A 50,159-nucleotide genomic window follows, 5' to 3' on the forward strand; every position below is an offset into this window, starting at 1 on the left:
GTTTCGGCGGTCATAGCGAGAGGGAAACGCCCGGTCACATTCCGAACCCGGAAGCTAAGCCTCTCAGCGCCGATGGTACTGCAAGGGGGACCTTGTGGGAGAGTAGGACACCGCCGGACTTCACGTAGACGAAAGGGTCATCCGACGACGGATGACCCTTTCGTGCGTTCGCAGGGCATCATCGAGGAGTGGACATGCCGATTAACGGAGACAACGACCGCCGCGATGGCGGATCTCGACCGAACGGCGATCGTCAGCAGCGCGATGGTGGCACCAGCCGACCGCGTTACAGCGAGAGCAACGGCCGGCCGAGTCAGCGCGATGATCGGAACTCGGGGGCGCGTCGCTCCTACTCAAGCGACGGCCAGTCGGGTGAGCGTCGTCCGTATCAGCGTGATGACCGCAATTCCGGTGAGCGTCGTCCGTATCAGCGGGATGACCGCAATTCGGGTGAGCGTCGTCCGTATCAGCGGGATGACCGCAATTCGGGTGAGCGTCGTCCCTACCAGCGTGACGACCGCGACGCAGGTCAGTCCGGTGGGCGTCCGTATCAGCGGGATGACCGCAATTCGGGTGAGCGTCGTCCGTATCAGCGTGACGACCGCAACGCAGGTCAGTCCGGTGGGCGTCCGTATCAGCGTGATGACCGGAACTCGGGTGAGCGGCGTCCGTATCAGCGTGATGACCGCAATTCGGGTGAGCGTCGTCCGTATCAGCGGGATGACCGCAATTCGGGTGAGCGTCGTCCGTATCAGCGGGATGACCGCAATTCGGGTGAGCGGCGTCCGTATCAGCGTGATGACCGGAACTCGGGTGAGCGTCGCCCGTATCAGCGGGATGACCGGAACTCGGGTGAGCGTCGCCCGTATCAGCGCGACGACCGCAACGCAGGTCAGTCCGGTGGGCGTCCATACCAGCGGGATGACCGGAACTCGGGTGAGCGGCGTCCGTATCAGCGTGATGACCGGAACTCGGGTGAGCGGCGTCCGTACCAGCGGGATGACCGGAACTCGGGTGAGCGGCGTCCGTACCAGCGGGATGACCGGAACTCGGGTGAGCGTCGCCCGTACCAGCGGGATGACCGGAACTCGGGTGAGCGTCGCCCGTACCAGCGGGATGACCGGAACTCGGGTGAGCGTCGCCCGTACCAGCGGGATGACCGCAATTCCGGTGAGCGTCGTCCGTATCAGCGGGATGACCGCAATTCGGGTGAGCGTCGTCCGTATCAGCGGGATGACCGCAATTCGGGTGAGCGTCGTCCCTACCAGCGGGATGACCGCAATTCGGGTGAGCGCCGTCCCTACCAGCGGGATGACCGGAACTCCGGCGACCATCGTCCCTACGATCGCGACGGTGGCTCGCGCCCGCCGGAGCACGCGCGCATCCCGGACCCGTTCCTTCCCGACGAGGTCACCGCGCGCGATCTCGCGCCGGCAGCGCGCAATGAGCTGAAGACCCTCAGCAAGGAGAACGCCGACCGCGTCGCGCGTCACCTCGCGATGGCCTCGAACCTCATCGACGAAGATCCCGAGCTCGCACACGAGCATGCTCTCGCTGCCGTGCGTCACGCCGGCCGCATCGGCGTGGCTCGCGAGACCCTCGCGATCACGGCGTACGCGAACGGCGACTTCTCGCTCGCGCTGCGCGAGCTGCGTACGCAGCGCCGCATCACCGGCCGCAACGACAACGTGGCGCTCATCGTCGACAGCGAGCGCGGTGTCGGCCGTCCTGAGAAGGCTCTCGAGGAGGGCCGCGCCGCAGATCGCGACGCCCTCGATGTCGCCGCGCGAGTGGAGCTCGCCATCGCGATGTCCGGCGCGCGTCTGGACCTCGGGCAGACCGAACTCGCGCTGCACGAGCTGGACATCCCCGAACTCGACCCCGATCGGGCGTTCGAGTGGAGCCCCGGCCTCTTCGCCGCACGCGCGAACGTGCTGGAGGACCTCGGGCGCACGGAGGAGGCTGCGTCGTGGCGTCGCCGCGCGGAGGTCGCGGAGCGCGCGCTGAGCGAGCATCGCGGCGCCGACGAGGACGACTTCATGTTCGTGGACGACACCGACACAGAAGAGCTGCCGTTCGACGAGGCCGAGCAGGACGCTCAGAACGAGTCGGACGCCGAGCCGCAGCCGGACGACGAGGCCGCGGACGCCGACTCCGAGTCGCGTGACGAGGCAGAGCAGGACGTCGCGGACATCGAGCCTGAGTCGGACGACGACTCCGCCGACCACGAGACCCCGGACGACCCCGCCGCGGAGACCCCCGCTGAGCCCGAGGTGCAGCCCGCTTCCGAGCCGCAGCGCTCCTCCAAGGCCGAGTCCGCGCCATCCGATGAGGAGATGTCGATCGAGGACGAGGTCTCCGAGCTCCTCATCGCCGCCGGTATCGACAGCGCCGACGAGGACGAAGACGAGGACGACGCCTCGAGCGAGAAGGCAGACGGATCGAAGAGGGAGGGCGACCGCCCCGATGGCGCTCTTTTCTAAGAAGACGGATGGCCCGGCTCCCCTTGAGGGGGTGGACGTCGTCCTCGCGGACCTCGACGGCGTCGTCTACGCGGGGCCCGGCCCGATCCCGCACGCGGTCGAGAGCCTGAACCGCGCCGCGAGCGAGGGTCGGCGCCTCGGGTTCATCACGAACAACGCCGCCCGCACCGACGCGTCGGTCGCCGCGCACCTGAGCGAGCTCGGCATCCCGACAGCCGCCGAGGACGTCGTCACGAGCCCGCAGGCCGCCATGCGCCTGCTGGCCGAGCGCGTTCCTGCCGGATCGACCATCCTCATCGTGGGCGGGGAGGGGCTCGTGGTCGAGGCCGAGAAAGCCGGCTACGTCGTGACCCGCAGCGCGGAGGACGCCCCGGCGGCCGTCGTGCAGGGCTTCGCGCCCGAGGTCGGATGGTCGCAGCTCGCGGAGGCTGCGTTCGCGCTGGCCGTTCCGGAGGAGGAGGGCGGCATCCCCTGGATCGCCACCAACACCGACTGGACGATCCCGCAGGCCCGCGGCATCGCGCCGGGAAACGGCACGCTGGTCTCGGCCGTGCACACCGCCGTCGGGCGTCTGGCGACGGTGGCAGGAAAGCCCGAGGCGCCGATCTTCCACGCCGCCGTGGCGCGATTCGAGGCGCAGCGTCCGCTCTTCATCGGCGACCGCCTCGACACCGACATCATGGGGGCGCAGGCGGCCGGCATGGACTCCGCGCTCGTGCTCACCGGCATCGACCGTCCCAAGCATGTGCTCGCAGCGCCGTCCCATTCTCGGCCGACGTACATCGTCAGCGACCTGCGCGAGCTCTTCGAGCCGTACCCGGTCGCTCGCGTGAAGGGCGACACGGTGTGGGTGCGCGACGCCGCGGTGCGGATCGACGGACCCGACGTGCACATCGTCAGCGAGGGAACGCGCGACATCGACCTCGTCCGTGCGGCGGCGAAGGCGATCTGGGACACCGGACGCCAGATCTTTGGCTTCCGCGTTCCCGAGCGTCTCTACGAGGACCGGTTCCACCGCCGTTAGTCTGAACGGGTGACGGATGGCCACACCGAGCTCGCCGATCGGCTGACGGAGATCGAGGGGAAGCCGCTCGCCGACCGGGCGACGGCGTACGCCGCGCTGCACGACGAGCTGGCGGCGCGTCTGGAATCCGCCCCCGTCGACGGACGGCGATGACCCGGCGCCTCGACGCCGCGCTCGCGGCCCGTGGCCTCGCGCGCTCGCGCACGCACGCCGCGACCCTCATCGCGGATGGCGCGGTGCAGGTGGATGGCCGCACCGTCACGAAGGCGTCCAGTCCGGTATCGGACGAGACGCCGCTGACGGTCGCGGCCTCCGACGCGTACGTCAGCCGTGGCGCGCACAAGCTCGTGCACGCGCTCGACGCGTTCGACGTCGACGTCGCCGGTCGTGTCGCTCTCGACATGGGGGCATCGACGGGCGGCTTCACGCAGGTGCTGCGCGAGCGCGGCGCGAAGCCCGTCATGGCCGTCGACGTCGGTCACGGCCAGCTCGCGCCCGCCGTGGCGGCCGACGCGCACGTCCACCCAGTCGAGGGTTTCAACGTGCGCTTCATGACCCGGGAGAACCTCGCAGCGGCGAGCGGCGTCGATGCGCCGCCGTCGGTGATCACGGGCGACCTGTCGTTCATCTCGCTCGCCCACGTGCTCCCGGCGGTGGCCGCGGTCGCTGCGGCGGATGCCGACATCGTCCTCCTCGTCAAGCCGCAGTTCGAGGTCGGCCGCGCGGCCATCCGCAACGGGGTCGTCCTCGATCCCGCACTGCGCGCCGCGGCCGTGCGCGACGTTCTCCGATCGGCATGGGAGCTCGGGCTCGGCACGCGGGGCGTGCGCCGCTCGCCGATCGAGGGCGGTCATGGCAATGTCGAGTTGCTTGTGCACATCGGGCCGGAGGGCGGAGGGGATCCGACACAATGGGAGGACACGATCGTGAACGAGGCGGGGAGACGATGAGCGAGCGCAGGATCCTGATCGTCGCTCACGCCTTCCGCGAGGAGACCGTCGCCGCGGCCGTCCGCGTGGTCAACGCCGTGCGCACCGAGGGCGCGGTCGCGGTGCTCGCGCCCGCCGACCGCGCGGAGCTCTCCGCGCTCGCGCCCGTCCTCGGCGATGTGCCGGCCCTGGGCGAGGACGTTCCCCTGGCCGACATCGACATCGCGATCGTGCTCGGTGGCGACGGCACGATCCTCCGCGCCGCGGAGCTCGTCCGCGGCGGCAGCGCGCCGGTCCTCGGCGTCAACATGGGCCACGTCGGCTTCCTCGCGGAGATCGAGCGCGACGACATGGACGAGGCCGTGCACCGCGCGATCATCGGCGACTACGCCGTCGAGGAGCGCCTCGCACTGTCGGTGATCGTGAAGGACGACGACGACCGCGTCGTCTACGAGACGTGGGCCCTCAATGAGGCGGCGATCGAGAAGGACCAGCGCGAGCGGATGATCGAGGTCATCATCGAGGTGGACCGGCGGCCGCTCACGGCGTATGGCGCGGACGGTGTCGTCGTCGCGACCCCCACCGGGTCGACCGCCTACAACTTCTCCGCGGGCGGCCCGGTCATCTGGCCGACCGTGCAGGCCATCGCGGTCGTGCCGCTGTCCGCGCACACCCTGTTCTCCAAGCCGCTCGTGGTCGGGCCCGACCACGCCGTGGCGGTCGAGCTGAAGGCCGACTCGGCCGGCAACGGCGTGCTCTGGTGCGACGGGCGGCGCTCCCACCCGCTGCCGCCCGGCGCGCGCGTGGTCGTGCGCCGCTCGCCGAAGCCCGTCCGCCTCGCCCGGCTGCACCCGGCCGCGTTCACCGACCGCCTCGTGCGCAAGTTCAAGCTGCCCACCGAGGGATGGCGCGGGCCGAGCGAGCACACCCCGACCGAGTCGATCACCCTGCCGATGCTGGGGGAGCGCGAGTGATCGAGGAGATGCGGCTGCGCGATCTCGGCGTCATCGCGGAGGCCACGCTGCCCATGGGGGCGGGGTTCACCGCGATCACGGGCGAGACGGGCGCCGGCAAGACGATGGTCGTCACCGGTCTCGGCCTGCTGCTCGGCCAGCGCGCCGACTCCGGCGCGGTGCGTGCGGGTGCGTCGCAGGCGATCGTGGAGGGCGTCTGGGTGGTGCCGGAGGAGGGCCCCGTCGCCGAGCGCGTGCGCGAAGCCGGCGGCGACCTCGAGCCGATCGGCGAGGGCAGGGCCGAGCTCTACCTCTCCCGCACGCTCGCGGCGGAGGGGCGCAGCCGCGCGAGCGTCGGCGGTCGCGCGGCGCCCGCGGGCGTGCTGGCGGACCTCGCTGACGCGCTCGTCGTCGTGCACGGGCAGACCGACCAGCTGCGGCTGCGATCGGCAGCCGCGCAGCGCGACGCCCTCGACCGCTTCGCGGGCGGGCCCGTGCGCGAGGCCCTCGAGCGCTATCGCGCTGCCTGGCACGCGCATCGTGAGCTGGAGCAGGAGCTGCACACGCTCACGGTCGAGCGCACCGCGCGCCAGACCGAGGCGGAGACGCTGCGCGCGACCCTCGCCGAGATCGAGGAGGCCGCTCCAGAGCCCGGCGAGGACGTGCAGCTCTCCGAGCGCGCGGAGCGCCTCGCGAACGCCGAGGAGCTGCGCACGGCGGCCGCCCTCGCCCGGGAGTCGCTGTCGAGCGAGGAGGGCGCGGCCGACGTGTCGGGCCTCCTCGGCGAGGCGCGCCGTGCTCTCGAGCGGGCGGGCGATCCCGCGCTCGAGGGCATCGCCGAGCAGCTCGCCGATCTCGGCTACCGGGCAGCGGACCTCGCCGTCGAGCTGTCGGGCTTCCTCGCCGACCTCGACGAGACGGGCCCGCAGGAGCTCGCGGCCGTGGAGGAGCGCCGCGCGGTGCTCGGCGGCCTCGTCCGCGCGCACGGCACGCTGGATGCCGCGATCGCCCTCCTCGAGACGGGCTCGGCGCGCCTCGCGGAGCTCGATGACGACGGCGACCGCATCGAGCGGCTCTCGGCGCAGCGCGAGGAGTCGCGGGCGGAGCTCGATGCCGCCGCTGACGAGCTCACAGCGGCGCGCGCGGAGGCGGCGACCCGCCTGGGTGCCGCGGTCACGGCCGAGCTGCACGCCCTGGCGATGCCCGATGCGCGCCTGGTCGTCGAGGCGAGCGCAGGCCAGGAGAGCGCAGCGGGGCGCGATGACGTGGCCTTCCTGCTCGCCCCGCACCCGGGAGCCGAGCCGCGGTCGGTCGCGCGCGGGGCGTCCGGCGGCGAGCTCAGTCGCGTGATGCTGGCGATCGAGGTCGTCATCGCGGAGACCGACCCCGTGCCCACCTTCGTGTTCGACGAGGTCGACGCGGGCATCGGCGGCGCGGCGGCGATCGAGGTCGGCAAGCGCCTCGCGCGCCTTGCGCAGTCGTCGCAGGTGATCGCGGTCACGCACCTCGCGCAGGTCGCGGCCTTCGCGGGCAACCACCTCAGCGTGGTCAAGGCGAACGACGGCTCGGTGACGCGCTCGAGCGTGCAGCGGCTGGATGGCGCCGCCCGCGAGGCTGAGATGGCGCGGCTGCTCTCGGGGCTGGCCGACTCCGACGCTGCGCTCACGCACGCCAGGGAGCTGCTGGACCTCGCGCACGCGGCTGCATGAGCGACCAAGGGGCGGTTCCCGACGACGCCGTGCGTCTGGACCCGCGTCGGCAGACGCCGCTCTACCGCTGGCTGTCCGCGCGGATGCTGCGCTTCGAAGCGCGCTCGCGCGCACGGGGCAGTCGCGGCGCCCGCTGGGGCATGCGCGCGATCTGGACGACGGTGGCTCTGGTCGGGCTGCTGCTGCTCATCGGTCCTGTGGTCAACGCGCCGCTCGAGCTCGACGACTACTACTCGAGCGCCGAGGACGCGGACGAGTCGTGGATCGCGCGCTCTTTCGAAGCCGACTACGAGGTGCAGCGGACGGGCGACGGACGCCTGGAGCTCGAGGTCGAGGAGCGCGTGCAGGCGTTCTTCCCCGATGACGTCGACCTCCACGGCATCGAGCGCACGCTCGTCACCGAGCTGCACGGCCATGACCTGCGGCCCGAACTGATCGAGGCGACCCTCGACGGCTCGCCCGCGGAGGCCACGGTGGCGGACGCCGCCACCCGCACGACCTTCGCCATCGCCGCGGACGAGCGCCTCCGCGGCGACCACGAGGTCCTCCTCCGCTACACCCTGCACGACGTGGCGGCCGACGTCTACGACGAGTCGACCGGACGCTGGCAGCAGACGCTCGAGTGGGACGCACTGGGGGTCGACTGGGCGCAGGGCACCCTCGACAAGCGGATCAGCGTCACGCTGCCCCGCGATCTGGACGAGGCGCAGCAGCGTCAGCCGCGCGCATCGCTCGCCTGGCTGCTGCTGAGTGCCGACATCGCACTCGAGCCCGACGCGGAGACCGCCGACACCGTCACCTACGTCGCCACGAACGATCAGACGACACCGCCCTACGCGGAGTTCCGTCTCACCCTGAACTTCGTGCCCGGCACCTTCGCGATGCCCCCGCACACGCCGCTGTACTGGGTGATGGTGGTGGGGCCCTTCCTGCCCCTGCTGGTGTCGGCGGCGGTCCTCCTCCTCGCCCTCGCCGCGCGCGCGGTCGCCTGGGCGGATGCGCGCGGCCGCCTCTGGTACGTGGCGCAGTACGAGCCGCAGGCCGGCGTGTCGCCCGCACTGGCGAGCCACATCTGGGGCGGGTGGCGCGGCGCGGCTCTCGTGCGAGCGGTCGCGGCGTACCAGCGCGACCGGAGCGCCCGGCCCAAGCTCCTCCGCGAACTGCACCGCGCGGGCCGAGTGGGAGACGTCGTCGGCGCGCGGCTGCGCTTCCGTGCAGCTCCCGAGCGGCGCGAGCAACGGCAGCGCGGCCTCCGCAGGTCGACCGGCGGCGTCGTCCGCGACGGCTTCCTCGGCGCGGCCGTCGCCCTGCCGCTCGTGCAGGTCGGCCTCGCGCGGCAGCTCTCGCACCAGATGCCGCTGTCGGTCTACTGGTGGCCGCTCGCGATCGTCGCGGCCACCGCCATCCTCTCGGTCGTCGTCATCGTCATCGCGACGTCGGCCTTCCCGCTCACCCGCCGCGGCGCCTTCGCCCGCGAGCACCTGCTGGGGTTGCGGCAGTACATCGAGCAGACGCGCACGGCAGAGCAGACGACGCTGCGCGATCCGCTGCTGCCCTACGTCGTCCTGTTCGCCGGGGCGCGGGATGGCCGCCGCATCGTCGAGCGCGCTCTCGACGACGCCGGCGTCCCGCGCACCGCGGCGAGCGACCCGACGCTGCTCACGGGCGGTCGGCTCGCGATCCGCGCCGCCGCGATCCTCGCGCCGCTGGCGGCCATCCTGCTCGCCAACACCGTGCCGTCGCCCACGGTCGAGACCGCCGACGACTCGATCTTCGACGCCGACCTCGCCGGCGACTACGGCGCGTTCGTGCGCGCCTTCGACGCGACCGGCGAGCTGATTCCGACGGCGGACGGCGGGCTCTCGATGGAGGTCGAGGAGCGGTTGGAGATGGTGGTCGAGGATCGCCACGAGGTGCCGCAGCTGCTGCGCGAATGGCGTGATCGCCCCGACGGGTCCCGCCAGGAGCTCGAGGTCGCATCCGTCGAGGTCGACGGAGCGGAGGTGCCCTTCGACACCGGCCGCCGGCACGGCAAGGCGTACCTGCGGACGGAGATCGCAGACGACTGGCCGGGGGAGCACGACGTCGTGGTGCGATACCGCCTCGCCGACGCAGCTGCGGCCATCCGCACCGCCGACGGATGGCGCGACGCGGTCACCTGGACCGCCCTCACGCCCGACTGGGACTGGGACTGGTCCGGCGTCGATGTGGACGTCGAGCGCGTGTCGTTCGAGCTGCGGGTGCCGCAGGGCATCGCCGCCGACGCCGAGGCAGTCGAGCCCCTCGACACGCCGTCGTGGACGTCAGAGGATGATCCGCCGCTGCTCGAGGCGACCGAGGACGGCGACGCTGTCGTCTACCGCACGGCGCTCGCCGCCGACGACGACCAGTGGTTCTGGCTCTCGCAGGGGATGGCCGGGGTGCAGCTGCGGTTCGCCGAGGGCGCCTTCTCATCGGATGGGCGCGGACCGTGGATCCGCCACGCCGCGTGGCAGGCGACCCCGCCGATCCTGACGGTGGGGACGGGCCTCGTCGCACTCGCCGCTGCGCTTTTCGGCGTCCTGGGCGGCCGCCGTCTGCGCCCGGGTCTCGCTCGGGACGCCGCGCGCTGGCTCGCGCCGGGACTGGCGGTCACGCAGCTGGTGCTGTTCGTCTGGATGACGGCCGACGCCTCGGGGGAGGAGTGGTTCTTCATCTGGCCCGGCCTGCTGCTGCTCGCGAACCTCGCGGCCGCGGTCTGGTCGCTCATCGCCTCCCGGAAGCGGTGACGTCAGCCCCGTCGCTGCGCGAGCGCGTCCGCGAGGGCGGCGGCGGAGGCGGCGGTGCTGTCGATGCGCCAGTCGACCTCCTTGTCCTGGTGGAACCAGACGAAGCCGACGACGTCGGTCTGGGCGCCGAGGTAGGAGACGAGGGCCCTGTTCCAGTCGGCCTTCGAGCCGCCGGCTTCGGCGGAGCCGGTCTCGGCGATCAGGACGGGCTTGCCGGGAGCGAGGGCGCGCACCTGGGCGAGACCGTCGCCGAACAGGGCGGCGGGCGCGGTCCAGGTGCTCCACGCCACGGCGGTTCCCCAGTTGTAGGCGTCGAGCGCGACGACGTCCACGTATGGCGCTCCCGGGTACAGGCTCGGGAGCGCGGTGGAACCGGCATAGGGGATGTTCGGGCTCCACACCCACTGCACGTTCGACGCTCCCTGGCTCTCGAGGACGTCGTGCACGTGCTGCCAGGCGGCGACGTACGAGCCGGCAGCGTTGCCGTTCGCCCCGTCGGACCAGGGGTACCAGTCGCCGTTCATCTCGTGCGCGTAGCGCAGGTAGACGGGCTTGCGCCAGCCAGCGAGGGCAGCACCCCACTGGCGCAGGTACGCGTCATACTCGCCTGCCGCGATCCGCGCGTTGGAGTAGGCGGGCTGGGAGACGCCGTCGCCCCATCGCCACGGCTCCCACGTGATCAGGCTGGTCGCTCCTCGGGCCGCGACGCTGTCGAGGTCGGCGAGCGGTGCGGGCTGCCCGAAGTCGTAGTACGACAGAACGATCGAGGGGCTCTCGCCCACCAGCGACGCGACGGTGTCGAGCTCGGCGTTCGCCTGGGCGCCGCCCGGAGTCGCGACGCCGAGCCGAAGCCGTGCGGAGCTGACCGCCGGAGTCGTCGGCGTCGGGCTCGAGGCCGATGTGTCGGGCGTCGATATCGAGGCGGGGCTGTACGTCACCGTGAAAGCGGCCGCGGCCCGGCTGGCTCCCGCCGTCGCGACGATGTCGACGGTGGCGCCGCTGGTCGAGGGGATCACGATGCTCGACGTGAAGTAGCCGGAGGCACTGGTGACGAATGCGACGCGCTCGCTCCCGGCGGTGAGGGTTCCCGCGGTCTTCTTGGCCATCCCCGTGCCGGTCACGGTCACGGCCGAACCGACCGGGCCGGAAGCGGGTGAGAGGGTCAGAGATGCTCCGCCCGGGCCCGCCATCGCGGGCGAGCCGCCGACGAGCGTCCCGGTCAAGAGCGCGAGACCGGTGACGAGCATCATCAGGGTCCGCAGGGCACGCTGCATGGAGCGCATGTTCGTCCTTCTTCCGGACTCGGAAGGAGCATGTCCTCGCGAGATCCTCGCCGCATCGCCCACCCCCCGTGAGCAGGACCGAGGAAAGAATGCCATACGCGCGCGACCGCGGGGCGGTGAGCAGGTCACGACCTGCTGAGAAGTCGCCCCAGACACGCTGCGACGTGACACGATGGCCCCGGAGCCGCGCAGGCATCCGCCGCTGTGAGCAGTCTGCGAGCAGCACAGCCCCTCCCGACCTCGCACTGTTAGGATCGAAGCCCGTGATGCAGACTTCTGAGGCACGGCGCGACGACACCACCAAGCAGATCTTCGTGACGGGCGGTGTCGTCTCCTCGCTCGGCAAGGGGCTCACCGCCGCGAGTCTCGGAAACCTCCTGACGGCGCGGGGCCTGCACGTCGTGATGCAGAAGCTCGACCCCTACCTCAACGTGGACCCGGGGACGATGAACCCCTTCCAGCACGGCGAGGTCTTCGTCACCGACGACGGCGCGGAGACCGACCTCGACATCGGGCACTACGAGCGCTTCCTCGACATCAACCTGTCCGAGGCGGCGAACGTCACCACCGGCCAGATCTACTCGCAGGTCATCGCGCGTGAGCGTCGCGGCGAGTACCTCGGCGACACCGTGCAGGTCATCCCGCACATCACCGATGAGATCAAGCGCCGCATGCGCCTGCAGGCCGAGGACGAGCCCCGCCCCGACGTCATCATCACCGAGGTCGGCGGCACGGTCGGCGACATCGAGTCGCAGCCGTTCCTCGAGGCCGCCCGCCAGCTGCGCCACGAGCTCGGCCGCGACAACGTCTTCTTCGTGCACGTGTCGCTCGTGCCGTTCATGGGCGCCTCCGGCGAGCAGAAGACGAAGCCGACGCAGCACTCCGTCGCTGCGCTCCGTCAGGTCGGCATCCAGCCTGACGCGCTCGTCCTCCGCAGCGACCGCCCCGTGAGCGAGGGCAACCGCAACAAGATCGCCCTCATGTGCGACGTGGACATCGAGGGGGTCGTCAACACCGTAGACCTGCCGAGCATCTACGACATCCCCTCCACGCTCAACGAGCAGGGGCTCGACGCGTACATTGCGCGCCGCCTGGGCCTCGCGGAGAAGGCCGGCGACGTCGACTGGACTCGCTGGGGCAAGGTGCTCCACGCGGTCCACAACCCCAAGCACGAGGTGACCATCGGCCTCGTCGGCAAGTACATCGACCTCCCCGACGCGTATCTCTCCGTCACCGAGGCGATCAAGGCCGGTGGCTTCGCGCAGGAGACCAAGGTCAACATCCGCTGGATCCCCTCCGACACCTGCCAGACGCCCGAGGGCGCGCGAGAGCAGCTCTCCTCGCTGGACGGCATCTGCGTGCCCGGCGGCTTCGGCATCCGCGGCATCGAGGGCAAGCTCGGCGCGCTGAAGTTCGCCCGCGAGCAGGGCATCCCGACCCTGGGTCTCTGCCTCGGTCTGCAGTGCATGGTCATCGAGTACGCCCGCGACATGGCCGGCATCGCCGAGGCCTCGTCGACGGAGTTCGACCCCGAGTCCACCGCCCCCGTCATCGCGACGATGGCGGAGCAGGTCGACATCATCGACCGCGGCGACCTCGGCGGCACCATGCGCCTGGGGCTGTACCCCGCCCGCCTCGCGGAGGGGTCGCTCGCCGCGGACCTCTACGGCGCGGCGGAGGTGCAGGAGCGCCACCGTCACCGCTACGAGGTGAACAACGCCTACCGCGCTCAGATCGCCGAGGCGGGTCTGGTCTTCTCGGGCGTGAACCCCGATCTCGACCTCGTCGAGTTCGTCGAGCTGCCGCGCGACGTGCACCCGTACTACATCGCGACGCAGGCTCACCCCGAGCTGCGCTCGCGCCCGACCGACCCGCACCCGCTCTTCCGGGGGCTCATCGCCGCGGCCGTCGAGCGCAGCCACGCGAGCGAGCTGTTCGAGGTCGAGAACGCCTGATGGCGGAGGAGCTCCGCGACGAGCCGCATGAGGTCGACATCCTCTCGAGCGAGGTGGCGTTCCACGGCATCGTCTGGAACATCGTCGCGGACCGCTTCGCCTACGGCGACGGCGAGCTGACTCGGCAGTACCTCGACCACCCCGGGGCGGCGGCGATCGTCGCCCTCGACGCCGACGAGCGCGTCCTGCTCATCCAGCAGTACCGCCATCCGATCGGCGAGCGCGACTGGGAGCTGCCCGCCGGGCTGCTCGACGTCGAGGGGGAGAGCCCGCTGGCGGCCGCGCAGCGAGAGCTGGCGGAGGAAGCCGACCTCGAGGCGGGGGACTGGCAGGAGCTGACCGCCGTGCACCTGTCGCCCGGCGGCACGTCGGAGCTCATCCACCTCTTCCTCGCCCGCGACCTCCGCGCCACCGGCGCCGCCTTCGATCGCGAGGGCGAGGAGGCCGACATGCGCGTGGAGTGGGTGCCGCTGGACGAGGCCATCCGCGCCGTCGTGGAGGGCCGGTTCCGCAACGCGACGACGGCCATCGGCGTTCTCCTCACGGCCGCTCGACTCCGCGGCGCGTAGGGCGCACGTGCGTCTCGACCGCGCGATCGACGCGTACCTGCGCCATCTCACCATCGAACGCGGGCTGTCCGATCACACGATCGACGCGTACCGGCGCGATCTCGCCGGCTATGCGGGATGGCTCCAGGACGCCGGCGTGGCTGACCTCGACGCCGTCACCCCGGCGGTGGTGACCGAGTTCGCCGCCGCGCGCGCGTCGGAGGAGCCGCCGCCGGCGGCGTCGTCGCTGGCGCGGCTGCAGTCGTCGATCCGCGGTCTCCACCGCTTCCTCGTGCGCGAGGGGCTGGCACAGGACGACCCCGCGCAGCGGCTGCGCCCCCCTCGTCAGCCGCAGCGGCTGCCGAAGGCCCTCTCGATCGACGAGGTCGAGCGTCTGCTCGCCGCTCCGTCGCCAGATGAGCCGCTGGGTCTCCGCGACCGCGCGCTCCTGGAGCTGCTGTACGCGACAGGCGCCCGCGTGTCGGAGGCGATATCCCTCGACCTCGACGACCTCGCAACGGGCGACGTGCTGCGCCTGCGCGGCAAGGGCGACAAAGAGCGCATCGTGCCGGTCGGATCGTTCGCGCAGGAGGCAGTGGCGGCGTATGTCACGCGCGTGCGCCCCGAGCTCGCCGCGAAGGGCCGGGCGACCGCGAAGCTGTTCCTCGGAGCGCGTGGCGCCCCGCTCTCGCGTCAGAGCGCGTGGCTCGTCATCCAGGCGGCGGCGGAGCGCGCGCAGCTGTCGGCTCATGTCTCGCCGCACACACTGCGGCACTCGTTCGCGACGCATCTGCTTCAGGGCGGCGCCGACGTGCGCGTGGTGCAGGAGCTGCTGGGCCACTCCTCGGTCGCCACGACGCAGATCTACACCCACGTCACCGTGGACACCCTGCGCGACGTCTACGCGACGAGCCATCCCCGCGCTCGCTGACCGGACGGCCGCGGCGGTTCCCGGCACGCGGCGGGTGCTCACCGGCAGCGCAGGGAGGGCGTTTAGACTCGACGTGGTTGCAACAGGACCAACCATGACGGCGGAAGCAGGGGATTCGGTGGCGCGCAAGGCCCAGCAGGACGAGAGACCGATCGGACCGACCGGTCGTCCCTACCAGGGCTTCCCGACCCCGCCGAAGCTCGAGAGCCACGGCCCGGCTCGGATCATCGCGCTGTGCAACCAGAAGGGCGGCGTCGGCAAGACGACGACCACCATCAACCTCGCCGCGTCGCTGGCCGACTACGGGCGCAAGGTGCTCGCGGTCGACTTCGACCCGCAGGGCGCACTGTCGGCCGGGCTCGGCGTGCAGACGCACGACGTCACGACCATCTACGACCTGCTGCTCGAGCCCAAGCGCGACGCGCACGAGGCGATCGTGCACACGGCGGTCGAGAACCTCGACATCATCCCCGCCAACATCGACCTGTCGGCGGCCGAGGTGCACCTCGTCAACGAGGTCGCACGCGAGATGATCCTCGCCCGTGTGCTGCGCGGCATTGCGAACGAGTACGACGTCATCCTCATCGACTGCCAGCCCTCGCTCGGCATCCTCACCGTGAACGCGCTCACCGCCGCGCACGGCGTGCTCATCCCGCTCGAGTGCGAGTTCTTCGCGCTGCGCGGCGTGGCGCTCCTCATCGAGACCATCGACAAGGTGCGCGACCGCCTGAACCCGGCGATCGAGCTCGACGGCCTTCTCGCGACGATGTACGACTCCCGCACGCTGCACTCGCGCGAGGTGCTCGACCGCATCGTCGAGGCGTTCGGCGACCGCGTGCTCGAGACCGTCATCGGACGCACGGTGAAGTTCCCCGACGCGTCGGTGTCGGGCGTGCCGATCACCGAGTTCGCTCCCGAGCACCCGGCTGCGCAGGCCTATCTGAGGCTGGCGCGGGAGCTGGTGGCCCGTGGCGCCGTCGCCTGACGCGGCGCACGACATCGCTCCGCTCGCCCCGCGCGCGGAGACAGATGGCGAGACCGGCTTCCGGGTCTCGCTGTCGAACTTCGACGGCCCCTTCGATCTGCTGCTGACCCTCATCTCGCAACGCGAGCTCGACATCACGGAGATCGCGCTCAGCAAGGTCACCGACGAGTTCATCGGATACCTGCGCGAGCTGGGCCCCGACGAGGACCTCGATCAGGCCAGCGAGTTCCTCGTGGTGGCCGCGACGCTGCTGGACATGAAGGTCGCCGGTCTCCTGCCTCAGGGCGAGCTCGTCGACGCCGAGTCCGTGGCCCTGCTCGAGGCGCGCGACCTGCTCTTCGCGCGCCTGCTGCAGTATCGCGCGTTCAAGGAGGCGGCGGAGTGGTTCCGCGCCCGCCTCACTGCGGAGGACACGCGGCACGCCCGCGCGGTGCCGCTCGAGGAGAAGCATCGGGTCAAGACGCCCGAGCTCGTCTGGAAGCTGTCGAAGGACGAGTTCGCAGCCCTCGCCATGGCGGCCTTCGCCCCGAAGACCCTGCCCCGCGTGGGCCTCGACCATCTGCACGCGCCCGCGGTGTCCATTCGCGGGCAGGCGGCGATCGTCGTGGGCAGGCTGCGCTCCCGCGCGACGATGACCTTCGGCGAGCTCGTCGCCGACGTCGACCAGGTGGGCGTCGTCGTCGCGCGGTTCCTCGCCATCCTCGAGCTGTACCGCCACGCCGCGGTCGCGTTCGACCAGCCGGAGCCGCTCGGCGAGCTCACCCTCCGCTGGACGGCCGAGCAGTGGTCCGACGACATGCTCGCGACGCTGGGGGCCGACTATGACCGATGAAGACGCGAGCTCCATCGCTCAGCGGCTCGAGGCCATCCTCGTCGTCGCCGATCAGCCGCTCGGCGTCGTGAGCCTCGCTGCGGCCGTCGGCGCGCCGGCCGCCGAGGTGCGCGCCGCGCTCGCCGAGCTCGTCGCCGACTACGACGGCGAGGGCGACGGCCCGCGGCGCGGCTTCGAGCTGCGCGAGGTGGGCGGCGGATGGCGGATGTACGTTCGCGCGGAGTTCGACGATCTCGTCGCCGACTTCGTCGGCGGGCAGGTTCCCGTTCGCCTCTCCCAGGCGGCGCTCGAGACGCTCGCCGTCATCGCCTACAAGCAGCCGGTGACGCGCTCGCAGGTGGCTGCCATCCGCGCGGTCAACGTCGACTCCGTGGTGCGCACGCTGCTCACGCGAGGCCTCATCAGCGAGATGTACGCCGACCCCGAGACCGGGGCGACGACCTACGGCACGACCGATCTGCTCCTCCAGAAGCTCGGCATCACCTCCCTCGAGGAGCTGCCGCCGATCTCGCCGCTCCTCGACGACGGGGCGGACGGCTTCGAGGAGCTGCTGGCGTGAGCCGCCCACACGACATGGACGAGAGAACGAGGACACATGGCTGAGACGAACGAGGGCATCCGCCTGCAGAAGGTGCTCGCGAACGCCGGCGTCGCATCCCGACGGGTGTCGGAGCAGCTGATCGTCGAGGGGCGCGTGCGGGTGAACGGCTCCGTCGTCACCGAGCTCGGCTCGCGGGTCGACCCCGAGAACGACCTCGTCGACGTCGACGGCATCGCGGTGCAGCTCGACACGACCAAGCGCTACGTCATGCTCAACAAGCCCACCGGCGTCGTCAGCACGATGAAGGACGACCGCGGGCGCGATGACCTGCGGCGCTTCACGAAGGACTGGGAGGAGCGGCTGTACAACGTCGGCCGTCTCGACGCCGACACCAGCGGCCTGCTCGTCCTCACCAACGACGGGGAGCTCGCGCACGTGCTCGCGCACCCCAGCTTCGGCGTGACGAAGGTGTACATCGCCAAGGTCGAAGGGCGGGTCTCCGCGCAGACCGTGGCGACGCTCGCGCGCGGCATCGAGCTCGAAGACGGCCCGATCGCGGCCGACAAGGCGCGCATCCTCGACTCGTCGGGCGACTCCAGCCTCGTCGAGCTGACCCTGCACTCGGGGCGCAACCGCATCGTCCGCCGCATGATGGCGGCCGTGGGCCATCCGGTCGTGGAGCTCGTGCGCCGCCAGTTCGGGCCGCTGCACCTGGGAACCCTCCCAGTGGGTCGCACGCGAGAACTGACTAAGGTGGAGCGTGGCGCGCTGCTGACTCTGTCGCGCCAGGAGACGGATGCTCCGCCCGCCGATGGCGTCGAGACTCCGGCATCGGAGGAGCAGGAGACCTCGTGACCGACAGCGCTACGCCGAGCGCCGCTGCGCCGACCGTGCCCGGTCGCGCAGCCCGGGTGCACGGCACCGTGCGCATCGTCGGGTCGGGACTGCTGGGTGCGAGCATCGGCCACGCCCTCACACAGCACGGCGTCGACGTCGCGCTCGCCGACACCTCGCCCGCGCAGCTGCGCCTCGCGGTGGACTACGGCGCCGGCCGCGCCGCGTCGGATTCCGACCACCCCGCGATCGTCGTCGTGTGCGTGCCGCCGGATGTCGTCGCCGACGTCGTCGAGGCCGAGCTCGCGGCGTTCCCGAATGCCGTCGTCACCGACGTAGCGTCGGTGAAGCTCGAGCCCCTGCGTGCGCTGCGCGAGCGCGGCGTCGATCTCACGCACTACATCGGCTCGCATCCCATGGCCGGTCGCGAGCGCGGGGGCGCGATCTCCGCCCGCGCCGACATCTTCGCGGGGCGCCCGTGGGTCATCTGCCGCGACGGCGAGACGCCCGTGGCCGACCTCGCCCTCATCGAGGCGCTCGCGCTCGACCTCGGTGCCGTGCCCATCGAGATGACGCCCGAGGAGCACGACCGCTCGGTCGCGCTCGTCTCGCACGTGCCGCAGGTCGTCGCGTCGCTGCTCGCAGCGCGCTTCGCCGATGCGCCCGACCTCTCGCTCGGGCTCGCCGGGCAGGGCGTCCGCGACACCACGCGCATCGCCCGCTCCGCCCCCGAGCTGTGGGTGCAGATCCTCGGCGCGAACGCGACGCCGGTCGTCGAGGTGCTCGACGCGCTGGCGGCGGATCTCACGAGCGCGGCAGATGCGCTGCGTCACCCGGATGCGCCCGGTGCACGGCGGACCCTCGCCGAGACCATCCGCCGCGGCAATGTGGGCGTGGAGCGGCTGCCTGGCAAACACGGACAGCGGCACCGCTCCGAGTCGCTCGTCGTCATGGTCGACGACGTCGCCGGCCAGCTCGGCCGGCTCTTCGGCGATCTCGGCGAGCTGAGCGTGAACGTGGAGGACTTCCGGCTCGAGCACTCCCCGGGTGCCCAGCTGGGCCTCGCGGAGATCGCCGTCGACCCGGCCATCCTGAGCGCCGCCGTGGCGGGCCTCGAGTCCCGCGGGTGGCGGATTGCGAGCACCAGTGACTGAACCCTTCTTCATCGGCATCGACGGCCCCGCGGGCGCCGGCAAGTCGAGCGTCTCCAAGGAGAGCGCGCGTCGGCTCGGCTTCGGCTACCTCGACACCGGCTCCGTGTACCGAGCGCTCGCCTGGCACGTGCAGTCCGGCGGGGCGTCGACCGACGACGCCGACGCGGTCCTCGCGGCCTTCGGCACCTTCGCGCCGACGATCTCCCTCGACCCCGACGTGCGCACCGTCCGGGTGGGCGACGTCGACGTGACCGAGGCCATCCGCACCCCGGAGACCTCGGCGGCCGTCAGCGGAGTCGCCCGGGTGCTGCCGGTGCGGGAGAAGATCAACGCGCTGTTCCGCGCGCTCGTCGCGCAGTCCGGGCTGCCGGGCGTCGTCGTCGAAGGCCGCGACATCACCACCGTCGTGGCGCCGGACGCCCCCGTGCGGATCCTCCTCACCGCGCACCCCGACGTGCGCGCCGCGCGCCGGTCGGCCGAGCTCGGCGACTCCGACACCGCCGCGGTCGCCGCGGCCATGCGCCGCCGCGACGCATCAGACAGCAAGGTCGTCGACTTCCTGCACGCCGCCCCGGGCGTGGACGTCGTCGACACGACAGACTTGAGTTTCGACCAGAGCGTCGCCGCCGTGCTCACGGTGATCGACGAGAAGACGGGAGGCCGGGATGGCCGCTGAGAACGAGTACGAGGGCGAGCCGGACCGGCTCGCCGAGAAGCTCGCAGAACTCGACGAGGAGCTCATCGAGCGCCGCGCGGAGTCGCTGCGCGCGAGCCTCGAGGACTACGAGCTCGACGAGGAGGATGCCGCCCTCCTCGCGGGTCTGCAGGACGCCGGCGACGGCATCGAGTACCTGCCCGCGCTGCCGGTGATCGCGATCGTGGGGCGTCCGAACGTGGGCAAGTCCGCGCTCGTCAACCGCATCCTCGGGCGCCGCGAGGCCGTCGTGGAGGACACCCCCGGCGTCACCCGCGACCGCGTGACGTACAAGGCCGAGTGGCTGGGACGGCGGTTCTCCGTCGTCGACACCGGCGGCTGGGAGCCCGACGCGAAGGGCATCGACCGCTCGGTGGCGATGCAGTCGGAGGTGGCCATCGAGCTCGCCGACGTCATCCTCTTCGTCGTCGACGCGACGGTCGGTGCCACGTCGACCGACGAGCACGTGGTGCGCATGCTGCGCAAGACGTCGAAGCCCGTCTTCCTCGTCGCGAACAAGGTCGACGACGCCCGGCACGAGCCGGAGGCCGCCGCCCTCTGGAACCTCGGCCTCGGCGAACCTCACCCGGTCTCGGCCATCCACGGCCGCGGCGTGGCCGATCTGCTCGACGCCGTCCTCGAGAAGACGCCCGACGTCTCCGCCGTCGCCAAGCACGAGATCGGCGGACCGCGCCGCGTGGCCATCCTCGGTCGACCCAACGTGGGCAAGTCATCGCTGCTGAACAAGGCCGCGGGGGAGGAGCGCGTGGTCGTCAACGACCTCGCCGGCACCACCCGCGACCCCGTGGACGAGATCGTCGAGCTCGGCGGCAAGCTGTGGCGCTTCGTCGACACCGCCGGGATCCGCCGCCGCGTGCACATGGCGCAGGGTGCCGACTTCTACGCGTCGCTGCGCACATCGGCCGCGCTGGAGAAGGCCGAGGTCGCCGTGGTCGTCCTCGACGTCACGCAGCCCATCAGCGAGCAGGACGTGCGCATCATCGACCTCGTGCTCGAGTCGGGTCGCGCCCTCGTCCTCGCGTTCAACAAGTGGGACATGCTCGACACCCCCGAGATGGAGAACCAGGATCGGCGCCGCTACCTCGAGCGCGAGATCGAGCAGGATCTCGCGCACGTGGCGTGGGCCCCGCGCGTGAACATCTCGGCCAAGACCGGCCGTCGCCTGGACAAGCTCGTGCCCGCGCTCGAGCAGGCGCTGGACTCGTGGGATCAGCGCATCCCGACGGGCAAGTTCAATGCGTTCGTCACCGAGCTCGTCGCCGAGCACCCGCACCCGCTGCGCGGCGGCAAGCAGCCGCGCATCCTGTTCGGCACGCAGGCGGGCACGCGTCCGCCGACCTTCGTGCTGTTCACGACCGGCTTCCTCGACCCCGGCTATCGCCGGTTCGTGCAGCGTCGCCTTCGCGAGCTGTACGGGTTCGAGGGAACCCCGATCGTGATCAACATGCGCGTGCGCGAACGCCGCCAGCGCAAGTAGGCGCCGGCTCTCCGCCCGCTCCGCCGTCGGCCCCGCCGTTCCGGATTTCGGATCGGCGGGGCCGCTGTGCGCGTGTCGTGCTCACGGGCCTGCACCTGCCCCAGCCATCCGCAATCCGAGACGGGTGGCGGGATGGCCGTGGCCGCGCCCCGTCTCCGATTTCGGATCGGCGGGGCGGCTGTGCGCGTGTCGTGCTCATGCGCCTTCAGCTGCCCCAGCCATCCGAAATCCGACACCGGTCAGCTCGCTGACGCGAGCGGATGGCCGTGGCCGTGCCCTCGGATCACGCGCATGTGCGAGGGTGGAACGGTGACGATCGAACCTCCCGCGCCCGGCGAACCCCGACGGCCTCAGGGTCCGCGCGATCCCGGAGACGCCTGGGTGGTCACGCCCGACGGGCAGCGATACTGGGGACGGTTCGGCGCCGCGGGCCTCCTCGCGGTCGACCCTGCGCGTGGCGTGCTCCTGCAGCACCGCGTCGGCTGGAGCCACTTCGGCGGCACCTGGGCGCTGCCCGGCGGCGCGCTCCACGAGGGCGAGGCGCCTCTCGTCGGCGCCATCCGGGAGTCGCAGGAGGAGGCCGGCGTTCCCGACGGCGCGGTCGTTCCGCGCTTCACGCACGTGTACGACGCCGGCGTCTGGCAGTACACGACCGTGGTCGCCGACGTCGCCGACCCGTTCGAGCCGGTCATCAGCGACCCCGAGAGCCTCGAGCTCGCATGGGTTCCCGTCGCGGAAGTAGACGCGCTGCCCCTTCATCCCGGATTCGCCGCCGCGTGGCCATCCCTTCGCGCGCTGCTGGATGTCCGTCCCATCGTGCTCGTGGACGCCGCGAACGTCGTCGGCTCCGTGCCGGACGGCTGGTGGCGCGATCGAGAGGGAGCCGCGGTCCGACTCCGCGACCGCATCGCCGCGCTCGCAATCGAGGGCGTCGCGGCAGAGGTGCTCAAGCTTCCCGAGGTGCGCTGGTTCCCGAGCTTCGCGATGGTGGTCGAGGGGCAGGCGCGCGGCGTCGCCGATGCGGATGGCGTGCGCGTGTTCTCCGCGGATGGCTCGGGTGACGACGAGATCGTCCGCCGCGCTCGGGCGATGGTCGCGTCGGGACTCCTCACCACCGTCGTGACCAGCGACCGCGAGCTGCGCGGGCGTCTCGAGGAGGTCGACGCGTCGGTCGTCGGCACCCGCTGGCTGCTGGATCAGCTCGCCTAGCCCGGCGTCACGCACCTACCGTACGTTGAGCGAGCGAAGCGAGACGAAACGTCGTCCGCGTCACGCACCTACCGGACGTTGAGCGAGCGAAGCGAGACGAAACGTCGTCCGTGACTCCGCCCTCCCTGGACGTTGAGCGAGCGAAGCGAGACGAAACGTCGTCCGCCGAGTCACTCCCGGCCGATGAGCTTGTCGATCTCGCGGCGTTCGCGCTTCGTCGGCCGACCGCTCCCGCGGTCGCGCGTGACGATCGGCGCGACGAACTCGCGAGGCGGCGGCGGGGGAGTGCGATCCTCGTACGCCAGGGCCGCGATCGGCGCGCCCACGCGCTTCTGCAGCAGCTGCTTCACCCCAAGAATGCGGTCGAAGCCGCTGATGCGCACACGCACCTCGTCGCCGACCTTCACCGCGTACGCGGCCTTCACGTGATCGCCGTTGACGCGCACGTGGCCGCCGCGGATGGCCGTGGTCGCGGCGGACCGGGTCTTGTAGACGCGCACCGCCCACAGCCAGACATCGACTCGGACGGACTCGCTCATGATCCGTCCATCGTACGGCGGTCCTCGTGGTTCAGGCCGCCGGGCCGAAGGCGAGAGCGACGACGGCCCGAGTCGGCGTGGGACGCGCGACGACCTCGAAGCCCGCGGATGTGAAAGTGGAGAGCTTTCCGACGTAGAGGTCGTTCGACCGCGTCTGCTCCTGCGCGTCCGTGTCGATCGGGTAGGCCTCGAGCACACGCGCTCCGCTGTCCCGGGCGAATTCGACGGCGGCGTCGAGCAGCGCCCGCATGACGCCCTTGCCGCGGTGCTCGCCGCGAATGGAGAAGCAGGTGATGGCCCACACGCTCACGTCGTCGAGCGGCTCCTCGGAGCCTGTCTTCACGATGCGCGAGTGCGCCAGCCGTCGCTGCGGCGGGCGGGGTCCGACCCGCACCCACCCGGCGGCCTCGCCATCGAGGTACGCAACGAGCCCGGGCGCGGGGCCGGCATCGATCTCGTCGTGCAGCATGCGCTCCCGCTCGGGCGTGCTCGTGGCCTCCCACTGTGCGTTGGTGAGAAGCGGCCAGGCGCACTGACACGACCGGCCGTCGCCGCCGCCGGTCAGGGCGCTCTGCACGTCGTCCCACTGCGCGCCGGTCGCTGGTGTCGTCGTGATCTCTGCCATGGTCAGACGCTACTCCTGCCCGCCGACACACGCGGCGGTCATCGTGGTTCGCGGCACCCTCCCTGACCCGGTAGACTGTTCGAGTTGTCCGCGTTCGCGCGGGCGGCGGGATGTGGCGCAGCTTGGTAGCGCACCTGACTGGGGGTCAGGGGGTCGCAGGTTCAAATCCTGTCATCCCGACCAGTTAAGAGTTACTCAAACCAATGGACAAGTTGTCCCTCTTGGTGGTCGACAACGGAGAGCCTTCCGCGGGAACGTGGGAGGCTCTTTCGTTTGTAGCTTCTGCGGCGCTGCTCCATGCATGAATCGCGTCGTTCACCTCAGTGCTGATGGGCTGCAAGCGGATCGCGTCGTCTTCCACGTGTACGACGAGTCGCTCGTAGAACGCGGAGAGCACGTCCCGGCGGATGTTGGGGGAGATGCTTGCGTACAGGTCTCCGGGGCTTTCGAGCAGATCGATGTAGGCCAGGACCTTCTCTGCGCCTGATCCCAGGTGGGTCTCGGTGCGCGCAAGACGCTCCTTAATTGCGCCTTTTTGTAGCCTGATGTCGTTCAGCCGCTCGCGAAGCTTGTCGCTGGGCATCGTGCCGTCCGCAGCCAGGTCAATGAGTCGTTCTTCCTGCGCCTCGAGCTTGATGAGGTGCTGTCGCAGGTTCTCCTTCAGCTCTCGGTGTGCGGCTTGGAGCGATGCCATCGGAGTAGACAGCTCTTGGCGTACCGTCTCGGCGGCAGCGGAATGAAGCCCTTCCAGACGGACCGTTTGAGCAACGGCCGCCTCAATGTCGTCCATGCGAATCGCGCCCAAGGAGCACTTGCCGCGCTGTTTCACCGCGCAGAGGTAGTACTCGTAAGTGCCGCCATTTCCAACGTTCTGGCTGTAGATCAGCCTGCTCGCGCGTACTTCGGCGCTACACGCGCCGCAAGCGAGCATCCCCTTCAGGTAGTGAAAGTGAGCGATGTCGCGGTCACCTTTCCGGTTTCGGCGGTCCAGTATGCGCTGCACCGTCAGGAAGGTTGTCTTCTCCACGATGGCTTGGTGGCGGCCGACGTAGAGGGCATCCTTGTAGCGAATCGCGCCCGTGTAGTACGGGTCGCGCAGGATCTTGGCAAGCGCGCTTGGTGAGAGCGGGCGGGCGGGGCGCTTCGCGGACGGGCGAGTGGTGAGTCCTTGCTCCTCGAGCAGCCCGCACAGTTGCCAGATCGAGAACTGGTCAGTCGTGTACTGCTCGAGCGCCCACTGAATTTGTGGATAGCGCGCGTGATCGAGGTCGATCGCTGGACCTTGCGTGCCATCTTGATCTTGATGTCCTCGCCGCTCTGGCGGACTTGGACCTCGTTCATGATGTCCCTGATCGCCTCCATGGCGCCGCCCATGTAGCCATCTCCGAACTTCTCTTTAGCGGAGACGAGTGTCACGCCTCGCTCTCGGAGCCGGATCTTGGTGCGGGGCCGCGGCGAAGGATCGATCACGACCTCTGCCCAGCAGATCCACGCGTACATCGTCGCGGGGAAGCGGTACCTCCGTGGGAACGACTAAACGGCGCGTCGTCCGATGAACTCGGGAGCCGCCGTCGCGTGCCCAAACACCCGAGCAACGATGTCTGACCGGTGCTCTACCGTCTACAACTGAGAGAGTGGAGCGTCAGTGGCAAGCAAGGGCATTCCGTCGGCACGGGTGATATCGGCGGACGACGAGGGTATTGAGGCAGCCTTCAGGAGCATGGCGTCGGCCATAGCTGGTCTGCGCCAGGGGGAGACGTTGCTCGAGTTTGCGGCGCGGGGGCCGCAGGTCATTCAAGAGAACGTTGCCGCGATAAGTGAGGCACTGGAACAGGCCGATGCCTTCGATGTCATCGAGCTAATGCGTCTCCGAGAGACTCCGCTTGTGCTCGACGGGTATCGCGAGAGCCTCGCGGACCAACGACCTGCGGCGGTTGAGTTAGTCGCACTCATCCTTCTTGCCCGGGGTGAACGTACTCCTGAGGGTGCTGACACGAGGAAGGGGAATCCGGCAGCTGAGATCCCCGACCTTCACGATCGCTGCGGCGCGATGCTGAGCATGGGCCAGTTCATGTTGCTCTCGGATGGGCGGGATGACAAATACGGTCCCCTAACAACTCTCGCGGCCACCTACGTCGGGCATGACGTCAACGTGAAGTTCAAGCAGTACGCGCACGTGCACGACGGGATGAACGAAGCGCTGTTTGGAACCGAGCACATCGGTGACTTGCTGCTCGGCTCGCTTGGCTTCAGCTATGAGGACTTCGTCGCTGTGCGCACTGCGATTCGAGAGGTGTACCTCGACCGTTTCTTCGCTGCACGAGACACTCTCGGCGAGATCGCACAAGAGTGGTCGGACAGTGGACGGGCAGAGCAGCCGGAAGATCGCATCGAGCAGGGCCGCGCTGCGGTGCACGATCTCATGTTTTTCCCCGGAAAGCGCGCCTCGTTCACTGCTTCCGACATCGCAGCTGCCTGCAACTTGGGGCTGGCGCATGTGGAGCAGGTGCTTCAACGATTCAGCGTTCCGTTCGGAGCGCCATCGGATCCGGTTGCAATAGTTGAGTCCTACCTCGCAGGCAACAGCCCCTTCCGTAACGCGGCCCTCGTTGTTGACGGCGAGGGCAATTACATCTCATTGAACGTTCCGATCGGGACGGACTGCTTTCGTCAGGTCGTCGAGGCGACCGTCAAAGCCGACGCGGCGAAATGGAAGCGCTACGAGAAGCGCCGTGTTGCGGTCAGCGAGCAGCTCGCAGTCGAGCACCTAGAGACACTGCTCGGCACGAGCGCTACGTACGTGAACTTGAAGTACTTTCGTCCCAATCCAGGTATCGATGTCACGCAGCTGGGTGCCGACGCCGTCAAGATCACGTCGATTGCAGAGCAGACGGAGGCAGATGCACTGTTCCTCGTGGAAGACGTTGCCGTCTGCGTCGAAGTAAAGGGAAGGAGTGTCTCTCATCGGGCCCGCGGGGGCCACGTGCAGCGTCTCGCGGGTGATCTGCGTGCGACAGTCGGGGAGGCGACTGAACAGGCGCTTCGGCTCGAGCGCCTCATACGGACCAACGGAGGCTTGTGGGACGAGAACCAACAGTGGCTTGATCTCACCTCGATCCGGGAACTACGGTCAGTGGCTGTCTGCCTCGATGACATGGGCCCGCTCGCGACGGCCCTGGACGAGCTCGTGCGAGCGGGCGTCGTCAAGAGCGACCGCTTTCCCTGGATCGTCTCGCTGCACGACCTCGCGATCGTCGCTGAGGTCGTTGATCGTCCGGCAGAGTTCCTGCTCTACCTTCGACGACGCACGGAATCGGAAGTCTCGCTCAACTTTGCAGCCATAGACGAGCTCGACCTCTTCATGCTCTTCCTCTCGGGGCAGCTCTATGTCGAGCCTGACCCGGACCGCGTGAGTGAGGAATTCCTTGGAGTGCGCCGTCCAACTGCGAAAGACCGTCGTCGGTACCGCGGCCAGTCCGTCCCGACACGAGTCATGACTCATACCGATCCACTCGACGCGTGGGTCTACTTCCGAGAGGGATCCAGCCAGGAGGAAGCGCCTAAGCCGGAGTTCAGTTCTCATCCCGCACTGCTTGGGCTGGTGGACTTCCTACAGGATGGCCGCAAGCCGGGATGGTTTCGCTTTTCGTCCGACCTTCTGAATCTCGCGGACGAAGCACAAGAAGACGTCGTGCGAGGTATCGACAACGTCATCGAGGCAACTAAGAAGGACGGGCAACCGCACACGTCGTTCGTGGCGTTCGCTGGAGCTTGGGGCTACCCCACGCTCTTCGTCGGATCGCAACCAGCCAAGATGCCGCGCGCGCTCGCGAGCCACCAGCTCGCGACGTACGGCATCACCAAGAAGCACCAAATTCAATCCGACCGCGCGCTCATGGTGTTGGTCGACGAGCGAGGAGCGATACGTTCCGTGCGATACGACAACCGGCGTCCCGCTGTCGACGCAGAGCTCGATCAACTGGCGACTGAGATGGGACTCATCCCCGTCGAGGTCATGGGGCGTCCAGTCCCGCCTTCGGCGCGACGAGCGACGAAGCGACTCAACCCCGGCAAGAAGAAGCGGAAGCGATGACGTACTCAGATATCGTTCCAGCGGTGAGGTGCGAACACGCTCCGATTTCAGTCGCCCAAGTACTAGCCGATCGGGATCTCCGACCCTGGTGTTGCGTCGCGGCGGGCGCGGCGTACCCGCCCTCACGGCACACATTGCCTGATCGCCAGGACGAGTCAGCGCAGCAAGCGGAATGGACTGGGTCAAGTGTCGAAGGGTAAGCGGAACAGGACCACGAGACAGCGTGCGCGCCAAACATCGTCACTGACTGATCACCAACGCAGGGGCAAGGTACTTACCCCGCCGATGATGACGATCCCAAACATGACCCTCGCGCCCTGGTCCAAAGATTCGCTCCCCAATTACCTGTGGCTCTGCTGGCAGGTCAGCTCTGAGGAGTACTTCGATGTTTTCGCCACCTCGAAGTACCTGGACGAGATCGAAACAGGGCTTGGGGACGACAGGACGGACTTTCCTGACGACTGGCTTCTCACCGGCAAGCTCTCCGACTTCGAAGCAATTCCGGAGGGCGCACGGTCGAGCCTGCTTGAACACCTGGTCACGGTGGGCGCCTACGACAGCATCTTCCCCGAAGAGTTCGCGATCGCCCTCGCGATGTACCCGGAGGCACCGGGGCGCTGGCTAGTTCAACCATGGTTGGACACCGGATTGGTCATAGACCCCGCCACCGCAGAGCGAGGGCTTCGCGATGTCGTCGGTAAGGCTTTGGACGGTCGAGGCAACGTCGCGACTCGAGCTAAAGCACTTCTGTTCCGTCAGATGGTGAAAGCCGGTCGAGTGTCCTTCTCGGACAAGGTCATGACGGATGAGCTCATGGAGGCTTTCCGCAAGTATCCGAGAGACGCCAACGATGAGCAGAAGGCCCGCGTGGAATCCCATGTGCGGGCGGCATTTCTCGCGATGGAGTCAATGTCAGACGGGGAGTTGAAATGGCCGACGAAGTTCTGGCGCGCCAACTGGAATCTCTACGCTTGCCAACTATCGAACACCGAGCCAGGCCCTGAGGTCCTCGACGGCCGGTCGGATGAGGTGCGTGACTCGCTTCGAGAGCTTCGCGAGAAGGTGGAGGCGCTCTGGACGGGCTTTGCCGAGGTTGCGAAGACGACCGACCCCGACCTCTATTCCCCTCATCGCTTTGAGGTCCTCACAGGTCTCGTTGGACGCGCGCTCCGGCTAGTCCGAACGATTGCGGGGTACCCGCTCATGTGGACCATGGAGCACGGCGCACCGGTTCTGCGAGCGCTCGTCGAGTCTCGAGTCATCATCCGCTACCTCGTTGCCCACGACGATCCCGAACTGTACGAGAAGTTCCGGGCCTACGGAGTGGGACACCTCAAGCTCCTCAAGCTCCACATGGAGGATTTCATCGACGCCGCGGGAGAGGCCGGCGATGGCATGAAGAACTATCTCAAGCTGATCTCGGCCTACGTGAACCGCGACCAGTACGAGGAGTTCGTCAGCATCGATCTCGGCGGCAACTTCGCCGGTATCGACATGCGGAGGATGGCTGACGAGACTGACCTCGGTGACGACTACCGATTGCTGTTCCAACCTGCGAGCAGCAACGTCCATGGAGAGTGGGGCGCGATCGACATGAACGTGTTCGAAACCTGCCTCAACCCGCTACACCGTGATCATCGAGTCCTTGCGGACACCGATCGCACAATCGTCGGACCGATTTTTCTGTATGACCTGGTGGACTACGCCAGGACGCTCACCGAGGAGTATTCCACGGCGGTCGGCGCGAACCATCCGGCCGGAGGAAGCCACGGGGCTAAGGAGGCGTGAGTTAGCGCCTTCGGCAGGCAAGCGTCTGTCGCCAGTCGAACCGTCAAAGTGGGCCTCGCGATCCTGTGCGCACGCGGGCCCCGACTCTGCGAAAGCTCCGCGGTGAACCTACATGCAGTTCTCACGCGCTCGGCCTTGCCTGCCCCTGGCGGCCGGTCGGCGGACGAAGCGTAACTCCCGTGGCGCTGATCGCGACACGCATTGTCTCTTGGTTCACGTTGAGGCGCTTGGCGACCTGGGAGAGCGAAAGGCCGGACTCGTAGAGACGTGCCGCATCGCTCACCTGATCGGGAGTCATCGACTGGCGGCGAACCACGATCCGAGCATCGCGAAGTATCCGGAGGATGGTGGACTTGGCGACACCGAAGTCGGCGGCCAGCGCAGTGGAGGTCACGCCATCCTTATAGCGCGCGACAACAACCGCCTGATCTTCGCCGCTCAGTCGGTTCCACCCGCGCTTCACGCGAGGTTGGAGACTTCGCGCAGAACCCATGATAGAGGCGGAATTTCGCGAAGTTGAGCCGCCGTAACAGAGGTCGGTGATTTATTGGACAGAGGTAGACAATGTCGACCAAGAAGTTCCGGAACCTTCAGGGTTTCCGGGACTTTTCTGGTTGGTGAGATGCCGGTCGTCGACGACCCAATAGTTGACCTTCTCGCGGCCCTCTGGGGCGCCGCTCTCCGGCAATCTGAGTGCGCGTGTCGGTGCTCGGCCCTACTCTGCCGACATGGCAACGACGCGCACGTACTCCGACGAGCAACTGAGCCAGGCGGTGGCCGCGTCCCAGTCGTGGCGAGGAGTGCTGCGGGAACTCGGCCTCGCGGCAACTTCTGCCGCTGCGATCCGTTCGGTGCGCCATCGAGTCGACGAGCTAGGGATTGACCATCAGCACTTTCGAGGTCGGAAGTGGACGGATGACCGTCTCCGAGAGGCGGTCGCGGCATCTCGCGACTGGGCCGAGCTCAGCCGACTAGTCGATCCGACGGGAACCGTGGACAGGGCAACCGTCCGGGGCCATGCCGCGCGCCTCGGCCTGGACGTCACGCACCTAGCGGACGAGTCCAAGCCGAGGCGTCGGACGAAGGAGGAGATCCAACCGGAGAGGACCCACCTCCGGCGCGCCGGGCCCCTGCTCGCCGCCGCGTGGTTCACTCTGTGCGGTGACGACGTGTCCTGGCCGCTCGAACCCTGCCGCTACGACCTCCTGGTGCAGCGGGGCGCGGAGTTCCGACGCGTTCAGGTGAAGAGCTCTACGGTGCGGGTGGGCGACAGTTGGAAGGTGTACCTCTCCACTTCGCGAGGGACACGCCGAACGTATGACCCTGACGAAATCGACGACTTCTTCATCGTCGATGGAGACCTGCAGTATCACCTGATCCCCGTGAGCGAAGTCGGAGGCCTGCAGGCGATTCACCTGGCCGCCTACGCGCGCTTCCGGCTGGAGACGACCTTCTGAAGTTCACGAGCAGAAAGGCTCCTGCAACATGCAGAAGCCTTTCTCATGCCCGGGAGCGATCACCCCGTCGGGCGCGTCCGCCTCACCCGAGCGACGCCAGCAGCTCCTGACATGCCTGCTCGCAGCGGCGGCACGCCTCCGCGCACAGGCGGCAGTGCTCGTGCATGTCGGCGTGGCTCTCGCACTCGGCGGCGCACGCTCCGCACACCGTCGCGCAGGCCGTGACGACCGCGCGCACGGTCGCCGCGTCGAAGGCGGTCTGACGGGAGAGGATGCGCCCGGTCGCCTGGCAGATGTCCGCGCAGTCCTGGTCGGTCCGAATGCACTTCGCCATCTCGGCGACCATGTCCTCGGCGAGGCAGGCGTCCGCGCAGGAGGTGCAGGTCTGCGCGCAGTCGAAGCACGCTTCAATGCAGGCAGCGAGTTTCGCCTGGTCCACGGCGGGCTCGCCCGGATGAGTCTTCAGCATGGTCTGAACGTCGTGAGTCAACGGGTCCTCCTTCGCTGGATGGTGCCGGCGCACGCCACTCGGGGTGGATGAACCGGCCGGGGCCCCGACGATAGCCCACGTGGCCCCGGCGCGTCGACCTCTCGCGGCGATGCGGCTCTGCCCTCTAGCGTGGCCGCCGACCCAGAGGAGAGGACGAGGCATGGACTTCCAGGAGATCGTCGAGGGATTCGGCAAGGTCGTCGACGCAGCAGGGGTGATCGCCATCGTGCTGGGCGCGCTCGCCGCGGTGGTCTTCGCCATCGGCGGGATGGCCCAGCGCAAGCAGAACGTCTACGGCCGATTCCGCAGGTTCCTGGGAAGATCCATCCTGCTCGGCCTGGAATTGCTCGTCGCGGCGGACATCATCCGGACCGTTGCCGTGACGCCGAGCCTCGACAGCGTCGGCGTGCTCGCCGTGATCGTCGTCATCCGGACCTTCCTCAGCTGGTCGCTCGAGCTCGAGATCACCGGTCGATGGCCCTGGCAGAAGGCCGGGGTCGCGGAGGAGGAACAGGAGCAGCCCGCCCCTGCCCGCCCCCAGTGAGCCCCTGCCCGCTCCCAGTGAGCGCTGTCAAGCCGCTTCAGCCGGTCCGCTCCTCGCGGATGGAATGAGAGCAGCCGACCCAGAGGAGAACGCAGTGGCGCACAGTGCCGGATCCCGCCGATCGAAGTTCCGATTCTCCGCCGAGAGCGTGAGGGCCTCGATGTGGTTCTGGCCCTTCGTCTCCGCGCTCGTCTCCCTGGCCGTCGCACTGGTGCTCATCGCCTTCCCGACCGAGCGCGAGTCGTTTTGGCCGATGCTGGCATGGCCCGGTGACGCGGCCGGCGCGCTCGCGCTGCTGCAGACCGTCGCCACCTCGACGATGGCCGCCACGACGCTGACCTTCTCGGTCACGGTGGTCGCCCTGCAGCTGTCGTCGCAGCAGTTCTCCCCGCGGCTCCTTCGCCAGTTCGCGCGCGATCCCTTCACGCAGACCCTGCTGGCGCTGCTCGTGTCGACGTTCGTCGTCGCGCTCACCGGCTTCCGCGGGGTGCGCGAGGACCAGCCGCTTCCCGTTCTGCTCCTCGCTCTCACGTCGCTTCTCGGCATCTGCTCGATCGTCGGCCTGCTGGCCTTCACCGGGCACATCGTCCGCTCGCTGCGCGTGGAGACCATGATGGTCTCCGTCCGCGACGAGACGGTGGCGATCATCCAGCAGACGTATCCGGAGATCGGCGAGCCGGATGGCCTGCCCGACCCGTCGTTCGGCCCGGCCGGCAGCGGGGCGCTTCTCTTCTCCGCCCGCAGCGGCTTCCTGCTCGACGTGAAGATCGACGCCCTCGTCGCCGCCGGCCGCGAGTACCGGGTCACCTGCCAGCTCCTCGTCCGCCCCGGCGACCACATCGTGAGCGGCACGCCGCTCGCCGAGGTCTGGACGGAGGAGGGCGCCCCCGCGGCGATGGACGACGCGCTCTGTGGCGCGTTGCAGGAGACGCTGGAGCTCGGCTATGAGCGGACGGCCGAGCAGGATGTCGCGCTCGGCTTCCGTCAGCTCGCCGACATCGCAACGAAGGCGATCTCCCCGGGCATCAACGACCCCATCACGGCCGCGCACGCCATCGGCTACTGCGCGGACCTCTTCGTGCGGCTGCAGCCGCGCCGGCTCGGTCCGCAGCGGCATGACGACGAGGATGGCCGCGGCCGGCTGATCTTCCCGGACCGCGATCTCCGCTACTACCTGGACCTCGTCTGCGTGCCCATGCGCCGCTACGGGTGCGAGGATCCGACGGTGCTCTCCGCTCTCCTGCGCATGCTGCGGGATGTCGCCGCGAGCGCGCAGCTCGACGACCAGCGCCACGAGCTGTCGCGTCAGGTCGATCTCATCGTCGGCGAGGTCACCGAGGAGCGCCTCGGGGCCGACGCCGAGCGCGTGCTCGAGATGGCGCAGCATGCGCGGGCCGTGCTCGCGGGCGACCTCCGCGGCGGCTTCACCGACCGGGCGGGAGAGAGCCGTTCCGCCTGACGCTCAGGCGAGGTCGGCGATGATCCGGGGGAACCGGGCCGGCAGCTCCCCGGCCAGGTAGCCCACGCCATCCTCGCCGTGTGCGAGCTGATCGCCCGCCGCCGCGTGGACGTACGTGCCCCACACGGCAGCGTGCGCGGGGGAGATGCCGCGCGCGGCGAAGCCGGTGACCGCGCCGGCGAGCACGTCGCCGCTGCCTGAGGTGCCGAGCCCCGGACCTCCCGCCTTCAAGGTCCAGGTCGCGCCGTCGGGCGCCGCGACGAGCGCCTGCGTGGCGACCGCGGCGCCGAAGCGGCGGGCGATCTCCTGGGCGGCGCGGCGGATGCGACGCGCGTCGTCAGGCGCGATCTCCTCGCCGTCGCCGAGCAATGTGGCGAGCTCGACCGGGTTCGGTGTCAGGATCAGACGGTCGCGCAGCGGCCGCACGAGCTCCGGCTGATCGGCCACCGCGGCGAGAGCATAGGCGTCGAGCACGAAGACGAGCGCCTCGGGCGCCCCGGCGACGAGACCCGAGACGATCTCCCGCGTCGCGTCGATGTCGTCGAGCCCCGACCCGATGAGCACCGCGCTCTTCTTCTCGAGCTCGGGCAGGAGAGCGGCCGTCGCATCGCCGCGGACGGAGCCGGCGGCGTCGTCGGGCAACGGCACCACGCCCGATTCGGGCACGGCGACGGCGACACCGGCCGCCACCGAGCGCGCGACGCCGAGCGTGATCTTGCCGGCGCCGACGCGCAGGGCCGCCGTGCCCGCGAGCATGGCGGCGCCCGGGCTGCGGAGTGACCCGCCGACGACGAGCACCGTGCCGCGGTCGTACTTCGACCCGCCGGGGGAGGGCAGCCCCCACCCGCGCAGCAGGCGCGGCGAGACGCGCTCATTCCGCCGAGACATGGGACACCTCCTCGCCTGCCTCGGCCGCGCCGTCCACTCGTGGGTCGGGACGGCCGGCGTGGAGAGTCGCCTCGACGCCCTGCGCCCGCAGATGACTGACGTCGCCGACGACCGAGGCGCTCCACGTGCCCTCGGCGCCGCGCTCGAGAAGCGTGACAGACGCGTTCGGGGCGGGCGCCTCGACGGCGGCCGCGAGCACCTGATGCTCGTCCCAGCCCTCGAGGACGTAGCGGAGAAGATGGATGATCGCCTCGTGCGCGAAGACCGCGCCGGTCTCGGCGGAGCCGCCCCGCGCCTCGGTGAGGAACGAGCGGAGTCGCAGGGCGACATCCGCCCACGACTCGCCGCCCGGCGGACGGTAGAAGAACTTGCCCAGGTGAGCGCGCCGCTCGGTCTCGGAGGGGTAGCGGGCCAGCACGCCGTGCGAGGTGAGGTGGTCGAGGATGCCCAGCTCGCGATCGCGGAGGCGCTCGTCGGCCGCGGCCGGACGCTCGAGGCCCGCGGCCTCCAGCGCGCGCGCCGCCGTCTGCACGGCGCGACGGTAGGGGGACGTCCACACCGCGGTCTCGAGACCGACGCCGAGTTCGCGCAGCGCCGCGCCCAGGGCTTCCGCCTGCGCTTCGCCCGTGGGGGAGAGCGGGGTGTCGGCATCGCGGAAGGGCAGGTCGATGACCTCGTCGCCGGAGAACTCGGCGGCGCTCGCCGCCTCGTTGCCCACGCTCTCGCCGTGTCGGATCAGGATGAGCCGCTGGAGTCGCATCGTCCGAGGGTAACGACCCGTGCCATCCGCCGGCAGGGGTTGCGCTTGTCGCGCGCGGCTCCTATGTCGCGCAGGCGACGCAGGTCAGCGCGGTCGGCCGCGCCGCCAGCCTCCCCCGGGGGATGGGGCGGGCGCAGCGCTCGCAGAACCCGTAGCGGCCCTCTGCGATGCGAGTCAGCGCGGCGTCGATGTCGACCAGGCGGCTGCGCGACGCCGAGAGCAGCGTCGACGTCTGCGAGCGCTCGAAGGCGATCGTCGAGCCCTCCGGGTCGTGCTCGTCGTCGTTCGCGGTGTCCTGCGACGCCGCCACGATCGACGTGAAGGTGCCGGTGAGCGACGCGAGCAGGCACTCGGTCCGTGCGCGGTCGGCGACCAGCAGGGCGCGGAGCTCCTCGAGATCCGCATCGGTGAGAGCGCGCTCGTCCTGTGCCATCCCTCATCTTGTGGCAGGGGAGGCCCTCGCGCGCAACCCCGTGACGCCGAGCGCGAGAGCGGCTATACCGGAGACACCGACACCGGACGAAGGAGCGTCATGACCCACCGCATCGGCTACCTCGTCGGCAGCCTCTCGCACGACTCCATCAACCGCGTCCTCGCGAAGGCGCTCGTGCGACTCGCGCCCGACGAGCTGGAGCTCACCGAGATCTCCATCCGCGACCTGCCGCTGTACAACCGCGACGACGAGCTCGACCCGGATCCCGCGGTGACGGAGTTCAAGAACGCGATCGCAAGCGCCGACGGCCTGCTGTTCGTCTCGCCCGAGTACAACCGCTCCATTCCGGCGCCGCTGAAGAACGCAATCGACTGGGGATCGCGGCCGTGGGGTCAGAACTCCTTCGCCCGCAAGCCCACGGGCATCATCGGCGCGTCCCCTGGCGCCATCGGCACGGCCGTCATGCAGGCGTCGATGCGCAGCGTGCTGAGCTTCCTCGACGCCCCGCAGCTCAACGCCCCCGAGGCGTACATCACCTTCCACGCTGAGGCGTACGGCGACGACGGCGAGGTGAAGGACGCGGGCACGGAGAAGTTCCTGCGGCACTACATGGATGAGTACGCGGCGTTCGTCGAGCGCGTCCTCTCCGCCACGCTGCCGGGCCACGTCGGCGACGCCGACCCCGACACGATGCACTGACCGAGAACGGATCGAGGAGCGAACGACATGCCCCAGGCCACGGAGATGATGCGAGGCGCCCTGAGCGCGATCGGCGGCGTGAAGGGGCTCGACGTCCCCGCGAAGAAGGTGTCGGGATGGGTCACCGCCGCCACGCGCGCGACCCCGGTGAAGAATCTGCTCTCGGGCTCGTGGCTCGGGCACCAGCTGCACCCGATGCTCACCGACATCCCGATCGGCGCCTTCACCTCGGCGACGCTCCTCGACCTCTTCGGCGGGGACGACACCGCAGCGGCTTCGCGCCGGCTGGTCGGGGTGGGGATCCTCGCCTCCGCGCCCACCGCGATGTCCGGCGCATCGGACTGGTCCGACACGACCGGCGAGGACCGGCGCGTGGGTCTCGTGCACGGCGCGATGAACGGCGTCGCCACGGTCCTCCAGACCGTCTCCTGGTTCGCGCGTCGCCGCGGCCACCGCGGCCTCGGGGCCGGGCTCAGCCTCCTCGCGATGGGGCTGACCCTCGGCTCGGCCTACCTCGGCGGTCACCTCTCCTTCGCTCGCGGCGTGGGCGTGAACAACACCGCGTTCCAGGACGAGACCACGGAATGGACGGACGTGGCAGCCGACGCGGACCTCGGAGAGGGGACGCTCAACCGCGTGGACGTCGACGACGTGCCCGTGCTCCTCGTGCGGCAGCGCGGCGAGCTGCGCGCGATCTCCGCCGTCTGCTCGCACGCGGGCGGGCCGCTGGAGGAGGGCGCCCTCGACGAGAACGGCTGCGTCACCTGCCCCTGGCACGGCAGCCGCTTCGACACGGCGGACGGGGCCGTGAAGCGTGGCCCCGCGAGTGTGCCGCAGCCGCGCTGGGACGTGAAGGTGGAGGAGGGGCGCGTCCTCGTCCGGTCAGCCGGCTGAGGGTCGAGAGCCGCACGAGAACCCCTGGTGCACGGGCGCTGGACGACATATCGTCGAGTATCGTTCGACGGTCGTGAAGGAGGCCACCATGAGCAGTTCATTCCCCACCGGTCCATTCGGCGCCGGCAATCCGCTGGACGGCATGTGGCAGATGATGGACCAGCTGCGTGCATCGTTCGACAAACGCGGCAGCAGCGGTCGGATGGGTCGCGGCGACGTCCGCGCAGCCGTCCTCGCGCTGCTGGCCGAACAGCCCATGCACGGGTACCAGATCATCCGCGAGATCGAGGAGCGCAGCGGCGGCTCGTGGAAGCCGAGCGCCGGCTCGGTGTACCCGACCCTGCAGCTGCTTGCGGACGAGGGTCTCGTGACGACCGAGGAGTCGGATGGGCGCAAGACGTACATCATGACCGACCTCGGCCACGCGGAGGCCGCGAAGTCGCAGGCGCCGTGGGAGTCGTCGCACCGCGGCGAGCACGCCGGGTTCGGCGCGCTCCCGAAGGCCGGCATCGACCTCGCGCAGGCCGCCGCCCAGGTGGGTCGCACCGGAACGCTCGAGCAGGTGCAGGAGGCTGTCGGCGTCCTCGAAGACGCACGCCGTCGGCTCTACGCCATCCTCGCGCAGGGCTGAGCGCCGGTGGCATCGGCAGAGGGAGCGCCGGTCCGTCCGGCCGCGCGCTCCCGCTACCGACGCATCCTCCGATTCGCCGCCTGGAATCTCGCCGTCCAGTGGTGGTACGAGCTGCTCCTGCCGCGGATCGGGCTGCAGCGGGTCGCGGATCGCAGCCGGACGAGGCGCCTGCTGCGCTTCGCCCGGCGGTTCCGCGTGCTCGCCGTCGACCTCGGCGGCCTCATGATCAAGGTCGGCCAGTTCCTCTCATCGCGCCTGGACGTGCTGCCACCCGAGGTGACCTCGGAACTCGCCGGTCTGCAGGACGAGGTTCCCCCGGTGCCGTTCGCGGCCATCCGCACCCTCGCCGAGGCCGAGCTCGGGGTGCCGTTCGAGCGGGCCTTCGCCGAGATCGAGGAGCGGCCCATCGCCGCGGCGTCGCTCGGGCAGGCCCACCGCGCGCGCCTTCGGGCGGATGACGCCGCCGAGACGGGCATCGCCGACGTCGTCGTGAAGGTGCAGCGGCCCGGGATCGACGAGATCGTCGCGGTCGACCTGGCCGCACTGCGGCGGGTGGGCGGGTGGCTGAGCCGCGTCCGCGCGGTGTCCTCGCGTGTCGACGCTCCCGCTCTCGTGGCCGAGTTCGCCGCCACCTCCCTGGAGGAGATCGACTATCTCCATGAGGCCGCCGCGTCGGAGCGCTTCGCGGGGGATTTCGCCGGAGACGCGCGCGTGGCCATCCCCGCCGTCATCTGGGAGCGGACGACCAGACGCGTCCTCACCCTCGAGGATGTCACGGCGATCAAGATCACCCACGCCGAGGGGCTCCGTGCGGCGGGGATCGATCCGGCCGCCGTGGCGCCGGTCTTCGCGGCGGTCATGTTCGACCAGATGTTCGGCACGGGCTACTTCCACGCCGATCCGCACCCCGGGAACATCTTCGTCACGCCCGGTGCCGACGGCAGCTGGAAGCTGACGTTCATCGACTTCGGGATGATGGGCGCGGTCCCCGACTCGACGCGCCGGGGTCTCCGTCGGCTCCTCATCGCGGCTGCCGCACGGGATGGCGGTGGTCTCGTCGCCGCGGTGCAGGACGTCGGTGCGCTGCTGCCCTCGGCCGACACCGCCGAGCTCGAACGGGCCATGACGCAGCTGTTCGCGCGCTTCGGGGGGATGGGCTTCGCCCAGCTCCGCGAGGTCGACCCGCGGGAGTTCCGCGACTTCGCGACGGAGTTCGGCGACCTGGTGCGCTCGCTCCCCTTCCAGCTGCCGGAGAACTTCCTCCTCGTCATCCGCGCCGCCTCCCTCACCTCAGGCGTGTGCAGCGCGCTCGATCCGCAGTTCAACCTCTGGGACTCCGTCGAACCGTACGCCGCACAGCTCCTCCGCGATGAGCGGCGCAACGTGATGCGGGACGCCGCGAAGGAGGCGGTGGAGGTGGCCGGGGTCGCCCTGCGCCTGCCGCAGCGGGTCGACCGGCTCGCCGCCCGGCTCGAGGACGGCTCGATCGCGGTGACCACGCCGAGCGTGGAGCGATGGCTCGCGCGCCTGGAGAGCCGGCTGCGCCGACTCATGTCCGCCATCCTCTTCGGGGCTCTGGTGCTCTCCGGCGCCATCCTGCAGGCCGCCGACGTCGACCTGGGTGCGTGGCTCATGGGCGCCTCGGTGCTGCCGCTGCTGCATGCGCTGCTGGCGAGCCGGCGTCGCTGACGCCCGGTACCGCGCACGCCTTCGACGCGTCAACCCCGTGACCTGGGCGCGAAGCGCGCGCAGAGTGGAGGCATCGCAAGCACCGCCGACAGAGGAGGACGACCATGGACGCCGAACCGCGCGACAGCCACATCGTCGATGACCCCGACGCCATCCAGCCCATTCGCGAGGGCGAGGCGACGTCGTACCCCGATCCCTCCGACGACCCGGCGCAGGCCGAGTGGGAGCGCACCGAGGCCCTCGACGCCGGCGAGCCGGTCGGCCCGGACGGCGCCATCGACACCGCGACGGGTGCGGACCCCGACGAGCTGGCTTCCGACGAGGACCAGATCCCGCGGATCGACCAGCCCGAGGCGGGCCTCCAGCCCGAGAGCCAGGCCGACGACCCGCTCATCGCGGAGCTCGGGGAGGACGGCGAGGGCGACCTCGCACCCGAGGACATCTGACTCCGAAGGCCGCGGTCCGCATCGAGCGGGCCGCGGCCTCCGTGCGCCCCTGCGCGGCGAAGAGCCGTCACGACTGACGAGAAGGACAACCGTTGCACTCCACCGAAGCGGGGGGTCTGGTCATCGACTGGACCCAGATGCCCACCTACAACACGATCATGTCCCTCGCGGCGGGGGCCGGGCTCATCCTGCTCGTCGCCCTCGGCCGCGCGCTGGTGCGGGAGAAGGAGGTCGTGTCCGACGGGTGGGCGCTCGCCGCGGGCGTGCCGGGCTTCATCCTCACCCTGACCGGCGCGCACATGACGCTGACGTGGCCCTTCGCCGCGTACTTCCCGTTCGACAACATCATCTTCGGCGAGACCAGCCTCGGGCTCGGCGTGCTGCTGCTCGCCGCGGCCTTCTTCCTCTGGCGCCGCGCCGATCGCATCCGCGAGGCCGCCGATCCTGCCGCGTACGTCGCCGCGGTCGCGCGGCCGCTCGGGGTCTTCGTGTTCGGGCTCGGCCTGGCGCTCTTCGCGATCGCGGCCGCGGGACTCGTCTTCCAGCTCTTCGCGGCACCGCCCGAGGAGCCCATCTCCGGCGCATTCGCGGACTACCCGTGGGTCGAGGCGATCTTCATGTCGGGGCTTTTCGCCCTCGTCGGCGTCGGCAGCGTGCTCTTCCCGTTCGCGCTGAAGGGTTTCTCCTCGCACGGGAAGCCGCGGCCCGTCACGGTCGTCATGGCCGCCGCGTGGCTCCTCTCGGGAGCGGCCTTCGTCGGCTTCGGCGCGCTGAACTTCTTCACGCACATCGGCCTGATCATCAACACGATGGGATGACCGCATGGTGACGCGGCTGCTCCTCCTCTCCGACACGCACGTGCCCGCGCGGGCGAAGCGCCTCTCCGATGAGGTCTGGCGCGCGGTCGACACGGCGGACGTCGTCGTGCACGCCGGCGACTGGGTCGACGTCGCCACGCTCGACGCGCTGGAGAAGCGCGCGTCGCGCCTCATCGCCGTGTGGGGCAACAACGACGGCGCCGTTCTGCGAGCGCGTCTGCCCGAGGTCGCCGTCGAGTCCGTCGAGGGGCTGCGGATGGCCGTGGTCCACGAGACGGGAGCGGCGCGCGGTCGGGAGGAGCGGATGGACGCCGCCTACGGAGACCGCCGGATCGACGTGCTCGTCTTCGGTCACAGCCACATCCCGTGGGACTCCACGACTCCGGGCGGTATGCGGCTGCTGAACCCCGGCTCGCCGACCGACCGGCGGCGCCAGCCCGTGTGCACGATCATGACCGCGGTGGTCGACGGGGGCGAGCTGCGCGATGTGGAGATCGTGCCCGTACCTCGCGCATGACGGTCGAGCGCATGACAGAGGGGGCCGGCCACGTGGCCGGCCCCCTCATCGTGTGTCAGTGCTTCCGCTGCTCGCGGTAGTACGCGAGGAGCGCCTGGGTCGACTGGTCCTGCGCCTCGAGCGCCTCCTCGTCGCCCTCGAGCGCGGGGGCGATCTGCAGCGCCAGCTGCTTGCCGAGCTCCACGCCCCACTGATCGAAGGAGTTGATGCCCCAGATCGCGCCCTGCGTGAAGACGATGTGCTCGTACAGCGCGATGAGCTGACCGAGCACGGCGGGCGTCAGCGCCGGCGCGAAGATCGACGTCGTGGGCCGGTTGCCGGGGAACGTGCGCGCCGCGACGAGGGGCCCGGTCGTGCCCTCGGCCTCGACCTCGTCGGCGGTCTTGCCGAACGCGAGCGCCTTCGTCTGTGCGAGGAAGTTCGCCAGCAGCAGCCCGTGCACATCGCGCCCGCCGTCCTGCAGCGGGTACGCGGGGTTCGCGAACGCGATGAAGTCGGCGGGGATGAGCCGAGTGCCCTGGTGGATCAGCTGGTAGAACGCGTGCTGGCCGTTGGTGCCGGGCTCGCCCCAGAAGATCTCGCCGGTGTCGGTGGTGACGGGGGAGCCGTCCCATCGGACGGACTTGCCGTTCGACTCCATCGTGAGCTGCTGAAGGTACGCGGCGAAGCGATTCAGCTGCTGCGCGTAGGGGAGAACGGCATGCGACTGCGCGCCGAGGAAGTTCGTGTACCAGACGTTGAGGAGGCCCATGAGGACGGGCACATTCTGCGCGATCGGGGTGGTGCGGACGTGCTCGTCGACGGCGTGGAAGCCAGCCAGCAGCTCGCGGAACGCCTCCGGTCCGAGCACGATCGCGAGCGACGTGCCGATGGCGGAGTCGACGGAGTAGCGGCCGCCGACCCAGTCCCAGAAGCCGAACGCGTTCGCGGGGTCGATCCCGAAGTCGGCGACCTTGTCCAGGGCGGTCGACACCGCGACGAAGTGATGCGCGACGGCGTCGGTGTGCGCGGCCTCGTCGGAGGAGATCGCGCCCTTCTCCTCGAGCTGCGCCCACAGCCAGTCACGTGCGAGCCGCGCGTTGGTCAGCGTCTCGAGGGTCGTGAACGTCTTCGACGCGACGATGAAGAGCGTGGTCTCCGCGTCGAGGTCGGCCACCTTCTGCGCCAGGTCGGTGGGGTCGATGTTGGAGATGAAGCGCGCCTGGATGCCCGCGTCGGCATACGGCTCCAGTGCCTCGTAGACCATGACCGGCCCGAGGTCGGAGCCGCCGATGCCGATGTTGACGACGTGCGTGACGCGCTTGCCGGTCACGCCGCGCCACTCGCCGCTGCGGACGCGGTCGGCGAATGCGGACACCTTCTCCAGAACCGCCTGCACGTCGGCGTCGACGTGCTGGCCGTCGACGACGAGCGCGGGCTCCGCACCGGCGGGGCGGCGCAGAGCGGTGTGCAGCACCGCGCGGTCCTCGGTGGTGTTGATGTGAGCGCCCTCGAGCATCGCGGCGAAGCGCTCCGCCACGCCCGTCTGCTCGGCGAGGCGCACGAGCGAGGCGAGGATGTCGTCGGTCACGAGGTTCTTGGAGAGATCCACGTGCAGATCGGCGAGCGGCAGGCTCAGCCGCTCCGCGCGTGCGGAATCGGCGGCGAACCAGCCGCGGAGGTCGGGGGTGAAGCCCGCGCGATGCGCGTCGAGCTCGGCCCAGGCCGATGTGGACGTGGGGTCGACAGGAGCAGCGGTCATGCTGCAACCGTACCGATTGCACGGCCGGGGCGCTCCGCTCGTCGCGCTCGGGCCCCGGGTGTGTCAAGCCCTGCGCTCCGCTCCGCGTGTCGGCCTAGCGTGAGAACACGAGCCGAACGAACGGGAAGGTCGACCATGTCGAGCAATGTGCGCGAGATCCGCTGCAGCCCCGAGACGCTGTTCCGCGTCCTCGGTGACGGATGGCTGTACCCCGTCTGGGTGGTCGGTGCGTCGCGCATGCGTCAGGTCGAGGCCGAGTGGCCGCAGACCGGTTCGCGGCTCCACCACTCCTTCGGCAGCTGGCCCGCGCTCATCGACGACACCACCGTGTGCCTGGAGTGGGACCCGCCGCACCGGATGGTGCTGCAGGCCCGCGGATGGCCGATCGGCGAGGCGAAGGTGACGATCGAGGTGAAGCCGCGCGGCGAGGGCTCGGTGGTCCGCATTCTCGAGCGCGCCGACGAGGGGCCGGGCACGCTCATCCCGCAGTTCCTCATGGACCCGATGCTGCACGCGCGCAACAACGAGACCCTCCGCCGACTGGCGTTCCTCGCCGAGGGGCACGCCGACCGGCAGCGCTCCTCGGCGCCTACGAGCGAGTGACCCCGCCGCGGCGGATGAGCAGCCAGATGTTGCCGTCCTCGTCCGACCGATGCTCGAGGCGATCGAGCGTGGCCTGAGCGAGAGCGAGCCCGCGGCCGGACTCCGCCTCGTCACCCGGCATGCCGACGGTCGACCAGTCGATCTGCACGGGCGCCGCGGTGTCCTTGATCACCGCGCGCAGCATCTCCTCGCTCACCTCGAGCTCGGCGGACGTCACCAGGTCCGGAGCGCCGGGCGCGTGCGTGGCGACGTTCGTCACGATCTCCGACACCGCCAGAGTGAAGAGCATGCGGTCCTCATCGGCGACGTCGGGGGCCTCGTCCCACAGCTTCTCGAGGGCGTCGAGGACGGCGTCGACGAACGTGAGATCCGCGCGTCCCTCGACGCGCGCGCAGCGGGTGCGGTCGTCAGCGGACATCGAACGCCGATTCCACCGACTCGTGCTCGCGCAGCACGCGATCGAGGTTCGTCAGCTTCATGACCGAGCGCACGCCCGCCGGCACCTGGGCGATGCGGAGGTCGCCGCCCGCCACGCGCGCGGTCTTCAGGCCGCTGATGAGGGCGCCGAGCCCAGAGGAGTCGACGAACTCCGTCGCGCCGAGGTCGACGACGATCTGCGCGTGCCCGGCGTCGACGAGCTCCTTCACGGCATCCCGCAAGCGCGGCGCGCCGGAGGCCGTCAGCCTCCCGGTGATCGTCACGACGGCGTAGCGCCGGCGGATGTCGGTGGTCAGGTTCATGCTGCTGCCTCTCGGTCGGGAGCGGGTGCGGGGGCGGGGCCGCGGTAGAAGGCCGCCTGGAGGATGACGCTGAGCACCACGAGGTCGTACGCGACCCAGGCCGTGTTGACGAGCGTGCCGAGACCATCCGCGGTTCCGACGAACACGCGCACGGCCCCGATGGCGAGCGCCACGACGAGCACGCCCATGGCTGTGAGCTGCGGCCAGATCTGACGCCACGGGACGCCGTTCGGGTCGCGGCCGTCCTTCTTGGTGACCGCGAAGCCGAGCGGCTGCTTCAGCACGACGTTGGCGAACGCCGTCCAGCACGCGCGGATCCACACCGGGAAGAGCGCGAGGGAGTACTGCTGGCCGCGCCATGTCTTCATGCCGCGGCCGACCACGAGGAAGAGCAGCTGGTTGACGAGGAACGCCGGCAGGAACCGGGCGAAGAAGTCCACCGACCATGCCGTCACCGGGAGCACGCCGAAGACGAGGTAGACGACAGGCGCGGCGATGTAGATCAGCGCGGTGAAGCCGGACAGATAGCTCCACATGGTCGCGAAGTACATGAGACGCTGCCCACCCGACAGCCCGCGCTTCACGAGCGGGTTGTCGCGCAGCATCACCTGCAGCGTGCCCTGCGCCCATCGGAGGCGCTGCGTGAGCATGGTCCGGAGGTCCTCGGGGGCGAGGCCGCGGGCGAGGATCTCGTGGTGATAGACGCTGCGCCACCCCAGCGCGTGCAGCTGCATCGCCGTCGCCATGTCCTCGGTGACCGAGATGGTCGCGAGCGGGAGGACCGGCTGGGCCTCATCGGAGCGGTCGATCCGCAGGGCGTCGACGAGACCGGCCACCGCCTCGAGCGCGCCGAGCGGGGAGAGGTCGGCGGCGGCGAAGGCGTCGAGGGCCGCATCGTCGACGACGACCGCATCGAGCTCTGCGTCCCGCTCGACGGGCAGGCTGCGGATGATGTCGAGGTCATCGCGGATGCCGGCCATGTCGTGCGTGAGCAGACGCAGCGACGCCTGGTCGACCACGGCCCGCAGGGAGAACGTGATGTCGGCCACCGGCTCGCCCTGCGCGAGCGCCGCCCGGGCCTTGATGATCTCGTCGCGCACGGCGACGAGCTCCTCGCGGAGCTCGGGGTCGTCCGTCGCGCGGATCTCGCGCCGCATCAGCGCCTCGGAGGCGCGGAGGGCGCGCGCGGTGGAGTCAGCCACATCGCGCACGTACCCGACGATGCCGAGCTGCATGAGCGCCTCGCGGCGGAGGATCGCGTTCGATCCGCAGAAGAACGCGGCGTTCCAGCCATCCTTTCCCTGCTGGATCGGACCGTAGAACAGCGGCGCCTGGCTGCCGAGCGGGTCGGCCTCGTCGACGTTCGAGAACCACTGGGGGGTCTGCACGAGCGCGACCTCCGGGTCGTCCGCGAAGTAGCCCAGCGTGCGATGCAGGATGAGCGGATCGGGCACCTGGTCGGCGTCGAGGATGAGGAGGAACTCCCCGTCGGTCTGGAAGAGGGCGTTGTTGAGGTTGCCGGCCTTGGCGTGGCGCGGCTTGCCGTCCCAATCCTCAGAGCGGCGGATATAGCCGATACCCGCCTCCGCCGCGGCCTGCTCGAGCTCGGCGCGAGCGCCGTCGTCGAGGATCCACGTCTCATGCGGGTACGCGATGCGCTTCGCGGCGACCGCCGTGTGCATCACCATCTCGATCGGCTCGTTGTAGGTCGTGATGAAGACGTCGACGGTGCCCTGCGGGTCGGATGTCGGCGCCGGCCGATCACGGGCGCGCCACATCGTGAGGCAGAACAGCACGGTGTCGATGACGCTGTAGGTCTCGGCCATCACGAGCGGAACAGCGATCCACCACGCCTCCCAGTTCACCGAGGCGAGCCACCGCCAGGCGACGTAGTTCACGCCCAGCAGGACCGACAGCACCGCCAGGACGCGGATGGCCGCGAAGCGCCCGTTCATGCGTCGCGCCTGACGACGACCACGGAGATGTCGTCGATCGCGTCTTCCACGAGGCGCAGGGCCTCGTCCACCGCGCCCGCCGGCCCGCGCTCGTCGAGGATCCGGGCAACGTGCCCGAAGGGGTCTTCGGGATCCAGCACGTCGAGAAGACCGTCGCTGCAGCAGAGGAGCGCGTCGCCGGACTCGAGGACCGCGTGAGCGACCTCCCGGTCTTCCGGAGGGACCATCCCCATGCCCAGCGGAAGTCCGGTCGAGCGCACGGGCAGCCAGGAGCCGTCCGCGCGCATGACGAAGGCGAGGCTGTGTCCGGCGTCGACGAGCTCGACAGCACCGGTCTCCACGTGAACGTCGGCGTGCACGGCGGTGACGAACATCGTCATGTCGCCGAGGTCCTCCTCGAGCAGGCGGTCCACCTCGGCGACGGCGGCGACGAGGGACCGAGAGGGTGCGGTGCGGAGCGACGCGCGCACAGCCGAGGCGATCAGGGCGGGGCCCGTGCCCTTGCCCATGACGTCGGCGAGGGTGAGCCGGATGCGCCCGTCGCGCAGGCCCAGGTCATAGAAGTCGCCCGAGACGCGACCCCGGGCGGCCGAGCCGCCGGCGACCGTGTAGCCGGGCACCTTCGGCAGCTGACGCGGCGTGAGGTTGCGCTGCACGAGTGCGGCGTGGTCGAGCTCCTGCTCGTTCGCCAGCTCGGTCTGCACCCAGAGGGCGAGGTCTCCCAGCAGTCTCCGCTCGTCGTCGTCGAAGTCGCGGGGCTGCGTGTCGAGCAGGCACAGCGTGCCGATCGGCTCGCCGCCCGGCGCATGCAGCGGCTGACCAGCGTAGAAGCGCAGGTGCGGGTCGCCCGCGACGAACGGGTTCTCGGCGAACCGCTCGGTCGTCGACGCGTCCTCGACCACGAGGGTGGCGTCCTGGCGCACAGTCGCGTCGCAGAAGGCGTCCTCGCGAGGGGCCTCCCGTCCGCCGAGGCCGATCTCCGACTTGCGCCATTGCCGATCGCGATCGATGAGGGTGACGCTCACCATCGGAACGCCGAAGATGTCCTTCGCGAGCCGCGTGATGCGGTCCACGCGCTCATCCGGCGGCGTGTCCAGCACCCCCAGCGCGTCGAGTGCCTGCTGTCGCCGTCGTTCGTCGATCATCCCCCGCCTTCCGATGGTCTTCCCGATATCCTAGGCAGACCCGGGAGAGCGCCTTGAGGGTTGACACCCCCGCCGGAGTCGGCCAGGGTCAGGTGCCGTGGTCGGCGATCTCCTGCCAGACCGTCCGCATGTGCGAACGGGAATGCCGTTCCGCCGCGTCGGCGTCCGCGGCGGCGATCGCCTGAGCCGTTCGCACGTGCTGCTCCAGGGTGCCGGGGGCGGGTGTGCCGGGGGTGAGGCCGAGGTGCGCGCGCCCGGTGAGCACATCGTGCACGGGGGTCACGAGTGCCGTGAGCAGCGGGTTCCCCGACGCCTCGAGCAGGGTCCCGTGAAAGGCGAGGTCGGTCCGCAGGTAGTCGGGCGAGTCGCCGCGGCCCTGCGCGCCGAGCTCCTGCAGGCGCTCGGCCAGGCGCCGCAGCTCCGCCCGCTGCGCCGCCGTCGCCCGCGCGGCGGCGAGACGAGCGGCCATCGGCTCCACCGACACCCGCAGCTCCATGAGCGCCTCGAGCTGCTGCTGCCGGAACGGCCCGTCGAGATTCCAGCGGATGAGCTGCGGGTCGAACGCGTCCCACTGCTGCCGTGGCTGCACCGTGATGCCGACCCGGCGGCGCGAGGCGACCATCCGGATGCTCTCCAGCACGCGCACGGCTTCGCGGACGACGGTCCGGGATGCCCCGTACTCGCCCTCGATCTGCGCGAGCGTGAAGACGGAACCGGGGCGCGGGTCTCCGGAGGCGATGCGGCGCCCCAGGTCGTCCAGCACATCCCCGTGCACGCGCGCCATCCCGCTCCCTCGCTCGCCCGTTACGTAGTATCTTATCTGCCTATTAAGTAGTACCTTTTCTGCCCGGTGAGCGCGATACGCGTTCCATCCCTCGATTCAACGGAGAACCCCATGGAAGACTGGACTCAGACGATGGGCGCCGGGCCATTGCTCGCCATCGCGGCCGCGGCCGTCGCGCTCATCCTCTTCCTCGTCATCAAGGTGCGGCTGCACGCCTTCCTCGTGCTCATCGTCGTCTCGCTGTTGACGGCGATCGCGACGGGCATCCCGATGAGCGCCCTCGTCAACGACGTCCTGGTCGCGAACTTCGGCTCCACGCTGGGATCGGTCGCGCTGCTCATCGGGCTCGGCGCCATCCTCGGCCGCCTCATCGAGTCGAGCGGCGGGGCGAAGGTCATCGCCGAGAAGATGGTGTCGATCTTCGGCGAGAAGCGCGCGGCCTTCGCCCTCGGCGTCACCTCGCTCATCCTCGGCTTCCCGATCTTCTTCGACGCCGGCCTCGTCGTCATGCTGCCGATCATCTTCGCCGTCGCGCGTCGCATCGGCGGCAAGAACCTGCTCCTCTACGGATTCTCCGGCGCGGCCGCCTTCTCGGTCATGCACGTCTTCCTGCCGCCGCACCCGGGCCCGGTGTCGGCGACGGAGTTCTTCGAGGCCGACCTCGGCATCGTCCTGCTCCTCGGCCTCGTCATCGCCTTCCCGACCTGGTACCTCTCCGGCTACCTCTGGGGCAAGTTCGTCAACTCGCGCTACCCGATGATCGTGCCGGCCCTCTTCGGCTCCACCGACGACGACCAGCCGCAGAACCCGCCGAAGGCGTCGACGGTCATCTGGATTCTCGTGCTCCCGCTCGTGCTCATCTTCATGAACACCGGCCTCAACGCGCTCGGCTCGGTCGGCGCTGTCGACCGCGACGAGACCTGGGTGCAGGCGCTCATGCTCATCGGCACCTCGCCGGTCGCGCTCCTCATCACGTCGTTCGTGGCGCTGCTCGTGCTCGGCAAGTTCCGCGGCGAGAACGGCTCCGCCCTCGAGAAGCTCGTGGAGGGCACGCTGGGAACGGTCGCCTCGGTCATCCTCATCACCGGCGCCGGCGGCATGTTCGGCGGGGTCCTGCGGGCGTCGGGCATCGGCGACGCGCTCTCGGGCACGCTCTCCGACCTGGGCCTGCCGATCATCTTCGCCGCCTACATCATCGCCGTCGCGCTCCGTGTCGCGCAGGGCTCGGCCACCGTCGCACTCGTCACCACCGCGGGCCTGCTCGCGCCGGCCGTCATCGACGGCGGGTTCAGCGCCATCGACACCGCCGCGATCACCCTAGCCGCCGCGGCGGGCTCGGTGTTCGCCAGCCACGTCAACGACTCCGGCTTCTGGCTTGTCGGGCGCCTCATGAACATGGACGTCAAGACGACGCTGAAGACCTGGACGGTGCAGCAGGCCATCGAGTCCGTCGTCGGATTCGTGCTCGTTCTCATCGTCTTCGCGATCTTCTGATGACGGACATCTTCGACGTCTCTGGTCGCTTGGCTCTGGTGACGGGTTCGTCGCGGGGTCTTGGCCGTTCGCTGGCTTTGGCGCTCGCGGAAGCGGGTGCGGAGGTGGTGTTGCATGGTCGGGACCGGGATGCGCTCGCTGGGACGCGCGATGTGCTGGCGGAGGTGACGGGTCGGGAGCCGGGCATGGCGGTTTTCGATGTGACGGACGCGGCGGCGGTGGAGCGGGGTGTTGCGGAGCTCGTGGGTGAGTGGGGTGTGCCGGACATTCTGGTGAACAATGCGGGCGTGCAGCGGCGGGCGCCGTTTTCGGAGTTCGCGGTGGCGGACTGGGATGCGGTGGTGTCGGCGAACTTGTCGAGTGTGTTCTATGTGTCGCGGTTCGTGACGCCGGGGATGGTTGAGCGCGGGTCGGGGAAGGTTGTGAACATCGGGTCGGTGCAGTCGCTGCTGGCGCGGCAGACGATCGCTCCGTATTCGGCGTCGAAGGGCGGGGTGGCGATGCTGACGAAGGGGATGGCGGCGGATCTTGCGCGGTTCAATGTGCAGGTCAACGCGATCTCGCCGGGGTACTTCGCGACGGAGATGAATCGGGCGC

Annotated in this window: 49 protein-coding genes, 1 tRNA gene and 1 rRNA gene; 35 read left to right on the forward strand and 16 right to left on the reverse strand. The window is 69.9% G+C overall.

Annotated features, from left to right (window positions below; all coding sequences use genetic code 11):
- The first annotated feature begins 2 nt into the window (after positions 1 to 2).
- Positions 3 to 119: ribosomal RNA gene (rrf, locus tag QWJ90_RS14000) — 5S ribosomal RNA — on the forward strand.
- Positions 120 to 353: 234 nt separating this feature from the next.
- Here the strand turns inward: rrf and QWJ90_RS14005 are convergent.
- On the reverse strand, positions 354 to 1,334 hold the full coding sequence (locus tag QWJ90_RS14005; protein ID WP_290108482.1) for a hypothetical protein: 981 nt from the start codon (positions 1,332 to 1,334) through the stop codon (positions 354 to 356).
- A 165-nt stretch (positions 1,335 to 1,499) separates the two neighbouring features.
- Here QWJ90_RS14005 and QWJ90_RS14010 point away from each other — a divergent pair, with 165 nt between their 5' ends.
- The 7 genes from QWJ90_RS14010 to QWJ90_RS14040 are packed head-to-tail and all read left to right on the forward strand — an operon-like array spanning position 1,500 to position 9,866.
- Positions 1,500 to 2,483, forward strand: a complete 984-nt coding sequence (locus tag QWJ90_RS14010) for a hypothetical protein (RefSeq protein WP_290108483.1) — start codon at positions 1,500 to 1,502, stop codon at positions 2,481 to 2,483.
- Positions 2,467 to 3,507 (forward strand): HAD-IIA family hydrolase, encoded by a 1,041-nt coding sequence (locus tag QWJ90_RS14015; RefSeq protein WP_290108484.1) that lies wholly within the window; start codon positions 2,467 to 2,469, stop codon positions 3,505 to 3,507. The genes QWJ90_RS14010 and QWJ90_RS14015 overlap by 17 nt, the downstream gene beginning before the upstream one ends.
- Before the next feature lie 9 nt (positions 3,508 to 3,516).
- Complete coding sequence (locus tag QWJ90_RS14020; RefSeq protein WP_290108485.1) at positions 3,517 to 3,660, forward strand: hypothetical protein; 144 nt, start codon at positions 3,517 to 3,519, stop codon at positions 3,658 to 3,660.
- On the forward strand, positions 3,657 to 4,457 hold the full coding sequence (locus QWJ90_RS14025; RefSeq protein ID WP_290108486.1) for a TlyA family RNA methyltransferase: 801 nt from the start codon (positions 3,657 to 3,659) through the stop codon (positions 4,455 to 4,457). Before QWJ90_RS14020 ends, QWJ90_RS14025 begins: the two co-directional genes overlap by 4 nt.
- A complete protein-coding gene (locus QWJ90_RS14030; RefSeq protein ID WP_290108487.1) occupies positions 4,454 to 5,410 on the forward strand; it encodes an NAD kinase in 957 nt (318 codons plus the stop codon). Before QWJ90_RS14025 ends, QWJ90_RS14030 begins: the two co-directional genes overlap by 4 nt.
- The gene (gene recN, locus QWJ90_RS14035; protein WP_290108488.1) at positions 5,407 to 7,098 is read left to right on the forward strand and encodes a DNA repair protein RecN; all 1,692 of its coding nucleotides are present in this window, start codon (positions 5,407 to 5,409) and stop codon (positions 7,096 to 7,098) included. The genes QWJ90_RS14030 and recN overlap by 4 nt, the downstream gene beginning before the upstream one ends.
- A complete protein-coding gene (locus QWJ90_RS14040; protein WP_290108489.1) occupies positions 7,095 to 9,866 on the forward strand; it encodes a DUF2207 domain-containing protein in 2,772 nt (923 codons plus the stop codon). The genes recN and QWJ90_RS14040 overlap by 4 nt, the downstream gene beginning before the upstream one ends.
- 2 nt (positions 9,867 to 9,868) lie before the next feature.
- Here the strand turns inward: QWJ90_RS14040 and QWJ90_RS14045 are convergent, their stop codons facing one another.
- The gene (locus tag QWJ90_RS14045) at positions 9,869 to 11,149 is read right to left on the reverse strand and encodes a glycoside hydrolase family 26 protein (RefSeq protein ID WP_290108490.1); all 1,281 of its coding nucleotides are present in this window, start codon (positions 11,147 to 11,149) and stop codon (positions 9,869 to 9,871) included.
- Positions 11,150 to 11,415: 266 nt separating this feature from the next.
- On the opposite strand from QWJ90_RS14045, the gene QWJ90_RS14050 reads away from it, so the two are divergent.
- The 11 genes from QWJ90_RS14050 to QWJ90_RS14100 all read left to right on the forward strand — a co-directional run bounded on the left by QWJ90_RS14050 (position 11,416) and on the right by QWJ90_RS14100 (position 22,330).
- Positions 11,416 to 13,104: a CTP synthase gene (locus tag QWJ90_RS14050; protein WP_290108533.1), complete on the forward strand. Its 1,689-nt coding sequence runs from the start codon at positions 11,416 to 11,418 to the stop codon at positions 13,102 to 13,104.
- On the forward strand, positions 13,104 to 13,673 hold the full coding sequence (locus tag QWJ90_RS14055; RefSeq protein ID WP_290108491.1) for an NUDIX domain-containing protein: 570 nt from the start codon (positions 13,104 to 13,106) through the stop codon (positions 13,671 to 13,673). Before QWJ90_RS14050 ends, QWJ90_RS14055 begins: the two co-directional genes overlap by 1 nt.
- Positions 13,674 to 13,680: 7 nt before the next feature.
- Positions 13,681 to 14,583, forward strand: coding sequence for a site-specific tyrosine recombinase XerD (xerD, locus tag QWJ90_RS14060; protein ID WP_290108492.1), 903 nt, complete (start codon positions 13,681 to 13,683; stop codon positions 14,581 to 14,583).
- A 94-nt stretch (positions 14,584 to 14,677) separates the two neighbouring features.
- The gene (locus QWJ90_RS14065; RefSeq protein ID WP_290108493.1) at positions 14,678 to 15,568 is read left to right on the forward strand and encodes a ParA family protein; all 891 of its coding nucleotides are present in this window, start codon (positions 14,678 to 14,680) and stop codon (positions 15,566 to 15,568) included.
- Positions 15,552 to 16,400: a segregation and condensation protein A gene (locus QWJ90_RS14070; protein ID WP_436836708.1), complete on the forward strand. Its 849-nt coding sequence runs from the start codon at positions 15,552 to 15,554 to the stop codon at positions 16,398 to 16,400. The genes QWJ90_RS14065 and QWJ90_RS14070 overlap by 17 nt, the downstream gene beginning before the upstream one ends.
- Entirely contained in the window at positions 16,390 to 16,959 is a 570-nt protein-coding gene (gene scpB / locus QWJ90_RS14075; RefSeq protein ID WP_290108494.1) for an SMC-Scp complex subunit ScpB, read from the forward strand. Before QWJ90_RS14070 ends, scpB begins: the two co-directional genes overlap by 11 nt.
- A gap of 36 nt (positions 16,960 to 16,995) precedes the next feature.
- Positions 16,996 to 17,796: a pseudouridine synthase gene (locus tag QWJ90_RS14080; RefSeq protein ID WP_290108495.1), complete on the forward strand. Its 801-nt coding sequence runs from the start codon at positions 16,996 to 16,998 to the stop codon at positions 17,794 to 17,796.
- The gene (locus QWJ90_RS14085) at positions 17,793 to 18,929 is read left to right on the forward strand and encodes a prephenate dehydrogenase (RefSeq protein WP_290108496.1); all 1,137 of its coding nucleotides are present in this window, start codon (positions 17,793 to 17,795) and stop codon (positions 18,927 to 18,929) included. The genes QWJ90_RS14080 and QWJ90_RS14085 overlap by 4 nt, the downstream gene beginning before the upstream one ends.
- Entirely contained in the window at positions 18,922 to 19,605 is a 684-nt protein-coding gene (gene cmk / locus QWJ90_RS14090; protein ID WP_290108498.1) for a (d)CMP kinase, read from the forward strand. The genes QWJ90_RS14085 and cmk overlap by 8 nt, the downstream gene beginning before the upstream one ends.
- Entirely contained in the window at positions 19,595 to 21,121 is a 1,527-nt protein-coding gene (gene der / locus QWJ90_RS14095; protein WP_290108499.1) for a ribosome biogenesis GTPase Der, read from the forward strand. The genes cmk and der overlap by 11 nt, the downstream gene beginning before the upstream one ends.
- A gap of 309 nt (positions 21,122 to 21,430) precedes the next feature.
- Positions 21,431 to 22,330 carry an NUDIX hydrolase gene (locus QWJ90_RS14100; protein ID WP_290108501.1) on the forward strand — a complete coding sequence of 300 codons (900 nt, stop codon included), beginning with the start codon at positions 21,431 to 21,433 and terminating at the stop codon, positions 22,328 to 22,330.
- Between the two features lie 170 nt (positions 22,331 to 22,500).
- Here QWJ90_RS14100 and QWJ90_RS14105 read toward each other — a convergent pair whose 3' ends face one another.
- Both QWJ90_RS14105 and QWJ90_RS14110 read right to left on the reverse strand, forming a co-directional pair.
- Positions 22,501 to 22,869 (reverse strand): RNA-binding S4 domain-containing protein, encoded by a 369-nt coding sequence (locus QWJ90_RS14105; protein WP_290108503.1) that lies wholly within the window; start codon positions 22,867 to 22,869, stop codon positions 22,501 to 22,503.
- A gap of 31 nt (positions 22,870 to 22,900) precedes the next feature.
- Positions 22,901 to 23,494, reverse strand: a complete 594-nt coding sequence (locus QWJ90_RS14110; RefSeq protein WP_290108504.1) for a GNAT family N-acetyltransferase — start codon at positions 23,492 to 23,494, stop codon at positions 22,901 to 22,903.
- A gap of 106 nt (positions 23,495 to 23,600) precedes the next feature.
- Between QWJ90_RS14110 and QWJ90_RS14115 the strand changes: the two genes are divergently transcribed.
- Positions 23,601 to 23,677, forward strand: a tRNA-Pro gene (locus QWJ90_RS14115).
- 1 nt (position 23,678) lies between these two features.
- On the opposite strand, the gene QWJ90_RS14120 is transcribed toward QWJ90_RS14115, so the two are convergent.
- Positions 23,679 to 24,767, reverse strand: coding sequence for a recombinase family protein (locus QWJ90_RS14120; RefSeq protein WP_354670435.1), 1,089 nt, complete (start codon positions 24,765 to 24,767; stop codon positions 23,679 to 23,681).
- 372 nt (positions 24,768 to 25,139) lie between these two features.
- On the opposite strand from QWJ90_RS14120, the gene QWJ90_RS14125 reads away from it, so the two are divergent.
- Both QWJ90_RS14125 and QWJ90_RS14130 read left to right on the forward strand, forming a co-directional pair.
- Positions 25,140 to 27,587, forward strand: a complete 2,448-nt coding sequence (locus tag QWJ90_RS14125) for a hypothetical protein (RefSeq protein WP_290108505.1) — start codon at positions 25,140 to 25,142, stop codon at positions 27,585 to 27,587.
- Positions 27,588 to 27,890: 303 nt separating this feature from the next.
- The gene (locus QWJ90_RS14130) at positions 27,891 to 29,375 is read left to right on the forward strand and encodes a DUF5677 domain-containing protein (protein WP_290108506.1); all 1,485 of its coding nucleotides are present in this window, start codon (positions 27,891 to 27,893) and stop codon (positions 29,373 to 29,375) included.
- A 121-nt stretch (positions 29,376 to 29,496) separates the two neighbouring features.
- Here QWJ90_RS14130 and QWJ90_RS14135 read toward each other — a convergent pair whose 3' ends face one another.
- On the reverse strand, positions 29,497 to 29,868 hold the full coding sequence (locus QWJ90_RS14135; protein ID WP_290108507.1) for a helix-turn-helix domain-containing protein: 372 nt from the start codon (positions 29,866 to 29,868) through the stop codon (positions 29,497 to 29,499).
- Between the two features lie 235 nt (positions 29,869 to 30,103).
- Between QWJ90_RS14135 and QWJ90_RS14140 the strand changes: the two genes are divergently transcribed.
- A complete protein-coding gene (locus tag QWJ90_RS14140; protein ID WP_290108508.1) occupies positions 30,104 to 30,832 on the forward strand; it encodes a group I intron-associated PD-(D/E)XK endonuclease in 729 nt (242 codons plus the stop codon).
- Positions 30,833 to 30,914: 82 nt separating this feature from the next.
- On the opposite strand, the gene QWJ90_RS14145 is transcribed toward QWJ90_RS14140, so the two are convergent.
- Positions 30,915 to 31,322: a four-helix bundle copper-binding protein gene (locus QWJ90_RS14145; protein WP_290108509.1), complete on the reverse strand. Its 408-nt coding sequence runs from the start codon at positions 31,320 to 31,322 to the stop codon at positions 30,915 to 30,917.
- A gap of 160 nt (positions 31,323 to 31,482) precedes the next feature.
- Here QWJ90_RS14145 and QWJ90_RS14150 point away from each other — a divergent pair, with 160 nt between their 5' ends.
- Both QWJ90_RS14150 and QWJ90_RS14155 read left to right on the forward strand, forming a co-directional pair.
- Positions 31,483 to 31,866 carry a DUF1622 domain-containing protein gene (locus tag QWJ90_RS14150; RefSeq protein WP_290108510.1) on the forward strand — a complete coding sequence of 128 codons (384 nt, stop codon included), beginning with the start codon at positions 31,483 to 31,485 and terminating at the stop codon, positions 31,864 to 31,866.
- Positions 31,867 to 31,960: 94 nt separating this feature from the next.
- Positions 31,961 to 33,325 carry a DUF2254 domain-containing protein gene (locus QWJ90_RS14155; protein WP_290108511.1) on the forward strand — a complete coding sequence of 455 codons (1,365 nt, stop codon included), beginning with the start codon at positions 31,961 to 31,963 and terminating at the stop codon, positions 33,323 to 33,325.
- Between the two features lie 3 nt (positions 33,326 to 33,328).
- On the opposite strand, the gene QWJ90_RS14160 is transcribed toward QWJ90_RS14155, so the two are convergent.
- The 3 genes from QWJ90_RS14160 to QWJ90_RS14170 form a co-directional block, all read right to left on the reverse strand.
- Complete coding sequence (locus QWJ90_RS14160; protein WP_290108512.1) at positions 33,329 to 34,213, reverse strand: NAD(P)H-hydrate dehydratase; 885 nt, start codon at positions 34,211 to 34,213, stop codon at positions 33,329 to 33,331.
- Positions 34,197 to 34,973, reverse strand: a complete 777-nt coding sequence (locus QWJ90_RS14165) for a histidine phosphatase family protein (RefSeq protein ID WP_290108513.1) — start codon at positions 34,971 to 34,973, stop codon at positions 34,197 to 34,199. Before QWJ90_RS14165 ends, QWJ90_RS14160 begins: the two co-directional genes overlap by 17 nt.
- Before the next feature lie 61 nt (positions 34,974 to 35,034).
- The gene (locus QWJ90_RS14170) at positions 35,035 to 35,406 is read right to left on the reverse strand and encodes a TraR/DksA family transcriptional regulator (RefSeq protein WP_290108514.1); all 372 of its coding nucleotides are present in this window, start codon (positions 35,404 to 35,406) and stop codon (positions 35,035 to 35,037) included.
- Between the two features lie 99 nt (positions 35,407 to 35,505).
- Here QWJ90_RS14170 and QWJ90_RS14175 point away from each other — a divergent pair, with 99 nt between their 5' ends.
- From QWJ90_RS14175 to QWJ90_RS14205, 7 genes are all read left to right on the forward strand, one after another.
- A complete protein-coding gene (locus QWJ90_RS14175; protein ID WP_290108515.1) occupies positions 35,506 to 36,105 on the forward strand; it encodes an NADPH-dependent FMN reductase in 600 nt (199 codons plus the stop codon).
- A gap of 27 nt (positions 36,106 to 36,132) precedes the next feature.
- Positions 36,133 to 36,999, forward strand: a complete 867-nt coding sequence (locus QWJ90_RS14180; RefSeq protein WP_290108516.1) for a Rieske 2Fe-2S domain-containing protein — start codon at positions 36,133 to 36,135, stop codon at positions 36,997 to 36,999.
- 88 nt (positions 37,000 to 37,087) lie between these two features.
- The gene (locus QWJ90_RS14185) at positions 37,088 to 37,630 is read left to right on the forward strand and encodes a PadR family transcriptional regulator (protein ID WP_290108517.1); all 543 of its coding nucleotides are present in this window, start codon (positions 37,088 to 37,090) and stop codon (positions 37,628 to 37,630) included.
- A gap of 6 nt (positions 37,631 to 37,636) precedes the next feature.
- Positions 37,637 to 39,319, forward strand: coding sequence for an ABC1 kinase family protein (locus QWJ90_RS14190; protein ID WP_290108518.1), 1,683 nt, complete (start codon positions 37,637 to 37,639; stop codon positions 39,317 to 39,319).
- A gap of 104 nt (positions 39,320 to 39,423) precedes the next feature.
- On the forward strand, positions 39,424 to 39,765 hold the full coding sequence (locus QWJ90_RS14195) for a sugar ABC transporter ATPase (protein ID WP_290108519.1): 342 nt from the start codon (positions 39,424 to 39,426) through the stop codon (positions 39,763 to 39,765).
- A 92-nt stretch (positions 39,766 to 39,857) separates the two neighbouring features.
- Positions 39,858 to 40,583, forward strand: coding sequence for a DUF981 family protein (locus QWJ90_RS14200; protein WP_290108520.1), 726 nt, complete (start codon positions 39,858 to 39,860; stop codon positions 40,581 to 40,583).
- 4 nt (positions 40,584 to 40,587) lie between these two features.
- Complete coding sequence (locus QWJ90_RS14205; RefSeq protein WP_290108521.1) at positions 40,588 to 41,100, forward strand: metallophosphoesterase family protein; 513 nt, start codon at positions 40,588 to 40,590, stop codon at positions 41,098 to 41,100.
- A gap of 55 nt (positions 41,101 to 41,155) precedes the next feature.
- Here QWJ90_RS14205 and pgi read toward each other — a convergent pair whose 3' ends face one another.
- Complete coding sequence (gene pgi, locus QWJ90_RS14210; protein ID WP_290108522.1) at positions 41,156 to 42,841, reverse strand: glucose-6-phosphate isomerase; 1,686 nt, start codon at positions 42,839 to 42,841, stop codon at positions 41,156 to 41,158.
- A 135-nt stretch (positions 42,842 to 42,976) separates the two neighbouring features.
- Here pgi and QWJ90_RS14215 point away from each other — a divergent pair, with 135 nt between their 5' ends.
- Positions 42,977 to 43,444 carry an SRPBCC family protein gene (locus QWJ90_RS14215; protein WP_290108523.1) on the forward strand — a complete coding sequence of 156 codons (468 nt, stop codon included), beginning with the start codon at positions 42,977 to 42,979 and terminating at the stop codon, positions 43,442 to 43,444.
- Here QWJ90_RS14215 and QWJ90_RS14220 read toward each other — a convergent pair.
- The 5 genes from QWJ90_RS14220 to QWJ90_RS14240 all read right to left on the reverse strand — a co-directional run bounded on the left by QWJ90_RS14220 (position 43,431) and on the right by QWJ90_RS14240 (position 48,068).
- Complete coding sequence (locus tag QWJ90_RS14220; RefSeq protein WP_290108524.1) at positions 43,431 to 43,862, reverse strand: ATP-binding protein; 432 nt, start codon at positions 43,860 to 43,862, stop codon at positions 43,431 to 43,433. The two genes, QWJ90_RS14215 and QWJ90_RS14220, sit on opposite strands and share 14 nt — an antisense overlap.
- Positions 43,852 to 44,184: an STAS domain-containing protein gene (locus QWJ90_RS14225; protein ID WP_156241726.1), complete on the reverse strand. Its 333-nt coding sequence runs from the start codon at positions 44,182 to 44,184 to the stop codon at positions 43,852 to 43,854. Before QWJ90_RS14225 ends, QWJ90_RS14220 begins: the two co-directional genes overlap by 11 nt.
- Entirely contained in the window at positions 44,181 to 46,139 is a 1,959-nt protein-coding gene (locus tag QWJ90_RS14230) for a glycosyltransferase (RefSeq protein ID WP_290108527.1), read from the reverse strand. The genes QWJ90_RS14225 and QWJ90_RS14230 overlap by 4 nt, the downstream gene beginning before the upstream one ends.
- Positions 46,136 to 47,284, reverse strand: coding sequence for a PP2C family protein-serine/threonine phosphatase (locus QWJ90_RS14235; RefSeq protein WP_290108529.1), 1,149 nt, complete (start codon positions 47,282 to 47,284; stop codon positions 46,136 to 46,138). Before QWJ90_RS14235 ends, QWJ90_RS14230 begins: the two co-directional genes overlap by 4 nt.
- Positions 47,285 to 47,372: 88 nt before the next feature.
- Positions 47,373 to 48,068 carry a FadR/GntR family transcriptional regulator gene (locus tag QWJ90_RS14240; protein ID WP_290108530.1) on the reverse strand — a complete coding sequence of 232 codons (696 nt, stop codon included), beginning with the start codon at positions 48,066 to 48,068 and terminating at the stop codon, positions 47,373 to 47,375.
- Between the two features lie 111 nt (positions 48,069 to 48,179).
- On the opposite strand from QWJ90_RS14240, the gene QWJ90_RS14245 reads away from it, so the two are divergent.
- Positions 48,180 to 49,562 carry a GntP family permease gene (locus tag QWJ90_RS14245; protein ID WP_290108531.1) on the forward strand — a complete coding sequence of 461 codons (1,383 nt, stop codon included), beginning with the start codon at positions 48,180 to 48,182 and terminating at the stop codon, positions 49,560 to 49,562.
- The coding region (locus QWJ90_RS14250; RefSeq protein WP_290108532.1) for an SDR family NAD(P)-dependent oxidoreductase at positions 49,562 to 50,159 on the forward strand (598 nt) is incomplete at its 3' end. The genes QWJ90_RS14245 and QWJ90_RS14250, both read left to right, overlap by 1 nt.

Source organism: Microbacterium oryzae (assembly GCF_030406385.1).
Lineage (GTDB): Bacteria > Actinomycetota > Actinomycetes > Actinomycetales > Microbacteriaceae > Microbacterium > Microbacterium oryzae_A.

What these genes read in the sequence shown, in the direction of transcription:
- QWJ90_RS14110 (WP_290108504.1), bottom strand. Translation starts at nt 23,494, where the DNA reads ATGGCAGAGATCACGACGACACCAGCGACCGGCGCGCAGTGGGACGAC.
- scpB (WP_290108494.1), top strand. Translation starts at nt 16,390, where the DNA reads ATGACCGATGAAGACGCGAGCTCCATCGCTCAGCGGCTCGAGGCCATC.
- QWJ90_RS14065 (WP_290108493.1), top strand. Translation starts at nt 14,678, where the DNA reads ATGACGGCGGAAGCAGGGGATTCGGTGGCGCGCAAGGCCCAGCAGGAC.
- der (WP_290108499.1), top strand. Translation starts at nt 19,595, where the DNA reads ATGGCCGCTGAGAACGAGTACGAGGGCGAGCCGGACCGGCTCGCCGAG.
- QWJ90_RS14195 (WP_290108519.1), top strand. Translation starts at nt 39,424, where the DNA reads ATGGACGCCGAACCGCGCGACAGCCACATCGTCGATGACCCCGACGCC.
- QWJ90_RS14150 (WP_290108510.1), top strand. Translation starts at nt 31,483, where the DNA reads ATGGACTTCCAGGAGATCGTCGAGGGATTCGGCAAGGTCGTCGACGCA.
- QWJ90_RS14030 (WP_290108487.1), top strand. Translation starts at nt 4,454, where the DNA reads ATGAGCGAGCGCAGGATCCTGATCGTCGCTCACGCCTTCCGCGAGGAG.
- QWJ90_RS14165 (WP_290108513.1), bottom strand. Translation starts at nt 34,973, where the DNA reads ATGCGACTCCAGCGGCTCATCCTGATCCGACACGGCGAGAGCGTGGGC.
- QWJ90_RS14045 (WP_290108490.1), bottom strand. Translation starts at nt 11,149, where the DNA reads ATGCGCTCCATGCAGCGTGCCCTGCGGACCCTGATGATGCTCGTCACC.
- QWJ90_RS14050 (WP_290108533.1), top strand. Translation starts at nt 11,416, where the DNA reads ATGCAGACTTCTGAGGCACGGCGCGACGACACCACCAAGCAGATCTTC.
- QWJ90_RS14140 (WP_290108508.1), top strand. Translation starts at nt 30,104, where the DNA reads ATGGCAACGACGCGCACGTACTCCGACGAGCAACTGAGCCAGGCGGTG.
- QWJ90_RS14055 (WP_290108491.1), top strand. Translation starts at nt 13,104, where the DNA reads ATGGCGGAGGAGCTCCGCGACGAGCCGCATGAGGTCGACATCCTCTCG.
- QWJ90_RS14010 (WP_290108483.1), top strand. Translation starts at nt 1,500, where the DNA reads ATGGCCTCGAACCTCATCGACGAAGATCCCGAGCTCGCACACGAGCAT.
- QWJ90_RS14040 (WP_290108489.1), top strand. Translation starts at nt 7,095, where the DNA reads ATGAGCGACCAAGGGGCGGTTCCCGACGACGCCGTGCGTCTGGACCCG.
- QWJ90_RS14130 (WP_290108506.1), top strand. Translation starts at nt 27,891, where the DNA reads ATGACCCTCGCGCCCTGGTCCAAAGATTCGCTCCCCAATTACCTGTGG.
- QWJ90_RS14240 (WP_290108530.1), bottom strand. Translation starts at nt 48,068, where the DNA reads ATGGCGCGCGTGCACGGGGATGTGCTGGACGACCTGGGGCGCCGCATC.
- QWJ90_RS14170 (WP_290108514.1), bottom strand. Translation starts at nt 35,406, where the DNA reads ATGGCACAGGACGAGCGCGCTCTCACCGATGCGGATCTCGAGGAGCTC.
- QWJ90_RS14185 (WP_290108517.1), top strand. Translation starts at nt 37,088, where the DNA reads ATGAGCAGTTCATTCCCCACCGGTCCATTCGGCGCCGGCAATCCGCTG.
- QWJ90_RS14005 (WP_290108482.1), bottom strand. Translation starts at nt 1,334, where the DNA reads ATGGTCGCCGGAGTTCCGGTCATCCCGCTGGTAGGGACGGCGCTCACC.
- QWJ90_RS14205 (WP_290108521.1), top strand. Translation starts at nt 40,588, where the DNA reads ATGGTGACGCGGCTGCTCCTCCTCTCCGACACGCACGTGCCCGCGCGG.
- QWJ90_RS14080 (WP_290108495.1), top strand. Translation starts at nt 16,996, where the DNA reads ATGGCTGAGACGAACGAGGGCATCCGCCTGCAGAAGGTGCTCGCGAAC.
- QWJ90_RS14160 (WP_290108512.1), bottom strand. Translation starts at nt 34,213, where the DNA reads ATGTCTCGGCGGAATGAGCGCGTCTCGCCGCGCCTGCTGCGCGGGTGG.
- QWJ90_RS14175 (WP_290108515.1), top strand. Translation starts at nt 35,506, where the DNA reads ATGACCCACCGCATCGGCTACCTCGTCGGCAGCCTCTCGCACGACTCC.
- QWJ90_RS14215 (WP_290108523.1), top strand. Translation starts at nt 42,977, where the DNA reads ATGTCGAGCAATGTGCGCGAGATCCGCTGCAGCCCCGAGACGCTGTTC.
- QWJ90_RS14180 (WP_290108516.1), top strand. Translation starts at nt 36,133, where the DNA reads ATGCCCCAGGCCACGGAGATGATGCGAGGCGCCCTGAGCGCGATCGGC.
- QWJ90_RS14245 (WP_290108531.1), top strand. Translation starts at nt 48,180, where the DNA reads ATGGAAGACTGGACTCAGACGATGGGCGCCGGGCCATTGCTCGCCATC.
- QWJ90_RS14230 (WP_290108527.1), bottom strand. Translation starts at nt 46,139, where the DNA reads ATGAACGGGCGCTTCGCGGCCATCCGCGTCCTGGCGGTGCTGTCGGTC.
- QWJ90_RS14235 (WP_290108529.1), bottom strand. Translation starts at nt 47,284, where the DNA reads ATGATCGACGAACGACGGCGACAGCAGGCACTCGACGCGCTGGGGGTG.
- QWJ90_RS14025 (WP_290108486.1), top strand. Translation starts at nt 3,657, where the DNA reads ATGACCCGGCGCCTCGACGCCGCGCTCGCGGCCCGTGGCCTCGCGCGC.
- QWJ90_RS14015 (WP_290108484.1), top strand. Translation starts at nt 2,467, where the DNA reads ATGGCGCTCTTTTCTAAGAAGACGGATGGCCCGGCTCCCCTTGAGGGG.
- QWJ90_RS14225 (WP_156241726.1), bottom strand. Translation starts at nt 44,184, where the DNA reads ATGAACCTGACCACCGACATCCGCCGGCGCTACGCCGTCGTGACGATC.
- pgi (WP_290108522.1), bottom strand. Translation starts at nt 42,841, where the DNA reads ATGACCGCTGCTCCTGTCGACCCCACGTCCACATCGGCCTGGGCCGAG.
- QWJ90_RS14135 (WP_290108507.1), bottom strand. Translation starts at nt 29,868, where the DNA reads ATGGGTTCTGCGCGAAGTCTCCAACCTCGCGTGAAGCGCGGGTGGAAC.
- QWJ90_RS14105 (WP_290108503.1), bottom strand. Translation starts at nt 22,869, where the DNA reads ATGAGCGAGTCCGTCCGAGTCGATGTCTGGCTGTGGGCGGTGCGCGTC.
- QWJ90_RS14220 (WP_290108524.1), bottom strand. Translation starts at nt 43,862, where the DNA reads ATGTCCGCTGACGACCGCACCCGCTGCGCGCGCGTCGAGGGACGCGCG.